The organism is Rhodanobacter sp. FW106-PBR-R2A-1-15 (genome assembly GCF_058789735.1).
Genome location: NZ_JBYTEM010000031.1, coordinates 1 through 57,671, shown reverse-complemented (window position 1 = coordinate 57,671; position 57,671 = coordinate 1). Strand labels below are relative to the sequence as shown.

The window sequence follows — 57,671 nt, the reverse complement described above, 5'->3', positions numbered from 1 at the left end:
CCTCCGGCGGCGGCGGCGCCAGGATCACCTCGCCCACCACCGCGAAATGCACGCGCCGCGGCACCAGCGCCCACAGGGCCAGCAGGGTGATCAACGCGAGGGATGCAACGGCCAGCCAGCCGGGAACACCGTTGCGCTCACCCGTCATGCGCGCAAATCCCCTCGACCCCATGGCGGTTCACTGGCAACAACCCTTCAATCACAAAGCCCCCTGGCTGCGCATGACAGATCGGCGGGGAGTACGGCGAAAGCGGCGTCGCTCAGACTCGCATCGCGCGGCCACTCCGTCTGCCCGGCACATCCAGCGCGAGCACCAGCCGACCAACCCGGCCAAGCCGGTGGAGGCAGTCTGCCATTGTTTCGGCTACGGCGCCGCCCCCTGAAGGCCACGCCGCCGCAAACGCGGAACCCGGTCCCGTTTTTCCTGCCGGCGACGACGCGCGGCGCGCGGCAAGTCCGGCGCAGCGCTAGCGCTGCGCCAGCCGGTACGCCACCGTCTCCAGCGCGCTCACCCCTCCGGCGGCGAAGCCCGGCTGCTGCGCGAGGACGTCGGCGCGCTCCAGCGTCGTCACCGTCCAGTCGCGGCCATACAGCTCTCGCACTTCGGCTTCCGGCACCGGGAACGGCGGGCCCTGCATCTCGTGCGGCGGATACTCCAGGGTGACCAGCAGGCCGCGGCAGCCGGCGGGCAGGCGCGCATACAGCTCATGCACGTAACGGCGGCGCAGCTCCGGCGGCAGGGCGATCAGCGCCGCGCGGTCGTAGACCGCCGCACAGTCGGCCAGGGCTGCCGCATCCAGATCGAACACGTCGCCGCAGATCAGCTCGATCTCGCCGGCCACGTGGTGCCGGCCGAGGCGCGAGTCATGCACCTGCGGGGTCAGGCCATGCTCGTCGAAGAACTGCTGCACCGCCAGCGGTGACAACTCCACGCCCAGCACGCGATGTCCCTGCCCCGCCAGCCACAGCAGATCCAGCGACTTGCCGGCCAGCGGCACGAACACCCGGCTGCCCGCGCCCAGCGCCAGCGCCGGCCAATGCCTGAGCAGCAGCGGCGTCGGCGCGGCCTGGTGGAAACCGGTGCGGCCCTCGCGCCAGCGCTGCAACCAGAACTCGGGTTCCATGGGAATCTCCTGTCGACAAGTGGGCGAGCCGGCCGGCCATCGTGCGGGCCGGCCAGCGGCGAAGCGAAGCATGCACGACCTTTGAGTCGGCCTGCCGCGGAGGTACCGGCGCGAATCCGCCGGATGGCCGTCTAAAGACTACCGGTGCCCCGGCGCAGCCAGAGATCGATCAGGGACTTCTCGTAGCGCAACGAGTCCTGGTCGACCGGCGAGCTGCTGCTCAGGAAGGCCGCGTTGCGCAACTTGCGCTGGCCCTGGCGCAGCACCTTGCCGTCGGCGCCGTACAGGGTGAAGTTGAGGTCGATGCGCGGCGGATAGATGTCCTTGACGATGCGTACGTCGTTGAAGTCGGGACCGCGCCAGGGTTCGTAGGCGCCGGCGCGGACCACGTCGGTCACCTCGATCTCCAGCCGCTGGCCCGGCGCCAGGATGCGCGAGGCGCGCTGGACGATGTACGCCTTGAGCGGCGCCAGGTAGGCGTCGGGGTTGACCAGATGCACGCCGAGGCTGCGCGTCGCCTCGGTGAAGTGCTGCGGGTCCTTGTAGCGCACGCTCACGTTGTCCGGTGTGGTCGCGGCCTGCGCGACGGCGGCCGCGAGGGCAAGGCAGGCAAGGCACAGCAGGCGCAGCAGCGAGGAAGATTTCATGACGGCTCTCCCGGAACGGGTCGGGCGGCCGCAACGGATGGTTGTCGCGGCCGTGGCGCAGCAGGCATCAGTATACGTCCGGGCAAACGCGGGGCGGGAAACGCTGTTGCGGACGATTCTCTGCCCGGTTCTCGCCGCCGGTCGCTGGCCGATGCCGGCCAGCACACGCAACCCGTCTCGCCCACCACATCCCGGGTTTACTTGCCGGTATTCGCGGGCGCCGGCGCCGGCTCGAGGTTGAAGTTGAGCGTGGTGGTCTTGCCGTCCAGGCCGCGCACCACGTCGCTGGTGAGGTCGTTGGTGGCGTTGCCGCCGAGCACGGCGTCGCGGTTCAGCAGCAGGCCGCAGTGGTGGCTGGTGTAGGAGCTGGCGATGACCGACTGGGCCTGCTCGCCGATCTGCTGCATGACCTTGACGCGGGTGAGCTGGATGCGCTCGCCGAGCTGGTTCACCTGCGCCTGGTAGCCCTGCATGCGCTGCTGCAGGGCCTGGCCCTGCTGCTGGCGCTGCGCTTCGGTGAGCAACGAAGCCTTCTGCTGGAAGGCCTGAACGTCGGTATCCAGCGGCTTGCGCTGGTTCTCCAGCAGCGTCTGCTGCTGCGTCGCCAGCTGTTTCAGCCGCTCGCTGGCCGCCTGCCCCACCTTGGACTGCGCGAACACCGCCTCGCGCGAAAGCATGCACACGCCCGGCACCGGATTGCCTTCGAGCGCATGGGCGGCAGGCGCGGCGACGGTCTGCGCCGGCGTCACGGGGGCGAAAGAAAGCCCGGCGGCAGCGGCCAGCGCGACGGTAAACAGAGAACGATGCAGCTTCATGGGGAGATATCCGATGGTCAGTCTGGGAGTTCCGCGAGCCTCGACGGCGCGCAGAGAAGCCACCAGCCTACTCGCAGCGGGTTGCCGGAATGGAGCGGCGCCTAATTCCCCCTGGGCCGATGCAGTTGGCTGATCGCGCCGGGCAGGATCCATCCGAGTGACATTGGTGCGTGCCTCCCTGGCCTGGTCGGCTTGCTTCATGACATGCGAGGAAGTGAACCTGGCCCCGTTATCGCTTCGTCCTCGGCCGAACCTTGCGGCGCTTCCAGTTCCGGCAGCACCTGCGCGATATCCACACCACGCCCGTACCGCTTCTGCAGCACGGCGTGCTCCTTGACGAGGTTGGACGCGACGGTGAACAGGTAGGCTTCGGGATTGGCGATGTTGCCGCTCTCGCCGCTATCGATTCGCAGCAGACGCACATAAACCTCCTGGGCCAGATCCTGCGCATCCCAGGGATGCGCCACCCGGCGCCGGAAAAAGCCGGCGAGCGCGGCCTGGTGCGTGGCGAACATTCGCGCCCAGAATGTGCGGTTGTCAGGCTTCACGTCCCCTCTCAGGTCGGCAGCCGTATAGCGACGCCTACACTATAAAGAGGGCCGTGGCGGATTATCGGGTACCGTCATTTTCACCAAGAGCATGCTGGTAGAAACCAGGAGCATGGCTGGGCATCGGAGAAGCTCATCTGCGTCATCGTGGCCACCGCTCGTTTGGACGTCTAACTGTAGCGGGCTTGTTCAGAGTTTCCCCAAGCAAGTGCCATTCGAACCTGACCCTTTTTTGCTTTTTCCCAGGTGACAGGAGAACTTCCATGAGCAATGAGTGTTCGCATGTCAACATGATCCGCGACGTGGTGCCCAGCGCACGGGGCTGCGAGGAATGCCTGAAGATCGGTTCGCCGTGGGTCCACCTGCGGCTGTGTCGTATCTGTGGCCACGTCGGCTGCTGCGATTCCTCACCGCATCGCCACGCCACCAGGCATTTCCATGCGACCGGCCATCCCATCATCGAGGCCTATGACCCGCCCGAAGGCTGGGGTTGGTGTTACGTCGACGAAGTCACGCTGGATTTGTCCGATCGCATGACGCCGCAACGCGGACCCATCCCGCGGTTCGTCTGATCATCCGCGAGCAGTGAATGACGATGAAGGCGGTCATTCTGGATGACACACGCAAGATCGTCGTCCGGTATGTGCCGGACGCGGAGATGCGCGAAACCATCGACGTGCTGCTGCGCATCACCTCGATCGCGATTTGGGGGAAATTGTCCCTGACACGAATAGCACTGGTCGTCGTAGCCGAAATCCTGACTCATGATGCCGTCGATGCCGTTGCTAAGGCCGACGAGCCGGTTGGCGGCATCGTAGCTGAAGCCCAGGTTCTCCACCGCCGGCGCGTAGATGCCGGTCAACCGGCCGTCCGTGTCGTAGCTGAGCGTATTGCTCAGCCCGTTGCTCGCCGTCCAGCCGACCAGCGCGCTATCCATCGGTCGCCAGGTCACAGCGCTCGCGGCAGTGAGCTGGGTGCTGCCAATCGTGAAGGTGATGCCGGATACCGCACCATTGGTATAGCTGTGAATCGCCTGATGGCCGTCGGGATAGGTCACCGCTGCGAGATGACCCACGGCGTCATAACCGTAGCCCAAGGAGTAGGTAGTGCCGCTGATCGAGAAACCGCGTCCCGCGATCCAGCCCTCGGGCGTGTAGGTGTAGGCCGTCGCGTCGGTGGCATCGCTATCTACCCCTCGACACTGCTCGGGAAGAACAAGCGTGTGCCTATCGACTCCAGCGGCGAAATGGTGACCCGGGTTTCGGCACGCAACATCCTGCGTTGTGATGCAATAACTTTCGTGCTAAAAGCGGGTCCGGAGGTCCCTCCGGATGGATTCCAAGAGTGCATTCGTGTACGGACAGGTCAGGCGCGCCCTGCAGTCGGGACGCTACGCACCTGGGCAGCGGATCGATCCGGCCCGGCTCGCCGCAGAGTTCAATACCAGTCCCACACCGGTTCGATTCGCGCTGTACCGCATGGTCGGCGAAGGCACGGTCGCCGACCATGCCCGCGACGGACTGCACGTGCCGCTGCTCAACGAAATCGCATTGCGCCACCTCTACGACTGGATGGAGCGACTGCTGCTGATGGCATGCGATATCGGCGAGGCGCCGACATTCCAGAAGACCGGGAAACCGGAGCTCGCGACCGCCGACGGCGATCTGGTGAAACTGACATGGCAGCTGTTCGATGCGATCGCCCGCGCGACAGCCCACGAACCCCTGCACTATGCGGTGAAGCGAGCCAACGACCGGCTGGCACTGATACGACGGGCCAAACAGGAATTGCTTGAGCACACAGGCGAAGAACTTTCGCAGTTGAGCCGGCACTGGCACATGCGCGACATGCCCTCCCTGAAGTCCGCACTGCGCGACTATCACGAGCGCCGCAAGCAGCTCGTCCCGTGCATCGTGGCCCTGCTCAGCGACCGCAGCAATCACCTCCACTAGCGCGCATCAGCCGAAGAAGCGTCGAAGCAAAGTCCGGGATTGTGGGACGACCATCATGCTGACGGAATAATTAAAGGATGACAACGCAATAATCATTTGAAAATCAAGATTTCCGCCTCGTACGCTGCCCTCGTCATGGGACTTCCATGACGCAACCGCAGGAGACTGAGATGGATACCAACGAGAACATCCGCAGCAACGTGCAGGACGATGTCATCGAGCTCGGCGTCGCCAGCGTCGAAACGAAAGGCATTGGTGTCGGAACCGAAGGTAGCGGGCTCGGCTTTCCAATGATTCCCGGCATTTCCGAGGAGTGACAACCCCGGGACGCGCACCATGGTGCGCGTCCCTTTCCTTAGGTAAAGATGATGCGCTACCAACTCAGAGAAGATCTTTCATGCTGCGATGTCGACGGCCACATGATTTTTCTCGACACCGCGCAAGATCGGTACTTCAAGCTGACCGGATCTCTTGAGAAGGCCATGCGGAGTTTCCAAGCACATGAAGATGTCGCTTCTACGCTATGGAAGGACCTCGCAGCTGCGCGGATACTCGTCGAGGCACCTGACTCGAACGCACATACCGCTATAGCGGCCCTCCGGCGACCAACTCAAAGCGCAATTGAACAACCCGCAGCGATTGCTGGCCGCCGGCTCAGCGCGGCCACTGTCTTCGAAGTCATCGTGATCACTTGGTCCACTCATCGCCAACTGAAGACTCGTGCACTCAAGACAAATCTCGACCAAGCCAGCACATATCGCGATAGAAAAACAGGCTTATTCGATACCGTTACACCCACCGCTTTTAAGGACAATCTGTTCCAAGCAAACTGGGAGTTCGCTCGTGCGCGTCGCTATGTACCCATTGAGCCGATCTGCCTCTTGGAGTCCTTATCCCTGCTCAGGTTCCTTTCTCGTAGGGGACTGTCGGCAAACATCGTCTTCGGCGTGGCTTCGGAGCCATTCGCGGCACATTGCTGGGTACAAGCCGGCGACATTGTCTTGAATGAAACGCTCTCCGACGCCAATGCGCATACTCCCATCAGGATGGTCTGATGAAATACCGCTATATCATTCTGCTCGACGGAAGACTGAACCGGAGTGCCGCCTACACGCTCCAGCTGGACAGGCTCCTGCGCGCTGAGGGAATGATCTGCAAGCTTGAATCAGCCACGGCCAGGGTCTTTGCTCCCGCTGATGTCCCCACTCTTGCAATACCCGGACACGGCTTGCTCATCGGCCAGCTTTTCACGAAGAACGGTCGGCCCGTCTCACAACGTCTAGATATCGATGGTTCGGCACGTGAACTCACCCGCTGCCTGCTGCAAAAGACTTGGGGCGACTATCTCGCCATTCTTGTCGATCGTGAAGATGGCTCAGCGATCACCTTGCTACGCGACCCCTCCGGCGCTGTGCCATGCGTCTATTCGCTACCCGATGGAGAGGGTTTTATCACTTCGGACATCAGCCTTGCAGTCAATCTGGGGCTCTATCGCAGAGAGGTGAACTGGCAGGCTATCGCACACTGCCTCAACTTCCCTTACCTGAAGACGGTGCGTACAGCACTGAAGCACGTCAGCGAATTGCTTCCAGGCGACATGCTGACCTGCCGAAGAGACAATGTTTCAGTCAGCTCCGCATGGTCGCCGTGGCGCTTCGTGGGAAAAGACTTCCGACACAAGGATCCTCATGTCGCAGCCGAGGATGTTCGCTCTGCCATATCCAAGGTGGTCAACGCTCTATCTGCAGGGGACGACAAGTTGATTGTCGAGCTATCGGGCGGACTGGACTCCTCCATCGTTGCCGCCTGTTTGCGCGCTGCTTCACAGCGTTCCACTTTTTGCACGCTGGTCATGCCCGTGGCCGGCACTGACGAGCGACCATATGCCCGATTGGTGGCGGAAGCATTGGAACAAAAGCTTTTCTCGTTGGAGGTAGGGATTGATAACATTCACCTCGAATTTCCCATACCTCGCTCGTCCGTCGTTCCTGCTATCGGGATTCCACAGAACATCATCAACGAGGCGTGGGAAGCTGCAGGCAACCGATATGGCGTGAACGGCTTCTTTTCGGGTGGCGGTGGCGATACCGTCTTCTGCTACCTGAAGACCGCCGCGCCCGCCGCCGACGCGTTCCGGGAGCATGGCGTCATGGCTGGCATTACAGCCATCGGAGACCTTGCCGCCCTTCACCGATGCACCCTCTTCAAGGCAGGCCGATTGACGCTCAAGAAAATGTTGCGACGGCCACGTACCACCTGGAAAGAGGACCGCACGCTGCTCAATCCATCCTGTGTGACAACAAAGTCGGAGCATCATTCCTGGATGGACGCACCTCCGGGCACACTGTCTGGTGATCGCGAGAAGATTTTTGACCTGATTGGAACCCAGCTGTACAGGGAGGCCACGCCGCGCAGCCTTGAACGTTCAATGCACTTTCCGCTGCTGTCTCAACCCGTCGTGGAAGCATGTCTAAAAGTTCCGACCTGGATGTGGATCGCCGACGGTCGAAATCGCGCCGTCGTCCGCCAGGCTTTTGCCGATCAACTGCCGCGTGGCATTCTCGATCGACGCAGCAAAGGCTCGTACATCGGCCACATGGCTACTGCCTATGCGCGCAACAAGCTGCATATGCGCGGGTTCCTCGAAGAGGGACGTCTGTGCGCACATGATTTGCTCGATCGTTCAGCATTACTGAATTTCTTCGCTAACGACCTTGCACCTCGAGACCTGTCGTTTCTTCGCATCTTTGATCTCTGCGCAGCGGAGAACTGGGTACGTCAACAGGGTCATGACCCGTCGTGAGCACCCGTGCCAAAACGAGATGAAGCAGGCTCTTTGTTTATCCCACGCCAAATGCGGTATTGCTCGGCTTTTTCAGGACTCGGGTCTTCGTAACCTTGTAGCCAGAAGCGGAACCAATCGACGTTACGCTCGTACACAGCCAGCTTGTGCCTCGGCTGGAATTTGATATGAGTCTCATCCGGGAACACGTAGACGTCCGCTCGGTGCCTCCGCACAAGGGGTAACGCATAGTCCAAAGTCATCCGGTATTCCTGCTCTGGCAGCTGGAACAGGATCGGCGCCAGGATACTGTTGAGTTGATACGCAGGTGAGATTTCCTTCCACCGTTTAGGCGTCTCCTCCAGCGCACCAAGCTGCCACATTTTCCGCAGAGTGGAACGAAAGGCATACCGTAGGCTGTTAAACAGGTAGTAGGTCGGCGTCACAGAGTTACCACTGACGGATGCAGCCGTCACCACATCCGAGTGGGCAAGTGTCCATAACGTCACCTCGCTACCGTAGCTGAGCCCACCCATGCCGATGCGGGTCCGATTGATGCGCCCCTCAGCAGACAGTAACTCCACGACGCTATCGACGGCCGCGCGCCCTTGGTCGTAATGCGCCACCACATCAAGATGAAACCCCGGGATTGCGTTGATGCACAGCGCCGATATGCCATCCCCGGCCAGGGTGGCAAGCGGCCACTCGTTACCCAGCCCGCCACGCAAAAATCCATCGCAGCTGTAGAACGTCACGAACAGCGGCGGCGGTTGGCCTGTGCTCGTGCCCCGTGCCTCGAATAGCTGCCCCGTGAACTCCCGTCCCTGCCTATCCTTCCAGCGGATCAGCCTCGCCGGCACCGAGGCCGATATATCGGCCTCCAATCTCTTATTCGGTGCGAACAGTATTCGCCGTTGGCCACCTGCCACATCGATCGCTTCGAGGCGTGGCGGTCGATCGGCCTTCGCTGCGACGCACACCAGCGTGTCGGACGACAATGCGCAGGGAATTTCCCCGGAGTACTGACTTCCACTGACAAGCCCGTCGGAAAGCATGATCGGTCGCACCGTGCCCGTCGCGACGTTCCATCCGTAGATCGCCTGCGTACGCCCCTTGTCATAGTCGGTGGCCGTGAACAGGACCTCATCACTCCCGGGCCGCCACTGAATATCAGTGATGTACTTGTGGTGGCACGGCTCGGCCATACATTGGGTCGGACGCGAACTGTCCCTGTCGGGCAGCATGGCCAGCTCGACATACCGGCTCATCAGCAATCCTTTGTCCTTATGCCCGGGCATCAGCACCGCGATGCGGCCATCGCCTGCGTTCTTGGCTACCTTGGTCGGCGCAACCGGCAGATTTGGCGAAAAATCGGCCGTCGTCAGGGGGCGCGCCGGCAGTTCCGATGCGGACAGGTCCCGGACCGTCATCGTTGCCAGGTCCACAGCCTTCCAGCGATCCGGCGACTTCGCCAGCAATGGCCCAGCCGAGAACCAATTCCCCAAGAACCGCTGCGTGGCTGGTTGCCCTTCGACTTTGCTCGAGCGGAACAACCCCGCAGATATATTCACGGTGTCGTCGATGCGGATGCCGCGGTCGTACTCGGACTCTTCTGCGGCGATGACCTCCTCCCGTGTCGCGCCGATGCTGTACATCAGCGTTCGGCCATCGCCACTCAACGTGAAATTCCGCACGTCCGCAGGGTCCGGCGTTGCCGCACGAGCCCCGGAGCCATCGGCCGCCGCGCGCCAGACAGATACACTCCCATCAAGGTGGGCGCGATAGTAGATCCACCGTCCATCGGGCGACCAGACGGCTGGTGACGGTAGCACGATGCCGTTGACATACTGGCGCAATGGAGCGCCCCCATCGGCGACGCGAAGCGGCGGAGACTTCCCATCTAAAGCCTGCACATACCACGTGGTGTTGTACGTGTTGCGTTCGACTGATGCTTGCTCGGCCCGAAACGCCACGTACCGTCCATCGGGCGAAATCACCGGATTGCCCAGGTCGGTCACCTCGATCAGGCGTTTCGGTGAGACCGTTTCAGTATGCGACGGACCGGCGACAGCCACGCCCAATATGAGTGCAAACGCCGAAACCCGATGCGTGCAGCGCTTCCTGGCGGAAAAATCTATGAGCATGCATGCTATTACGGCCGCCCACGGGGCCGGTCGATGAAAAAAATTCATGTCCCCTCCCCTACCAGTGTTTGGAAACTGAAGCGCTGACGAAACGTCCGATCGCCGAGTAGTTGGTGGCGTCGTACGGTACGGATGCCGCAAACGCGGCTGTGTACAGCGGCGGCGCGCGATTGAGCAGGTTCCGTACCGACAACCCAAACGTCAGCCCCGAGAAGATGCCAGCGCGGCCACCGGTGTCGTAGTTGATCGCGGTGTCCAGTGTGGTTAGCGAGGCGGTTTTCTCCGTCACCGTCGGGAGGCGGTTGGTTACCCCACTGGTGTAGTTGACGAAGCCCGAGGCACTGAAGCCGCCCGATATCCAGACCGCACCGATGCGGCTATTGAGCGCGGCCGGGTTGAAAACGGTGCCGGCAAGTGCATGTTCAGACTGCCCGGCACTGATCCTCTGCGCACTGTCGAGCCAACTGGCCGATCCGCGCACCGTCAGTTGACTGCCGCCAAGATCGAAGCGGTAAGAACCTGACAGATCCAGCCCCTTGATCCGCTGCCGTGCCGCGTTCACGTACTGGTCGTGGATGATCGCCACCACCCTGCCCGGGTCATAAGCGACACCGGATAGGTTGTAGAAGGCGTTGTCGTAGACAGCGAGAAGACTCTGTATCTGTCCGAGCGTCGGCGACCGCTCCACGAAGTCCGCATAGGCCGGGTCACTCAATGCCTGCTGGTGGTTGACTGGTTGGACCACCCGGTCGGTGTAGTCGATGTCGAACCACGTCAGTTCAGCGTCCAGCCCTGGCAAAGCTTCCGGATGCAGGGCCACCGAGGCACTCCAGGTCCGCGCCCACTCAGCGCGCAGGTCGGCGTTGCCGCCATAGGACATCAATACGGTGGCATTGGCGGGACTGCTATTCGCACCCACCGCCGAGGCGCGCCACAAGTAGGCGTCCTTGCTCTGATAGCGCTGCAAAAGCGTCGGTGCCTTGAACGACTTTCCCCAGGAGGCTTTGAGCGAGACATCGGCGATGGGGTCGTAGATCACCCCGAGTTTCGGTGTGGTGACCCGGCCAAAACTGTCATAGTCCTCGCCGCGCAGCGCGGCACTGACTTCCAGGCGATGGACGCCCGAGACAGCCGAGGAAGGCGAGACGAACGGAACACTAAGCTCGGCGTAGGCAGATCGGGCACGTTCGTCGCCACCGTAAGAGCCGCCAGTGCCGGAAACGTTCGGCACATACTGGAATTTGTTTTTCCGCGACCCGACTCCGACAGCCAAGCGCGCCTCCCCCTCCTCCATCCGGAACAGCGGGCCCTCAGCGCCGACCTCCCAAGAACGACTTTCATTGCAATAGCAGTCCTGGCGCACGAGCCTGCTCCCCGCTGACGACACCAGATGGTATGCGACGGTGTTTTCGTCCTTGCCGTACGTCCCGCCCAAGGTGAGGGACCAATCATGGCGAAGGGAAAATGCGATGCTGGGCGACACCAGCGTGATCGATGTTTCCGGGCTGTAGCGGTAATAGAAACCCGGCTGACCGGAATACTGCGTCATGCCACGCTCAGTCTTGAGTATGTCAAGCCGCAATTCGGCCACTTCACCCGTCGACTGGTGCACGCTGACAAGGCTGTTGCGAGAGTCGCTGTCGTTGTAGATCGTATACGGCTCGTTCAGATATCGGGTGTAACTACGCTGGCGTGCGTAGATGGGATCTACGTCCACACCCTTGAAAGTTGCGATCAACCCACCGCTCGCCCAAGTGCTGCCAGCGGTCGCGGTGTACTCTCGCGTCGCTAGCCCGCCTTCGGTCGCACCACCGTAGCGCGTCCCCAAGGTTACTCCGTCGTAGTCAGACTTCAGGATCACGTTGGCCACGCCACCCACCGCATCCGAGCCATAAATAGCAGACGCACCGTCCGGGACAATTTCCAGGCGTTCGACTGCCTCCACCGGAATGGCGCTGATGTCCACGGCTTGGGAAAACCCGTCATAGGCCAAGCGACGCCCGTTGAGCAGCGTGAGCGATGCGTCGGCGCCCAGTCCGCGAAGATTCAAGGCGGAGCCGCCGGTAAGATTCTGGTTGCCGATGCCGCTGGCGGCGCCGATCACACCCGGGTTCTGTCCGCCATTGAAGTTCTGCGGCACGCTGCGGATCACCTCGCCTAGATCGGTGAAACCTTCCTGCCGGATTTGCTCGCTGCCGATGGTGATGACTGGCGACGGCGAGCTGCCGCCGCGGATGCGCGTGCCGGTGACGGTCACGGTCTGCAGGTTGGTTGCTGCTGGCGTCGCGGACTTGTCGGCCGGTTTTTTTGGTTGCGTCTTGGCCGGAGCCTTGGTCACCGGCGCCCTACCCTGCGCGGCCGTGTCTGTCGTGGCGTCTTGGGCAACGGCCCACCCGTTAGCGCCGGTCGCGGCCACGAGCAAGACGATGGAAATGGCGTTGCGTAGCGTGTTTGTCTTCATGCTGCGTCCCTTGCTTTCCCCTGATTGGCGCCTTGCCAGTTGCTGCCTAATCACAGGCTTGGATCGCGCTTCTCAGCGCGTACAAGCCTGCCGCCAGCTAAGCCGCCATGTCTGTCTTCACCCCTCACTGGCTCCGGCTGGATTGCATTTGCACCGGATCGCCAGCAAAAAGCCCATGGCTACGATAAACGTAGCTACGTTAACACTACGTTTTACGTAGTATCAATGTCAAGCGCCCGTCGGGAAGCTGCTGCATATCGAAGCTGATATGCGCTTATGACCGAGAAGTGCCCGGCAACCATCTACGGCCGCCGCCTACGCGAGGCACGGAATAGCTATGGCTTCTCTCAGGAGGAGCTGGGGATAGCAGCGAGACTCGATCAATCAGTAGCGGGCAGCCGCGTCAGCCGCTACGAGACTGGCAAGCACGAGGTGAAGCTTGGACTGCAGAAACTGTTCGCCAGGGCTTTGGCACTGCCTCTGAAATATTTCTACGTCGAGGACGACGAGGAAGCACGACTGATCGCGGAAGCTTCGCGCAGCGACAAGCCGGCCAAGCTGAAAGAAGCGATCGAGAGAAAGGTGAAGGGAAGGTAGATCCCCCGATCGGACGGATCCTCGTCATCCCCCTGGCTCTTGACTCATGCCCTATGCGTAAACGACGTGCTTGAGAAGCAGGGCCACCATGCGATCGGCGGCTATCTCCAGCGGCCATGATGCCTACTTTGACCTAACGCGCCCCGGGACATCTCAGCAGAGCTTCCTGGCTGGTCGAGAGGTTACTACGTTTAACGTAGTATCGCATACGCACATGTATCAGGAAGCTTCCCTACATGGAAGCTCAAGACACATGCACCCGTGGCTGAGAAGGGCCCGCTCCCCGTATATAGTCGTCGGCTACGCGAGGCACGCGAAGCCCTCGACATCTCACAACGCACCCTGGGCATCAAGGCCGGCTTGGACGAATTCGTCGCCAGCACGCGTGTCAACCGTTACGAAACAGGCGTACACCAGCCCGACCTGCAGACCCTGCAACGCCTTGCGACGGTCCTCAAGCTGCCGGTGGCCTACTTCTATGCCGAAGATGACGAACTTGCGCAGCTGATTGCCAATTTCAAGGGGCGAAGCAAGGGCAGGCGCTGATCGGAAGCTGCCAAGCAGATGTGCAATCGCTCCCCATAGATAATCCGTACGCCCGGCCGAACGTAACTTGTGACTTGCCTGCCTGGTTACCGCGGTGGATCCCATGCCCTCGAAGTCACCGCCTCCCGCTACTCAAAGCTGGGGATGTCGCTATGGCCAAGGTACGAGTTGGGGACGTCCAAACCGGGCGCCTCGACAGCAAGCAAGTCGAACCTAGGGACCGCGCCCCTTTCGACTTTATTCCCCCTGCACGTCATACGAACGGCATGTCTACCCACATTCGCGCAGGGCTGCTTCGATCAGTGGCCTGGCCCCGTCGGGCGTCGCCTCGATGGCGGCAACCGTGTCGAGCAACGGCAGTCGAACGGGGTCAGGTTCACTTTAGCCAGGAAGTGAACCTGACCCCGTTAGCCGGTTAGCCGCGCAACGTCCCCCGTTGACCCGCCGCTGATCGCAGCACACGGTTTGGACACGATTGCCACCGTGTGCTGTCGCCACGGCCGATTCCTACCGCCGCGAACTGACCATTGTCCTGACCGGCGGCGAAGCCCTCCACCTTGAGCGAATTGTCAGATTGAACCAGAACGGGCGCGGGTTCGCTTAATCGATAGCTAGGAAATGAACTTGACCCCGTTATCGTACGAGTTTGACGGCCCCCTTTAGCTCGCGTGTCTACCCCCATTCGCTCAAGGCCGCCTCAACCAGCGGCCTGGCCCAATCGGGCGTCGCCTCGACGGCTGCGGCCGTGTCCGGGAAAAAGATCGTCCCCCCGCACATGGCCAGGACCGGCACCGGATCCGCGATCGCTCCTCCCGATGTCGCTTCTGCGCTGTTGTCGTAGACCGCCAATGACGACAGGCGGGGGAGCAACGCGATCAAGTTCACCAAGGATGATTCGTACCGCTCGCGGATCTTGTCTTCGGGAATGTCGTGGCCGCCTGAAGCGACGCGAGCCCTCACGCGTGCGATGTGCAGTTCCGGCGAGGCCAGGCCGCAGTACCAGATCGCGACGTCATGCGTGACAGCCGCCGCCGCGATCTTCGCAGGAACGGTGCGGCCTCCCAAGGTGGTCTCGAAAGCGTAGCTCGTACGGTTCGCGATGGCCTCGTCGAGATATCGCATGCCTTCGCCCCATGCAATGGCGTTGGCCTCTTCCTGGCTGCATCCGGTGGCTTCCCGGTACTCACGCGCGAACGTGTCGGGGTTGAACCAGGGCATCCCGGCCACGTCGAGCAGATGCCGGCCGCCAATGGAACTCTTGCCGGCACCGTTCACGCCGGCCAGCACATAAAGAACAAGGCGCCCGCTCAATACGAGCCCCCGGCCTTGACCTTGCCATGCAGCTTCACGGGCTTCTTCGCGGCGACCAGCAACTTCGCCGCCGCTCCCGGCGCCTTCAGCGCCTTCAGCCGTTCATCGAAGCGCTCCCGCAGGGCCTCCAGTGTTGCCTGGTCCCTACCCCTGGCTTTGTCCAAGGCCTGGACGATCGCTTCGTACTCGCGCGCCGACAGGATGACCGCCTCAGGCGCATCATGATTGGTCACCACGAGGCGCCCGCTCTTCTGGACATCGCGCATCACGCCGCGCCAGCCAAGCTTCTTCACGTCGGACGCCGGGGTCTTCGGCAAGGCATCGATCGCATCGGATTTTGCGGCAAAGGACATGGGGGATCTCCTGCGTCAGTCTTGGCCCATAGTACCCAAAATGGTCCAAATAGGTCATTTATGCCCAGGCACCATGCTCGGGCAAGGGCCTTGACTATTGATGGCTTCACGGCGGCCCCGCAATTCAAGCGGGCCTGGCAGTTGCCCATCAGCACCAACGCCTTGGTGTTGTACTTGTCGCACATCATCGAGCCGGGCGGAAAGGTCAGCGCCTCGGCGCTGGTCGACTCGGCAGTTACGCCGGCATCAACTTTTTTTTGCGCCCAACGCCTCACAGGCCGTGCGCTTCTCGGCGACCAGCTTGCGGGTCGCCTCATCCATCTCCGGATCGTGGATCAGTCCGACGTTCTTCATGTGCATGTGCTGCCCCACCACCGAGCCAATCTCGGCGACGATGCCGGGCATGTAGACGCCGCCGGCCTTGAAATAGCCAACTGAGCAGGGTCAGTTTGAGGTGGCCCCGTTATCGATCTTCCTGATCCTTGCGCACGATCAGCGCGACGATGCGCTGGGTCACAGGCATCAACATCACCATCGCCGGAAATGCGATCGCCCACGACACCATCCAGGATTTCATCCAGCTCTTCAGGAAGAACACACTCAGCGATTCCACGGCGATCCATGTACTGATCCCAGCGACCGCGAAGGTCATCAGGAATGTCAGGATCAGCGGCATAACGTACCTGCCGTAGTGCGAAGGGAGTCTTCTTGGCTTCATGATGCCGCTGGGCATTGATTATGCTGGTGGATGCTCGGCATTGCCGGTTAATGAGCTTCCGAAAATTGCCATTGTACGGCTCGGCTCCAAGAACGGGGTCAGGTTCACTTCCAAGAGCTAGATAAGTGAACCTGACCCTGTCAGCCCGGCCGAAGTCGGGCCAGTTCGATCACGAGAAATCTAGAGCGAGAGCTGCGATGTCAAGGTGTTTCGCAGAAAGCAACGCGAAGATGCTCACATCCGCCGACGTCCGATTTGGGCCGGAAGCGGATCTACCGAGTGCGTATGCAACGACGTTCAGCTTTTATGACTATTTCGCAAGCCAAGCGCGCACGCAAGGCGCTGTCGATCGGCGGGGACTGCCATGGCGCGACAATCATTAGCCACCGCCGGTCGTCCATCTCAGGTCCCTGCAGGCTGTGGGAGCAGATGCTCGAGCTCGAGCAACATCGCGTCGCACTCTGCAGCCGACCGTTCAACCTCCCTGTCCAGCGTCAGCTGTAAGCGCTCACCGCGTGCCTCGGCCTCTACGCCGAAAAGGTCGAGCTTGTCTAGTGAGTATGTGACCAGCACAGTGACGATACCCGTTACGGAACCGACGATTACGGCCGTCGCTGCGCCGGCGACGAAGCCTAGGCCTAACACTTGCAGCTGCTGGATGATCAGCTCCTCCAGCACGATGCCGCCAATGACAATACCGCCAGCGAACGCCACCTTCGTCGCCGCGTGAGCCGCCTCGGCAAAGGTTGTTCCTTCCGGCCGCATCACCAGCGTCTTCACCGCGCGCACCAGGGACATGAATCCCTCGCGGATCATTCGTACGGCGCGGGCCTGGGTGGTCACTAAGACATTCACCAGCACAGTGACGAGATTTGACAGGAAACCAGCCAGAGCGCCCTGCGCTGCAGCGCTCAGCACCTTCTTCCAGCTCTTGGCAACACGCATCCCGATGTTCTTCAGCCGCTGGCCCAGCATCAGGCTGCTACGCCCAGACTTGTGCCAATCTCGGATCTCATCGATAGCAGCAAGGAAGAACTCGGACAGAGCGGTGCCAATCGCCTGCTGAAACGCCATGCGCTTGGCTTCGTTGATGCTGGTCTTGGCGACGTTTTTCGCGAACTTCTTGCTGCGGTAGTACTTCTTGTTGATCGAGCCGTTGATTGCCTCGTCAGAGCGCGCCTGCGCCTCCCGGACCTTCTCGTGATCGACCTCTTCAAGTTGCTGCAGATTTTTGAGGTGGCGCTCCTCTTTCTCCGTACGCTGCCCCTTTGAGCGGAGCTCTTCGATGTCCTCCCTGCGCTTGGCCGCAGTTGCTTTGAGCCAATCGATGAATTCCTCGCCTGTCATTCGGCCTTTCCGATTGTTGACGTACGACGCGGTCGAGTTGAGGTTGTCCGGGTGACCTGCCAGCGCCGCTGGATCGAGCTCTGCAAGGTATGCGGCTGGGTCGTTATGGATATCGACCGCGGAACGCGTGTGATCGAGTTGCTTCTCGCCCCCTGCCGATTGCTTGAGGTCCGCATTGCGGTATGCGTCGGCGACGCCGTCGCCCTTGAACGCCTTGGAGTCCTTAGCGTTTTTTCGGATATACCCGGCATCCTTGTGGTACTTCCCGCTCACGTCTTTGCTCTTGTAGTCGCCGCGACCATTGAACCGGTCACGCTCCAATTCACTGGCGTAGATGCCCTCCCGGACATTGTGAACGGTGTCAACGTTGCCGCCGACCTTGTCATGCTGGGCGACGACAGCGCCTAGGCCAAACGGTCCGACGATCGACTGGACAACGCTCGTCTTGCAGTCCGCCAGCAACTGATCAAACCGTCGTTCGCCGTCAGTGTCCCTGAGGTGATGAAGGAGCGCCTCCACTTCGGCACGACCCACCTCCAGGTCAACCGGATCGTCGATACGGCTGAGCTCCGCCAAGAACGCTGCGTCGACGCCGCGGCGCGCTTCCCCCCTTGTGCCCTGACTTGGGAGCAAGGCGAGGCTGGGTTGTTGTGCCGCCTGCATGCGCGCCTTGCGCGCTTTGAATCTTTCCGCTTTTGAGCTCATACCCTGCTCCTTAGGCTGCCTGATGCAGACTGACCCACTCAGCCCGGAACTGGGCTTCCTGTGGGTTCTGCGCCCCATCTGCGTTGCAGACCAAGCTGATCACCTCTTCGAAGAGATCCCATGCTTCGACGCCGCAGTTCTTGGCCAGCTCGAAGGCGGTCTCGACATTCGGCGGACGCTGGGTGATGGCTTCGATCTTCTCCCGGAACACCACAGGCATGTTCTGGTAGCCAAGACCGGTGACGAACTCGCGGATATCGCGCGCCTCGAGTTCCGAAATCTCCCCGTCGCACGACGCGCAGGCTACGCCAACCGCATGCAGTGCCACGACCAGGCTGAAGAACTGCTCGCTCTCCTTGACTCGTTTGACGGCCGCTGCAAAAGCGGTCTTGAGCTTCTCAAACTGCGCCGCATGCTCAGCGGTGGCATGGGCCTTCCCCTCCGCAAAGCCCCTTTGCCTTGCCTTCTTCTCTTCTTCCTTCTCATTGGAGCGGAAATAGGACACTGCCGCGCCGGTCAAGCCACCAACCGTACCGGCGATGACCGCACCGGCGCCCGTAATGGCCCCTACGGGACCCGCAACCGGCAGCGCGACGACGCCGACCACCGCCGTGGCCGCGCCACCGAGCACCTTCCAGTAGCTAATCGCACCGGCATCGGTCTTGAAGTGCGCGGCAAATTTGTCGAAGTCAAAATCGAAATCCATTTGAATCCCCTGTTTTCGATGGTTAAGCGGCAGTACTGGGCCGGCGCAAGCGCCGGACCGCTTCCTGCGTGGTTGCGATGACGACCCACAAACCGATCAGTGCCAGAGCGTTCTTGACCATTGCCTTTCTCCCATTGCGGGCTGACGCGTGTCTCGCGTGGCGATGATACTGTACAGGCTTCGTCTCACGGACTGACACAGCACGGGGCCGGCGCCGACTCACCTCCCGCAACCGACGATCCACCGACTGCCCTTTCGTATTGCTGGTCTGAGTCGTGCAATCCAAACGGCGCGCGGCCGCGACCCTTCGCGGGAATCCGTGGCCTCCGATAGATAGTCGACGCCGCTTAGGTGGCAATGCTTCCCCAGAGGGCCGCAAGCGGCGTCCAGTGGGGCGGCCGAAACCTACCCTCGATAACTTGGCCTAATCCCCCTACACCTGCTTGCGTCGATCGGTTGAATCCAAGGCCAGAAGCAGCCGTTGCACCACCACCCCGCAAGCCAGAGCCAGGTGCATCTCGAATAACGGAAAAAAAACGGGGCCGTGGGCTAATGCCAGTCAGTTAGGGTATTGACGTAGCAGGAATGACCCAAGAGGCTCATGCTTTTCCATGAGCCTCTTGCTTTGATCCCGGCGCTGCAAGCCGAGTTGTGCTCGGTAACGAGGTTATCCCCGGAGGCGTTCGATCGTTTCGGGCAGCTGATTCCTGCTGATTGGATCGAGCACGCCCTGCAGACCACCGGCACGGCCTCGCTACGCCGTCGCCGCCTACCTGCCGAACGGCTGATCTGGTTGGTCATCGGGCTGGCCTTGTTTCGCAATGAACCGGTATGGCACATCGTGCGCCAGCTGGGCTTGGCGTTGGACAGCGAGACGCGCGTGGCACCCGCACCGAGCGCGACGGTGCAAGGACGCCAGCGGCTGGGCGAAGCGCCGTTGGCGCATCTGTTCGATCAGATCAGCCGTGCATGGTGTGCCGCGCCGCTTCCTGCGACCGGACTGTTCCAGGGACTGCGCCTGCTCGCTGTCGATGGCGTGGTGTGGTCGGCGCAAGATACCGCCGAACATCGTGACGTCTTCGGTGGCGGTCATTCGCAACACGGCGAAGGGAGCTGGCCGCAGGTACGCGCGGTCTGTCTGATGGACGTGCATACCCATCTGATCCGAGCGGCAGCGTTCGGGGCCTACAAAAACGGGGTCCGGTTCACTTCTGAGAGCTAGATGAGTGAACTTGACCTCGTTATCAATTTATCCACCTCTTTCGGGGTGGTCTTGGCGCTGTTCTTGCTTATTTTTCATGCAGCACAGCACGGTAACGACCATTGGCCTATGGTGCAGTTCAGTTGGCTTGTGCCAGACTCGCCACGGCTTCAGGGACATCAGGGGGACGGAGAAGCGCCATGATCAAGTACGTCAGCATGTCGCCGCTTCATGGGTCGTTCGCGCCTGGCTACGAGCCGGGTCCATCAGATCTGGAACAATTGATTGCCGGGAGGCAACGTGAAGTCCCGGATCTCGTGCACCAAGCCGAACTGAAGCGCCTCGGTGGAGGAAAGATAGACGTCTTGGGTCAATCGCTTGGCGAAGACGTCGTCGGGGATATGGGTACGGTCGCGGAGAATAGCCTCAGTTCTCTGCTCATCATGCAACGCGGCCTGTAGAGCAGTCTTTAGAGCGGTTGCCGCCATCATTCCATTCGATCCCATGGTGACCGGATGGATCATGAAGATGGCGTTCGACGTGCAGAAGCGACGTGTCCCGGCCACAAAGACAGTGGCCGCTATGGAACTGACTGATCCCGTGTTGTGGATGGTCAGAGGAATAGGCAGCGCTCGAAGATGGTTGTAGAGATAGATGCCATCGCCCATGTAACCTCCAGGCGAATTCAAGTTCAAATAGATATCGTCGAAGGCATTGTTGACGGCGGTATTGATCATCTGGCAGATCTTGGTCACTGACGCAGAGTCAATGGCACCGCAGAATCCAAGATAGGCCGTTTTGCTTCCGGCAAGATCAGGCATTCCATCCCCCTTTCAGTAGCCCCGCCAAGCGCGGGGCTTTTCGCATCCCAGCCAACCACCTACCACTGGCCACGCCAGTGCGATCGTCGCCATTCAAAGAGCGATGTGATACCTGGTTCGCCAGAACATCAGAATCTGGCGAGCATCCCAACGACAACCCGCCGTGCTACTCAAAACCGGGAGGACGTCGCAACCTCACGAATTTCTAGCCCCAAACCGAGAACATCTTGCAGGCACCGCATCTATACCAGCGAGACCAAAAGCACATAAATCATTGATTCCATGGTGCAGGCAGCAAGAATTGAGCTCAGACCTGCGGGCCACAATTTACCCGCACTTCGAATACCCGCAATTCAAACAAGTCTGGCAGTTGTCCATCAGCACCAGCGCCTTGGTGTTGCACTTGTCGCACATCATCGAACCGGCGGGAAAGGTGAGTGTCTCGGAGGACGCAGCTTCGGCCGGCGCCGCGGAAGCTGCGCTCACTTCAGAGTTTTTTTTTGCGCCGAGCGCCTCGTAGGCGGCGCGCTTCTCGGCGATCAGCTTGCGCGTGGCCTCGTCCATCTCCGGATCGTGGATCAGCCCGATGTTCTTCATGTGCTGCTCGATCACGCCGCCGATCTCGGCGACGATGCTGGACATGTACACGCCGCCAGCCTTGAAGTAGCCGCCGCGCGGGTCGAACACGGCTTTCAGCTCTTCGACCACGAAGGTGACGTCGCCGCCCTTGCGGAACACGGCGGAGAGGATGCGGGTGAGCGCCACGATCCACTGGAAGTGGTCCATGTTCTTCGAGTTGATGAAGATCTCGAACGGGCGGCGCTGCTCGTATTTGGTGCCGGCGTTGAGCACGATGTCGTTGATGGTGACGTACAGCGCGTGCTCGAACAGCGGCGACTTGATCTTGAAGGTGGAGCCGACCAGGGTTTCGGGGCGCTCCACGCTCTCATGCATCTGGATCACTTCGGCCATCGGCGCCTCTTTCGGCGCGGCGGCGGCGACCGGGGTGGCGGCAACCTTGTCTTCGGGTTTGACCACGTTGTAGCCGGTGATCTTCTTGTCGATCTTGATCGCCATGGTGTTCGCTTCTTCTATTTATGGGTGTCGATGCCGGAGTGGACGCGGCGTGCGGCGAAGGTCATCCGGCCCGGCGCAGCGGCCGGGCCGGATGCGGGTGTCGCTTACTTCCGTTTTGCGGCGGCCTTCCTGGCGGCAGGCTTGCGCGCTGCCGACCGGGTGCCCGCCTTCTTGCTGGCAGTGGACCTCTTGGCCGTCTTGGCGACGGCTTTCCTGCTGGCGGACTTCTTCGCTGCCGCCTTCTTCGGTGCGGCCTTCTTGCCGGCCGTCTTCTTGCTGCTGACCTTCTTCGTGGCCTTGGCGGCTTTCTTCTTCACCACCTTGGCGACTTTCTTCGCGGCCTTCTTCACCACGCCGGCCTTCTTCGCGACTTTCTTGACGGCCTTTTTCGCGGCCTTCTTCACCGCTGCTTTCTTCGCAACCTTCTTCGCCGCCTTCTTCACGGCTTTCTTGGCGGCAGCCTTCTTCGGCGCGGTCTTTTTCGCTGCAGCCTTCTTGGGCGCGGCCTTCTTCTTGGCCGCAGCCTTCCTGGGCGCTGCCTTCTTCTTGGCGGCGGCCTTCTTCGGTGCAGCCTTCTTCGGTGCAGCCTTCTTCTTCGCCGCCGGCTTCTTCGCCGGCGCGGGTGCGGCCACCGGCGCGGCGGGCGGCACGTCCGGCAGAATCGGCAGGACGACGGCGGGCGCCTCGGCGGCGACCGGTGTGGCGGTGGTGTTGCTCACTTCAACTTCGTTATCGATGGACATGCTGGTGTTCCCCTCCGGTGGACCGCTTTGAGTTGCCGCCCGCGGCTGCAGGGACGGCGGTTCAGAACTTGCCGTAGTAGCCTTCCTTCAAGGCATCGAAGAGGTTGGCGGCGGAGTGCATTTCGCCGTCGTACTCCACCTGCTCATTGCCTTTCAGTTCGACAACGCTACCGTCTTCCAGCTCGAAGCGGTAGAGGGTGCTTTCAAGGTCCGCTTCCTTGACCAGCACGCCCTGGAACGCGGCGGGGTTGAAGCGGAAGGTGGTGCATCCCTTCAGGCCCTGCTTGTAGGCGTAGAAGTAGATGTCCTTGAAGTCCTCGTAGGGGTAGTCGGTGGGCACATTCGCGGTCTTGGAGATCGACGAGTCGATCCACAGCTGCGCGGCCGCCTGGATGTCCACGTGCTGCTTCGGGCTGATGTCGTCGGCGGCGACGAAGTAGTCCGGCAGCTTGTTGGCCGGCTCGTCGCCGGAGATCTCGGCGTCGGCGTTGATCAGCGCGCGATAGGCCAGCAGCTCGTAGCTGAGCACCTCGATCTTTTCCTTGGTCTTCCTGCCCTCGCGGATCACGTTGCGCGAATAGCTGTGGGCGAAGCTGGGCTCGATGCCGTTGCTGGCGTTGTTGGCCAGGCTGAGCGAGATGGTGCCGGTGGGCGCGATCGACGAGTGGTGGGTGAAGCGCGCGCCGGTCTCGGCCAGCTGCCCGACCAGGTTCGGCGCCACCGTGGCGATGCGCTGCATGTAGCGGCTGTACTTCGCATGCAGCACGCGGCCGGGGATGCTGTCGCCGACCTTCCAGCCGTCCTGCGTCATTTCCGGGCGCTTGCGCAGCATGTCGCCGGTGACGGTGTAGTCGCGCAGCAGGATCGGCGCGGCGCCCTTTTCCTTGGCCAGCTCCAGCGCGACTTCCCAGCCGGCCACCGCCATCTCGCGCGACACCTCTTCGGTGAAGGCGACCGCGTCGGCCGAGCCGTAGCGCAGCTTCAGCATGGTCATGGTGCTGCCCAGGCCGAGGAAGCCCATGCCATGGCGGCGCTTGCCCATGATCTCGTTGCGCTGCTGCTCCAGCGGCAGGCCGTTGATCTCCACCACGTTGTCGAGCATGCGGGTGAACACCTTGACCACTTCGCGGTATTCGTCCCAGTCGAAGCGCGCCTTGGGGCCGAACGGGTCGCGCACGAAGGTGGTCAGGTTGACCGAGCCGAGCAGGCACGAGCCGTACGGCGGCAAGGGCTGCTCGCCGCACTGCCCTGTCACCAGGCCGTTGAAGATCACCGCATTGTGGTCGGGCTGGGTAGTGTCGAACACGGCTTGTTCGCCGATGAATTCGATGGTGGCGATGCGCGAGGTGAAGCGCTGCGTCTTGCGCAGAGCCTTGCCTTCGCGCCAGTCGAGGTAGCGCTGCGTCTTGGTCGCCAGCAGGAAACCGATCTGGTCCATGAAACGCTCGCGCGACTCACCATCGATGATCAGCTCGTGGTCAGCCTCGCACGCATAGCTGCGCATTCCACCATGGCCATCGGGCAAACTGCGCCGACCCGCTGCACGACGTTTCCTGATGCGGCAGAACACTCCGAAATTGGCCAGCAACGTCTGCACGTCCTTGAGCAGGTCGGGTTGGCTGGAGGCAAGCCGAACCGAGCAACTCAGACTGCGACCCGAAATATTGACCGTGCCATCACACTGGAACAAAGCGCGCAGATAGGCCCTGACGCAGTGCTCGCTGCCACGCCAGATCACCTCGGGCACACGCAGCTTGGTCGCCGCCGTGAAGCCATAGTGCTCGAGCAAGCGCGCCAGCAGGACGGAACGGATGAATATCTGGTTTCGATCCGGCACCGCCACGGGAGATACCCGGTATTGGCGATGGTCGCCCGTGGCGGTGTGCGCGATCAGGCCGTTGATCACCGTTGCCACGCGATCGGCCAGAGCGCGCTCCTCGCCCCATAGCGTGACGATGGCCGCCTGCTGATCCTGGCCGCGATTGGTGAAGTGACCGTCACCCGCGATCAGCCCCAGCAACAGCCCCAGGTCTTCACTACCCTGATTGCCGAACTGCCCCTTGCCGGACTGCACCAGGAGCCGGTCGCCGACTTCCAGGTCGCGCAGTTTGATCTTGCCGCGCTCGGTGTAGAAATCATGCCAGCCGGTGGCCTTGATCTCGTAGCCGTCCTCGGTGGTGACGCGGTAAACCGGCGCTTTCGACGAAGTCATGAAAGCGGGTTTGGCCTGGCGTGTCTCGACACCGCGGCCCTCTAGTTCCAGCGCGCGCCGGTCGACCGACACCTCCAGCGGCGCGCCCGCCGCATAAAGTTCACCGATCGGCACCATGCCGTACTGGGTCGCCAGGCGGGTGTCAGCGGTGACGCACGGGTTGGTAGCGCGGATGTGTTCGCACCACCAGTTGTTGTTCATCTCGTTGACCTTGTCGATCAGGATGAAACCGGGCTCGGCGTAGTCGTACGTCGAGACCATGATCATGTCCCACAGGTGCCGCGCACGGATGTGGCTGTAGATCTTGCAGGCGACCAGGCCGTCCGCGCGGTCGACGTAGTTCTCGTGGGTGGGCCATTCGCGCCAGACCACCTGGGCCGGGTCGGTCAGGTCGATCTCGTCCTGCTCCTTCACGTGCACCGGGAACACCAGCGGCCAGTCCTGGTCGTGCTCGACCGCATGCATGAAGCCGTCGGTGATCAGCAGGCTCAAGTTGAACTGGCGCAGCCGGCCATCCTCGCGCTTGGCGCGGATGAATTCCTTGGCGTCCGGGTGGCTGATGTCGAACGTGCCCATCTGCGCGCCGCGGCGGCCACCGGCGCTGGACACGGTGAAGCACATCTTGTCGTAGATGTCCATGAACGACAGCGGGCCGCTGGTGTACGCGCCGGCGCCGGACACGTATGCACCGCGCGGGCGCAGCGTGGAGAACTCGTAGCCGATGCCGCAGCCGGCCTTCAGGGTGAGGCCGGCCTCGTGCACCTTCTCCAGGATGTCGTCCATCGAGTCGCGGATGGTGCCGGAGACGGTGCAGTTGATGGTGGAGGTGGCCGGCTTGTGCGCCAGCGCGCCGGCGTTGGAGGTGATGCGGCCGGCCGGGATCGCACCGCGGCGCAGCGCCCACAGGAAACGCTCGTACCAGTGGCCGCGCAGCTCGTCGCTGGATTCCACCTCGGACAGCGCGCGCGCCACGCGCTGGTAGGTCCCGTCGATGGTGGCGTCCACCGGCTCGCCGGACTTCGCCTTCAGACGATACTTCTTGTCCCAGATGTCGTAGGACGCCGGCTGCAGCGGGATTTCCACGGCGGCGTCACGGCTGGCGGCCGGCGTGCCCGAGCCTGGGTTCGCGCCGGTGGTTGGATTGGTGGCTGGTGCACGCACTGTGCTCATTGGCTTCCTGACCTCTCGCTGCGACCTTGCGGCCGGCGTTGTTTTTTTATTCGATACGGCACTGTTGCTGATGCCACGTGGGCGGCGCCTGAAGGGCCAGCGGGGATGCCCCCCGGCCCATGCGCCAGCTGATTTCCGACGGCAACGACTCTCCCCCAAGATCGCGACGGTCGACACCAGTGCTAGTCTGAGCGCTAGCTAGTTAACACAAGATGTTGTGGTTGATATCGGGTAGGCAAGTTAACCCTCCTCGCTGCCGGTTGTCAAAGGCCGGCGCGTGCAGGCGGCCCCATGGAACCGTGGCGCCGCCCATCGGTCGAACCTGCGCCGCTTTCGTCGCTTTCAGGAGGACCCCATGTTGCAGCTGCCTTCGCGCCTCGTGCCCTGGTTGACCGGCCTGCTGACGCTGGCCGTGGTCGCCTTCGGCAGCGTGCCGGCCAGTGGCCGCGCGGCCACCTTGCCGGCCGCGGTCGGCGGCCAGCCGATGCCTTCGCTGGCGCCGATGCTGACGCGGGTGACGCCGGCGGTGGTGAACATCTCCACCACCACGCGGGTGCAGGTGCGCGATGCGTATTTCGACGACCCGATGGTGCGCCAGTTCTTCGGCCTGCCGGCGACGCCGCGCGAACGGGTCGAGCAGAGCCTGGGCTCGGGCGTGATCGTGGATGCGGCGAAGGGCTACGTGCTGACCAACAACCACGTGGTCGGCGGCGCCGACGACATCAGCGTGACGCTGCAGGACGGGCGCACGTTCAAGGCCAAGCTGCTGGGCACCGACCCGGCCACCGACGTGGCGGTGGTGCAGATCCCGGCGCAGAACCTCAAGGCGCTGCCGCTGGCCGACTCCTCCGCGCTGCAGGTGGGTGACTACGTGGTGGCGGTGGGCGACCCGTTCGGGCTGGGCCAGACGGTTACCGCCGGCATCGTCTCGGCGCTGGGTCGCTCGGGGCTGGGTGGCTCGGGCTACCAGAACTTCATCCAGACCGACGCCTCGATCAACCCCGGCAACTCCGGCGGCGCGCTGGTCAACCTGCACGGCGAACTGGTCGGCATCAACACCATGATCTTCTCGCCATCCGGCGGCAACGTGGGCATCGGCTTCGCCATCCCCAGCAACCTCACCAGCGAGGTGATGGCGCAGCTGCTCGCCCACGGCAAGGTGCAGCGCGGCAGCCTGGGCGTGCAGACCCAGGCGATCACCCCGCGCATTGCCCGCTTGCTGAGCCTGAAGGACAGCAACGGCGTGGTGGTCACCGGCGTGACCGACGGCTCGGCCGCCGCGCACGCCGGCCTGCAGCCGGGCGACGTGCTGACCGCGCTGAACGGCAAGCCGCTGCACAACGTGCAGGAACTGAACAACGCCGAGGGCCTGCTGCCGCTGGGCAGCACGCTGCGCCTGGGCGTGCTGCGCGAGGGCAAGCTGCGCGAGGTCAACGCTACGCTCACCGAGGAGAAGCTGGCCAGCGTCGACGGCGGCCAGCTCGATCCGCGCCTGGCCGGCGTGCGCTTCAGCGAACTGAGCCAGGGCCAGCGCAACCAGGGCTGGTACGGCGCGGCGGTCAGCGCGGTGCAGCCGGGCAGCCGCGCGGCGCGCGCCGGGCTGGGCGCCGGCGACGTGGTGATCGGCGTGGGCAGCCAGCGCATCACCAGCCTGCACATGTTGCGCGGGCTGGCTGGGGTGAAACCGCGCCAGCTGGTGCTGGTGGTCGCCGACGACGACGGCACGCGCTACGTGGTGGTGAACTAGGGACGCGCTGGGTTCTGCGCACCATGCGAGGCGCGTTTCAGCGGCCGAAGGCTGTTGAAACGCGCCTCGCAGGAATGACGGGCAAGAAGACCTTTCCAAGGATGCGCTGACCCGTTCAGTGCATCCTTGGGCCAAAACCGTTCAGGCGAAAGCGTGGCCGGGATCGCCCACGCGCCGTGTCCCGGTGCACAGCTTGGGCCCGTGCCGCCGCGCGAAGCGGTGAAAGCGCTTGATGTTCTGCATTCGGGCCGATGAAATACGCGCACCGCTTCACCCAGTGTGCGCCCGCGAGGCGCCATACTCGCGCCTCTCCCTCCACACCCATTGACCCCGGGGCTCCCCACCATCATGTCCGTCCGTCTTGCCCGCCTGTTGTCCGTTGCCCTGATCGGGGCCTGTCTCGCCACTCCCGCGTTCGCCAAGAGCAAGTCCAAGGCGCAGCACGCCAGCACTCCCGCCAAGAGCAGCCTGGTGTGGCGCGGCGACGTGGCCACCGCCAACGGCGTGGTCAACGAAGTGGCCAAGGCGTGGGAGAAGAGCGGCCACGGGCGGATCGAGCTGCAGCCGTTCAACACCGCCTCGGGCATCGACGCGGTGGCCAGCGGCACCGCCGACCTGGCCGGCAGCGCGCGCGCCAGCGACAACAGCGCGCAGAACGCGAACCTCACCTTCACCCCGGTGGCGTGGGACGCGCTGGTGATCGTCACCCAGTCGTCCAACCCGGTGCGCAGCCTCAGCCTGAAGCAGGTGCACGACATCTACTACGGCCGCATCCACAACTGGAGCGAAGTCGGCGGCAGCAACGCGCCGATCGACGTCTACGCGGTGGCCAGCCCCGGCGACGGCGTGGAATACAGCCTGCGCGAGCTGCTGTTCGGCCGCGGCAACCAGCCGGTGGCGGCGCCCCGGCTGTACGTCAACACGCGCAAGCTGGAGGAAGGCATCGCGCTGAACCCGAACGGCCTGGGCGTGAGCACCCTGGCCAGCATCAGCGGCAACCCGAAGCTCAAGGCGATCCCGATCGACGGCAAGCCGGCCACCGCCGCCAATATCGCCGATGGCAGCTACCCGCTGTTCATCCCGCTGTACCTGGTGACCAACCCGCGCAGCCCGAAGGCCGCCCAGGCGCAAGCCTTCATCGACTTCATGCAGACCGCGCCGGCCGAGGCCACGCTGCGCAAGCACGCGGTGCTGCCCTACCAGGACGGTGCGGCACTGGTGGCGCTGGACACCTCGCGGCGCAGCCGGATCCTGGCCGAAGCGGGCGCGCGCCCGGTCCGCGGCACGCCGCTGTCGGCGCCGGGCGCCACCTACGCGGCACGCGCCGCGATCGCGCCGACCTCGCCCGATACGCTGGCGGCCCGGCAGGCGGTCGAGCGCCGCCGCGCCGAAGCACAGGACAACGCCCGCCTGAGCCGGATCCAGGGCAGCGTGAGCGACGCCACCGTCACCGGCGTGGACCATGCGAGCGGCAGCGCTACCTCGTTCGATCGCAGCGTGGGCAAGGACTTCGGCAAGGTCGACGCGAACGCCAGCCACGCGCTGACCACCTACAAGGTGGCCAAGGGCGACACGCTGTCGACGATCGCCAAGCGGCACTCGGTCGAGGTGGCCCAGCTGCGCCAGTGGAACCACCTGAAGAACGACCAGCTCAAGCTCGGCCAGGTGCTGCGCCTCCGCGACCGCTAAGCCCGCGCGGACGTGCCGATCCTCGCGCTGACGCTCGACCTCGACGACACCTTGTGGCCGGTGCTGCCGGCGCTCGAACGCGCCGACCAGGCGGTGGACGCGTGGCTGCGGCAGCACCACCCCGAGGTCGCCCGCGCCTGGCCGATCGCGGCCATGCGCGCGCTGCGCCTGCAGGTCGCCGCCGAGCGGCTCGACCTGGCGCACGACTTCACCCGCCAGCGCCAGCTCACCCTGCAGCAGGCATTCGCCGCCTGCGGCGTAGATGACGCGCCGGTGGAAGCGCTATGGGAAATCTACTTCGCCGCGCGCAACCGCGTGGAGCTGTACCCGGACAGCCTGCCCGCGCTGGAACGGATCACCACGCGCTGGCCGCTGGCCAGCCTGACCAACGGCAACGCCGACCTGCAGCGTATCGGCATCCACGTGCACTTCGCCCACCACGTCTGCGCGCGCGACAGCGGCGTGGCCAAGCCCGACCCACGCATCTTCCTGGCCGCGGCCGAACGGCTGGGCGTGCCGCCCGGGCAGATCCTGCACGTCGGCGACGATCCGGCGATAGACATGGCCGGCGCCCGCGATGCCGGCCTGCGTACCGCCTGGATCAACCGCGCGGGCCTGCCCTGGCCAGCCGAACTGGGCGTGGCGCCGGAGCTGGACCTGCGCGACATGACCGAGCTGGCCAACTGGCTCGACGCGCACGGCGCCCGCTGACCAAGGGACCATAGGCAAGCTGTGCGCGATGCGCGCATCATTGCCGGCTCATCGCCCATGTCGTGGCGCACCGTGCCGCCGCAAGCCCGAAGGATCCCGCATGTCCGCCCTGATCGAACGCCAGTCCGGCAACCGCCGCAGCATCGCCATCGAGACCACCGACGCCGCACACTACGCCGCGACCCGTCGCCGGCTCACCGCGGCGCAGCGACGCTGGCTGACCGACAGCGGTTTCGAGGCGGCGGCGGGCACGTACGCGCTGCTGTCCGATGCCACGGGCAAGCCGGTGCGCGTGCTGGCGGCCGTCGATCCGCGCGAGCCGCTGGCAGCGCTGGCCGCGCTGCCGTGCAGCCTGCCCGAAGCGACCTACCATCTCGCCGACGAAGGCGTGCTGGCCGATCCGCTGCAAGCCGCGCTGGGCTGGGCGCTGGGCGCCTACCAGTTCACCCGCTATCGCCAGGCGAAGCGCGCGCCGGCCCGGCTCGCCGTGCCGGCGGACCTGCTGCAGCAGCTGACGCCGCTGGTCGAAGCCACCGTGCTGGTGCGCGACCTGGTCAACACGCCGACCGAGCACATGGGCCCGGAGCAGCTCGGCGATGCTGTCAGGCGGCTCGGCAAGGTGCACCAGGCGAAGGTGCGCGACTGGGTCGGCGAGGAACTGCTCAAGGCGAACTTCCCGACTATCCACGCGGTGGGCCGCGCCAGCCATCGCGCGCCGCGGCTGGTCGAGCTGAGCTGGGGCCGCAAGGCGGACCCGAAGCTGGTGATCGTCGGCAAGGGCGTGTGCTTCGACACCGGCGGGCTCGACCTGAAATCGTCCGACGGCATGCGCTGGATGAAGAAGGACATGGGCGGCGCCGCACACGCGATCGCGCTGGCCGGGCTGGTGATGCAGGCGCAACTGCCGGTGCGCCTCACCTTGCTGATCCCCGCGGTGGAAAACGCGGTGGCCGGCAACGCGCTGCGCCCGGGCGAGGTGGTAGTGACCCGCGCCGGCCATTCGGTGGAGATCGACAACACCGACGCCGAGGGTCGCCTGGTGCTGTGCGACGCGCTGGCTTACGGCGCGGAACAGCAGCCGGAGCTGATGCTCGATTTCGCCACCCTCACCGGCGCCGCCCGTGTGGCGCTGGGCCCGGACCTGCCGGCGCTGTTTGCCAACGACGAAGCCGCGGCCGTCGCGCTGCTCGCCGCCGCCCGCGCGGTCGACGACCCGCTGTGGCGGCTGCCGCTGTGGCGGCCGTACCGCAAGATGCTCGATTCCTACCTGGCCGACTTCGCCAACGCCGGCGCGTCACGCCACGCCGGCGCGATCACCGCGGCGCTGTACCTGGAGCGCTTCGTGCCGGAAGGCACGCCGTGGCTGCACCTGGACACCTACGCCTGGAACGACGCCGACCGCCCCGGCCGCCCGCGCGGCGGCGAGGCGATGGGACTGCGCGCGATGTTCGCGTTCCTGCGGCAGCGCTACGGTGGCCGGGCCGCGGCATGATTTCCGGCGTTGTCGCGCCCGGGTGAAAGACTGCATCCTGCGGAATCCCTTCTGTCGGTAGCATCCATGCGTTCCCGCCTGCACCTGCTCGCCATCAGCGTAGCGCTCGGCCTCGCCGCCTGCACCAGCGTTCCGGTCGCCCGAACCGTGGCGCCGGCCCAGCCGTCGCTGACCGCGCAGACGCTGAACTCCGGCGGCACCATGCCGGCCGAACAGGCGCGCGTGCACTTCGACCATGCCGAGCTGCACTTCACGGTGGTGCCAGCTACGCAAAGCATCGACGCGTGCGCCATCCTGAGCTTCACCGCGAAGTCCGCCACCGACACCTTGCTGCTGGACCTGGACCGCAACCTCGCGATCGGCGCGATCGCGCTGGACGGCCAACCGCTCGCCGCCGACGCCTGGAGCAACCCTGACGGCCGCCTGCGCATCCGGCTGCCCGCGCCGCTCGCCGCCGGCGACAAGGTCAGCGTGACGATCCGCTACGGCGGCAAGCCGCATGTGGCGAAGAAGGCGCCGTGGGACGGCGGCTTCGTGTGGAGCCACAGCGCCGACGGCCAGCCGTGGGTGGCCAGCGCGGTCGAGGGCGAAGGCTGCGGCCTGTTCTGGCCGTGCATCGACCAGCCGCAGGGTAAGCCCGACCTGGTCGACACCTACGTCACCGTGCCGAAGACGCTGGCCGCGCCCGGCAACGGCGTGCTGGTCGGCGTCACCGACGCAGGCGACAGCCATACGTACCACTGGCGCGCCAGGCAGCCGGACACCTACGCGATCTCGATCAACGTGGGCCCCTTCGACGAGCTCAAGGCGGACTACAAGAGCCGCTACGGCAACACCATCCCGATGCAGTTCTGGTACCTGCGTGGGCACGAGGCGCAGGCGCAGCAGCTGTTCGGCGAATTCCCGCATATGCTGGATTTCTTCGAGCAGCAGATCGGCCCGTACCCGTTCGGCGACGAGAAGATGGCGTGGTGGAAACCCCGCACCTGGGCATGGAGCACCAGACCATCGACGCCTACGGCAACCGCTACTGCCTGAACTGTTACGGCTACGACAGCCTGCTGCAGCACGAATTCACCCACGAGTGGTTCGGCAACCAGCTGACCAACGCCGGCTGGGACGACATGTGGCTGCACGAGAGCTTCGGCACCTACATGCAGCCGCTGTACAGCCAGTACCTCAACGGCGACATGGACTATTTCAGCTGGCTGCACGAGCTGCGCCTGAAGTTGCGCAACCACCATCCGATCGTCTCCGGCAGCAGCCGCACCGAGGAACAGGTCTACGACGAGAAGGCCGGTCCGGGTCAGGACATCTACAACAAGGGCGCGCTGATGCTGCACACGCTGCGCCAGCTGATCGTCGATGAGGCCTTCTTCGACAGCATCCGCCGGCTGGTCTATGGCCGCCCCGACCCGCAACTCGGCAACTTCAGCCCGCGCTACGCCAGCACCGGCGACTACGTCGCGATCGTCGACCAGGTCAGCGGGCGCCGGCTCGACTGGTTCTTCGACGTCTACCTGCGCGACGCCGCGCTGCCGCGGCTAGAGCAGCAGCGCGACGGCGACACGCCGACGCTGCGCTGGATCACCGGACACGGCAAGCCGTTCCCGATGCCGATCGAGGTGCAGGTGGGCGACGTCGTGCACATCGTGCCGATGACGGACGACGCCGGTAGCCTCGCCGTGCCCACCGGCGCGCTGGTGATGATCGATCCGCACTCGGTACTGCTGCGCGACGAGCCGCGCATCACCGAATTCCAGCAGTGGATGAAACAGCAACCTGCGCAGCGCGAGGCAGCGAAACGGTGAGAGCCGCGGGCGCGCCGCCGCGGCGCACCCGTCAACCGCTGCCGGGCAACGCGCCGCGCAGGCCGCGCATTTTCTGCGCCAGGGTATCAGTCAGCGGTAGCAGACAGTCCGGCAAGCGTACGCAGCCGTACCGGCCAGCATGCCGGCCACAAGATCGTGGCATACAGGCGGATGATGCTGGCTGAGGCCAGGCCACCGGCAGGCGCAACGTTCGGCAACACGTCATGCGGATCCTCTCGCGCGGAGGACGCCCTGCAGTGCAGGGTGTACGTGCGACACCGACGTCTGTCCAGCCGCTCGATGCCCGTTACACAGGAGATGCCGGCACCACACGATCAGCGAGAAGCAGCTCGCCGCACCGTCTCGTGCGTACCATGGCGGACGTCTATACGGCTATCACGGATGCGGACCCGGCCGTCGGCGCCCCGCGCTGAACGAGTGCCGGGTTGGCACGGAAAACAAAACTGATGTCATGACGCTGTTTTTTTCTCCGCTTCCGTGTGATCCTGAATACCGGCCTGTGTCTTCCGTCGCCCGCGCCAGCCGTATCGCAATATATTGCGATACGGCCCGCTCTCGGCGAAACCCACCCGCCTTGTGTCATACACACCGGATCATGGCGACACGCGCCCCATTAAGAGGGCCGCTGGAAGCGCTCATCAGGGATTGAATCACAAGAAGCGCCGCCTTCATGAATCCCGGACCATTCACTACGATCGGGGAGAACTAGATGCATCGCGTACTGCCTCCTGGCCAGCCCCCACTGGCTACGCCCACCGCACTTTTCATCGACATACCGCCGAGCGCACGCCACCTGCAGGGCCGCCATCCGTTCAGCGTCACCTAGTCCGGCGACGGGTGCACCATCCGTCTGCAGGCAAGGTAACCAAGGCTTGCAGCACGGCGAGGCCCGAAGCGGCTTCAGCGGCAGCATCGTTCCGCCCGAGAAATACGGACTGCCGCCATCGAGCAATTAGTGCCTGACCTAGCGCGACCGGTACCCATCCGTACCGCGTCCGACACGCCGGGAAAGCACGGGGAACTCTCTACTTCAAACGGGGATAACACATGAAACACAACTTGAATCACCTGTCATTGGCCGTGCGTCTGGCATTGAGCGTGGGCATTTTTGCGGCGGCGGGCGCCGTCCAGGCACAGGAATCGACCACCAGCGATGCACCGGCCGCCAAGCAGGTCACGCCGGCGCCAGCCGCAAAAAGCAAGGCAAAGAATCTCGAGGCGGTTGTCGTCACCGGCTCGCTGATCCGTCGCGTCGACGCCGAGACGTCCAGTCCGGTGGTGACCGTGGATCGCGCCGCGATCACCAATGCCGGCAGCCCGACCCTGGGCAACGTGCTGCAACAGCTGCCCAGCATTTCCGGCAATGCCACCAACACCCAGAACAACAGCAATGGCGGCGGTGTCGCCAGCCCCCTGCTGGAAGGTGGCGACGGTGCGGCGCGCGTCTCCCTGCGCGGCCTGGGCACCAACCGCACGCTGATGTTGATCGACGGCCAGCGCATGGCCAACTCCGATCTCAACATGATCCCGCAGAACATGATCGAGCGGGTGGACGTGCTGGCCGAGGGCGCCTCGACGGTGTATGGCTCGGATGCGATCGGCGGCGTGGTCAACTTCATCCTGCGCAAGGACTACAAGGGCGCCGAAGCCAGTGTCAACGTGGGTGAGTCCGACCACGGCGATGGCCATCGGCACGGCATCAGCCTGACCGCCGGCGCCAGCGGCGACAACTACAACATCGTCGGCGGCATGGACTACAACAAGTACGACGCCGTGCTCGCCACCCAGCGCAAGTACTCCGCGCACCAGCTGTACCTGTCCAGCGGCGTGATCAGCCCGGCCGGTTCCAGCACCCTTCCGACCGGCAAGATCCAGACGCCCGCGTCGATCGCCGCCAAAGCCGCCGGCACCTGCCCGACCCAATACATCACATTGGCGCAAGGCAATGGATCGAGCGTGAGCGACTATCGCTGCGACCGCGGCAACCCGGATGCGTACAACTACAACGCGTTCAACTACATCCAGACCGCGCAACGGCGCTTCAACACCTTCGTGCTCGGCAACTACAAGCTGGCGGACAACCTGACCTTCTTCGCGGATGCGTTCCTGAACCACACCCAGTCGAGCGGTCAGGACGCGCCCGCGCCGACCTCGGCCAACAGCGACGGCTGGTACGTGCTGGCCAGCAACCCGATCAATCCGTTCGGGGTTACGTTCGGCACGGATCCCGCCCACCCGGGTGCTCCGGGCACCGGCTATGGCTTCAACACCCGGTTGACCGGGCTCGGTACGCGCCTGCACACGTACACCACCTCCAACGTGCAGATCAACACGGGCCTGCGCGGCACATTCGGCCAGAGCACCTGGAGCTGGGATGCCACGCTCAACTACGGCCATGCCAATCGCGTGCAGCGCGACTACAACGAGGTCAACATCGCCGACTTCCAGGCGGCCATCAACAGCGGCGTGAACATCTTCGACCAGGCCCACCAGACGGCCGCCCTGAAGGCCGGCGTGGATACCCCGAAGTACGTATTCACCAATGCCACCAAGCAAGTCCAGATCGATGCCAACGGCGAGTTGTGGGATCTGCCGGCAGGTGCCGTGCAACTGGCCGTCGGCGCCCTGTACCGCCATCAATCGATGAATTACACGGTGTCACCCGACGCTGTCCTCAACCTCGCCACCGGCGGCTGCCAGATACTGCAGGAAGCCTGCGGTTCGCCGGGTCGTGGCGCCGACCACGTCAAGGAAGTCTATGCCGAATCGCTGATCCCGCTGCTCTCACAGCAACCGTGGGCGTATTCGTTGAACCTCGACGTGGGTATCCGTGCCTCCAAGTACGGCTCCTCCGGCAACACCAACAACAAGAAAATCGCCATCGAGTGGCGCCCGATCGAGGATCTGCTGCTGCGCGGCACCATCTCCGAAGTATTCCGCGCCCCCAATCTGGATGAACTCTACGACGGCGTCACCCTGGTCCAGCCGAACTTGAACGACCCCTGCGTCGGTCTCACCGCCGCCCAGCTCGCACAGCACCCCGCCGCCTGCCAGTACGTCCCGGTCAACTGGGCTGGCAACTCACCGGCCCAGGTCAACACCTATTACGCCGGCGCCAAGACGGTCGGTGCCTCGCTCAAGCCGGAGCAGGGCAAATCGATCGATTTCGGCCTGGTCTACAACCCCAGCTGGGCCGATGGCCTGTCCACCAGCGTCGACTTCTGGCACATCTACCTGAGTGACCTGCTGACACCGATTCAGGCGTCGACGGTGGTCAATGCGTGCTTCGCCAACAACAGCAGCCCGTATTGCTCGTTCATCAATCGCTACAACACCACCACCCAGCAGCCGGGCCAGGTGAACGTCATCAATACGCCGGTGGTCAATCTGGGCAACCTGAGCACCACCGGCATCGACTTCACGCTGAACTACAAGATCCCGCATTTCGACCTGGGCAGCGTCGACCCCGGCAATTTCAAGGCCGGCCTTTCCACCACCTATCTCTCCAGCTACAAGAACAACGCCACTCCCGGCCAAGCCGGCGCGCAGACGGTCAATTACGCCGGTACCTACTCCCAGCAGTTCGGCAACATCTCGCGCTGGCGCGGGACGGGCACGCTCAATTGGGCGAAGGGCAACTGGAGTGCGCAGTGGCAGACGCGCTACATCCACCATCTGACCAACCTGAATGCGGACGCCAGCTTCTCCGGAGTCAACATACCGATGGCCTCGGTGCTGTATCACTCGATCCAGGTTGGCTATGCGATCCCGGAATGGCATACCCGGATCGACCTCGGCGTGGACAACCTCAGCAACAAGGCTCCGCCGCTGGTCTACCAGAACGGCCTGAACTACAACGTGGATACCGCCACCTACGACGCGCTCGGACGCTATTACTGGATGCGCGCCACGTTCAAGTTCTGATTTCCTGATCACCCAGGAAAGCGTCAAGCTGCCCAGGAGGGCCGCGGGATACTCTCGCGGCCCTCTTGCATAATGGGGCTCGGCGGACGATCGATCGAGAAGGCATGCCTACCCCAACCAGCGCACTCGCCAACGCCATGGCCACCGCCTACCACGCCGGCGAGATGGAACACGTCATCGCCCTCGCGGCGCAGGCCCCGCAAACCGGCGACGCGGACGAAAGCGCCATGCTGTGGCTCGGCCTGGCGCAACAGGCCACCCATCGCTACGGCCCGGCCACAGCGACGTTTCATCGGCTGTCGCAGCTGCGGCCGGAGGTCTCCGCGTACTGGAACAACCTGGCCCTTGCGTGTCGCCACGCAGGCGATACGGCGGCATCCGAACAGGCTTTTCTGAAGGCGCAGTCGCTGGCACCGGAAGATGCCGAGGTGCTCTACAACCTCGGCCTGCTCTACCTCCAGCAGCGACGTTGGCTGCCGGCCCGACAGACCCTGATGGATGCGGTGGCCCTCGAGCCGCACTTCATCGAAGCCCGCTTGCAGGCGGCGCATGCCTGCTACGTCTGCGGCGACAACGGCAGCCAGGAGGCGATGCTGGCTGGAGCCATCGACTGGCCGCCGCAACCCGCCGAGCAGGCCCTGGTCCTGGCCGCGATGCTGGCCGTGCAGGGCGACCTGGATGCGGCGCTGCGCACGCTGGCACACGCGCAGTTGCCTCCTAGACCCGATTCCGGGGTGATGCTGCTGCGGATCGCCGCACAACGGATCGCGCTGCACGAAAGGAGCAACCAGGTCGAGCTTGCGCGGGACGAGCTGCTGGAGCTGCCGCTGGGCACGCTCGACCGGCTGCCACCGGAAGCGCAGAGCGCACGCGCCGAGGGCTGGAGCGCGCATGCCGCACTGGCCATGCGCGGCGCCGACCATGCCGGCGCCGCGGCGCTGTACCAGCGCGTGCTTGCCGTTGCCCCCGACGACCAGAGCCGGGCCGGCGCCGCGTTTGGGCTGGCCTCTGCCTGCGACAAGCAGGGCCAGCAACATGAGGCCTGGCAAGCGCTGCAGACCGCACATGCGGCACAACTGGATATTGCGCGGAACGTGCTGCCGGAGCTGCTGGCACCCGACAGCCAACCGTTGCAGATGGCCGATCGCGTCGTCAGCCGCGCCGCCCATGAGGCCTGGCATCCGCTGTCCTCGCCTTCCGCCGGGCAAAGTCCGGTCTTCGTGGTCGGCTTTCCGCGTTCCGGCACTACCTTGCTGGAACAGATGCTCGATGCCCACCCGGACTTCCAGTCCATGGACGAGCGTGCCTTCATCCATGAGCTGATCGAAGGCATGGAACTGTTCGGCCAGCACTACCCGGCCGATCTGGCAAACCTGACGCAGACGGAAGCCGACCAGTTGCGCGCCGTCTACTTCCGCCGGGTCGGCCGTGCCCTGCCGGATCGGGGACGGCGCCGGCTGGTGGACAAGAATCCGCTCAACATGCTGTGCCTGCCGATGATCATGCGGCTGTTCCCGCAAGCGCGCATCATCCTGTGCCTGCGCCACCCCTGCGACGTGCTGCTCAGCTGTTACATGCAGCCATTCCGCTCGCCCGCCTTCATGGTGTTGTGCTCGTCGTTGCAGCGCCTCGCGGATGGCTACGTGCAGGCCTTCGGGCAATGGCAAAAGCAGGTCGAGGTATTCGCGCCGCAGTTGCTGGAGTGGCGCTACGAATCGGTGGTCAGCCGCTTCGAGGCCAGCGTTGCCGGCCTCGGCGAATTCCTCGGCATCGAGGATGCGTCGCCGATGGCACGCTTTTCGGAACACGCACGGAGCAAGCCGTTCATCAGTACCCCGAGCTATGCCCAGGTCACCCAGGGCATCAACGGCAAGGCGGTGGGGCGCTGGCACGCCTACCGCGAATGGTTCGAGCCGGTATTGCCCACCCTGCGCCCCGTCATGCAGCAGCTCGGCTATGCGGACTGACGCTTGCCCGCGGCCGGCGAAGGCCGGGTTGCGCAAGGCGCGCCGCGGGTCCCGCGCCCCTGTCACCCGACGCCATGCGGAGCCGGCGATCGGCCGGGCATCCCGCGTATGATGGCGACGTGGAGTTCTCGCGGATTGCGCTGCGGGAGCCGACCGTGTCCATGCGAGACCATCGACCGCCGATGAACCGACCGCACGACGATACCCCGCAAGCCGGCCGCAGCATGGCGCGACAACAGGCGCAGCGGGGCGAGCCGGACGCTGCGGAGAAGTCTTTCCTGAGCCTGCTCGAGCGGCACCCGCAGGACGTCGAGGCGCTGCGGTTCGTAGCCGGCTGTCACTCCGCGCGCGGGGAGCATGCGGCGGCCATCCAGCGCCTGCAGGTCGCCGTGAAGGTGGCCCGGGACGACCCGGCTGCCTGGGTCCAGCTGGCTACCGCACAGATGGCGGTGGATGATTTCAGCGGAGCCGTCACCAGCTTCAGGTGCGGGCTTTCGCTGGCGCCACGGGCGTTCGTGGCGCGCCTGCAGCTGGGCATGGCGCTGGAACAACTGGAGCAATCGCACGAGGCGCTGAAGGCCTATTTCATGGCCATCGAAAGCGCGCGGGCGCGGGGGCGCTGGCAGGACGACGCAACCACCGCGCCGGGTCTGCGCGATGCGGTGAAACATGCTGTGAGTTACGTCAACCAGGGACGGCGCCGCTTGTTCCGCGGCGCGCTGGATCCGCTGCGCGAGCGTTACGGCAGCGACGAACTGGCGCGGGTGGAACGCAGTCTGGCGATCTACTTCCTCGATCAGCCGGCGAACATCCCCGATCCACGACAGAAGCCGAAATTCCTGTATTTCCCCGGCATCGCCAGTCAGCCGTACTATCCGCGCAAGCACTTCCCCTGGCTGGAGCAGCTGGAGGCGGCGACCGATACGGTGCGCGCGGAACTGCACGCCGTGTTGTCGCGGGGACAGCAGCTGGAGGCGTTTCTGGGCCAGGTGCCGGCGCAGGCCAGTCGCAGCATGCTGCGTTCGTCCAGCAACCAGGATCCCGCCTGGGATGCGTACTTTTTCTATCGCCACGGCCAGCGCCATGACGAACACTGTGCGCGCTGCCCGCAAACGACCGCCTTGCTCGATACGCTGCCGCTGGTACGCATCCGCGACCACGCGCCGGAAACGCTGTTCTCGGTGCTGAGTCCGGGTACCCACATCCTGCTGCACACCGGGGTCACCAACACGCGACTGGTGACCCATCTGCCGCTGATCGTTCCGCCCGATTGCGCCATCCGCGTAGGTGGCGAAGAGCACGTCTGGCAGGAAGGTCGATGCGTGACGTTCGACGACACCTACGAGCATGAGGCGTGGAACCGCAGCGGGCAGACGCGCGTGGTGCTGATCCTGGACTGCTGGCATCCCGACCTCAGCGAGGCGGAGCGTGCGGCCGTGACCGACCTGGTCGAGGCGATCGGCGATTTCAACCAGTCCTGCGAGATACCTGTCACGCCGGGCTGACCCTTGCCGTCAAGGCTGCCGAGTCCGTGGGTGGCCGGCGCCGGATGATCGGGCAGAAGAAGGGCAGCGCTCTCGCGCTGCCCTTCTTCAATCGCACGATTTTTCAGTGCGTCGGTTTCGCTGTCGCCGGCGTGGCGGGTGCCGCAGCGAGGCCGCCGCTGTCTTTTCCGCCATAGGGCAGTACTTCGCTGGCCAGCTTCGGATCGGTCTTGATCATGCCGAGCGCGTCGAACAGGATGTGCGCGGTCTCGTTGAGCTGCACGTCCTTCGCCTTCTTCGCGTCCTTCTCCTGCTTCAGCTCGCTCTTCAGGCTGCGCTCGTTCGCGTTGAGGCCGTCATCGAGGCTGCTGCTGGCCTCGTCGGCGAGCGAGGCGTCGCTGCCGTCGATGGCCTTGTGCCGCGCGCGGAAGTCGGCCTGGATCGCCTCCAGCTGCTTGCGCTCGACCTCGCGCGTGGCGAAGTTCAGCGAGACCGAGGTCTTCGCGCGCATGCTGCGGTACTGCGCCAGCTCGTCCAGCATCAGCTTCCACGCCGGCAAATGGGCCACGCGCTCGGCGTGCTTCTGCTGCAGCTGCGGCAGGTAGGCGGCGAGATTGGCCACCACCTGGTAGTCGGCCGGCGCGATCTGCGTCCACTTCAGTGCGTTGTCGTAGGTCGACTCGCCGAAGTCCTTGTCGTCGCCGTTCTTCGGGAACGCGATGTCCGGAGTCACCCCCTTCAGCTGGGTGGAGCCGCCGTTGATGCGGAAAAATTCCTGGATGGTCATCTTCAGCTCGCCGAGTTGCGGCTTCTCGCTGTCGCCCTGCGCGAAGCGGTCCAGGTCCACCAGGTTCTGCACGGTGCCCTTGCCGAAGGTGGGCTCGCCGATGATCAGACCACGGTGGTAGTCCTGGATCGCCGCGGAGAAGATCTCCGAAGCCGACGCCGTGCCGCGGTTGACCAGCACCGCCAGCGGCCCGCTCCAGGCCATGCCCGGGTCGTCGTCGCCCTGCACCTCGACCCCGCCCTTGGAGTCGCGCACCTGCACCACCGGACCCTTGTCGATGAACAGGCCGGTCAGCGTATTGGCCTCGGCCAGCGAGCCGCCGCCGTTGTTGCGCAGGTCCATCACCACGCCCTGCACGCCCTCATGCTTCAGTTCGCCGAGCAGCCTGGCGACGTCGCGGGTGGCGCTCTTGAAATCCTTGTCGCCGGCATTGCGCGCGCCGAAGTCGGAGTAGAACGTGGGCAGCTCGATCACGCCGATCTTGCGGGTGGCTCCGCCGTCCTTGATCTCCACGATCTTCTTCTTCGCCGCCTGCTCCTCGATGCTGACCTTCTTGCGCACCAGGCTGACCATCTCGTGCTTGCCGTCCACGCCGACGTCCGCGGGGATGACCTCCAGCCGCACGGTGGTGTCCTTCTTGCCGCGGATCAGGTTGACCACGTCGTCAAGGCGCCAGCCGATCACGTCGACGATCGGGCCGTTGTCGCCCTGACCGACGCCGACGATGCGGTCGCCCACCTGGATCCGCCCAGACTTGGCGGCCGGCCCGGCCGGCACCAGCTCGCGGATCTGAGTGTAGTCGTCGCGCGGCTGCAGCACCGCGCCGATGCCTTCCAGCGACAGCTTCATCGCGATGTCGAAGTTCTCCGCCGCGCGCGGGCCGAGGTAGTCGGTGTGCGGGTCGGTGGTCTCCGCGTACGCGGTCATGAAGGCCTGGAACGCGTCCTGGCCGTCGAGCTGGCGGACCCGTTCGATGTAGTTGGCGTAGCGCTTGTCCAGCGTCTTGCGGACCTCGGCATCGTCCTTGCCGGCCAGCTTCAGGCGCAGCCAGTCGTTCTTGGTGCGCTTGCGCCACAGGTCGTTCAACTCGGCCTGGTCCTTCGGCCAGTCGGCGTGCTCGCGGTCGAAGGTGTAGCTCTCGTCGGCAGCGAGGTCGAAGCCCTGCTTGAGCAGGCCGCGTGCGTAGTTCATGCGCTCCACCGCGTGCTGCACATAGAGGTTGAACACGGCGAACGGCGCCGACAGGTCCTGGTTCCAGATCGCGTCGTCCAGCTGGGTCTTCAGCGGCGCGAACTTGGCCATGTCGGCCTGGGTGAAGAACACCTTCTCGCTGTCCAGCAGCTTGAAATACGCCTTGTAGATGCGCGCCGACATCGCATCGTCGAGAGGCTGCGCGTCGTAGTGGAAACGGGTCAGGAAACGCGCCGACAGCTGCGCGGCCTGCGCCTCCTCGGGTGTGGAGGTGAGCGGCCAGGTAGCCGCCTTGCGGGCCTTGCCGGCGCCGAGGTCGGCAGCCGACTGTGCGAACGCGCAGGTCGCGGTGAAGGCAAGCAGCAGGAGCAGCGCGGGACGAAATTTCATGGGGGTTCTCAGGCTGACTCGGTGACGCCGGCTGCATGGGCCTGCAGGTCGGCGTGATAGGACGAGCGCACCAGCGGACCGGAGGCGACGTGGTGGAAACCCATTGCCTCGCCTTCCGCGCGCAGCGCATCGAATTCTTCCGGCCTCCAGTAGCGCAGCACCGGGTGATGGTGCGGCGTGGGCTGCAGGTACTGGCCGATGGTGATCATCTCGACGTCATGGGCGCGTAGATCGCGCATCGTCTCGAGCACCTGCTCCATCGTTTCACCCAGGCCAAGCATGACGCCGGACTTGGTCGGCACCTGCGGGTGCTGCGCCTTGAAGCGCTTGAGCAGGTCCAGCGACCACTGGTAGTCGGCGCCGGGGCGCACTTCGCGGTACAGGTGCGGCACGGTTTCCAGGTTGTGGTTGAACACGTCCGGCGGGAAGTCCTTCAGCACCTCCAGCGCGCGTTCCATGCGGCCCTTGCCGCGGAAGTCGGGGGTGAGGATCTCGATGCGGATGTGCGGGCTGGCATGGCGCGTGGCGCGGATGCAGGCGGCGAAGTGCTCGGCGCCGCCGTCGCGCAGGTCGTCACGGTCGACCGAGGTGATCACCACGTACTTCAGGCGCATGTCGGCGATGGTCTCGGCCAGCCGCGCCGGTTCCAGCGGATCGGGCGCCACCGGGCGGCCATGCGCCACGTCGCAGAACGAGCAGCGCCGCGTGCACACCTCGCCGAGGATCATGAAGGTGGCGGTGCCCTTGCTGAAGCACTCGTGGATGTTCGGGCAGGACGCTTCCTCGCACACCGTGACCAGCGAGTTCTCGCGCAGGCGCGCCTTCAGCTGCTGCACGGCGTTGCCCTGCGGCAGCCGCACGCGGATCCAGCTGGGCTTGCGCAGGGTCGGCGCGCCGGTATCGAAGCCGGCACGGTTCAGCGCGATCTTGTCGTTGCCCAGCTGCTTTTCGCCCGCGGGCGCGCCGCTGACCACGGCGAGCGGGATGATCTTGGGGGAAGGGGCGGAGATTTCGCTCATGGGTAGACGGCTCAGACCGCCTTGCGGGCGGGGAGTTCGGGCAGGATGGGAGCGGCGGGCATGGCGGTGAAGCCGAACTGGCGGCAAAACTCCTCTACCAGCACGTCCTCGACCGTAGCCAACTGCGACGGACCGCCCAAGTCTAGCAGCTGCGTGACCGCCAAACCCTTGTAACCGCAGGGGTTGATGCGCTGGAACGGCTCCAGGTCCATGGCCACGTTGAAGGCCAGCCCGTGGAAGCTGCAGCCGCGGCGCACGCGCAGGCCGAGCGCGGCGACCTTGGCGTCGGCCACGTAGACCCCGGGCGCGCCCTCGCGGCGCACCGCCACCACGTTCCAGTGCGTCAGCGTGTCGATCAGCGCCTGCTCGATCCGGTGCACCAGCTCGCGCACGCCCACGCCGGCGCGGCGCAGGTCGATCAGCGGATAGCCGACGATCTGGCCCGGCCCGTGGTAGGTCACCTGACCGCCGCGATCGACCGAAATCACCGGGATGTCACCCGGCGCCAGCACGTGCTCCATCTTGCCGGCCTGGCCCAGGGTGAACACCGGGTCGTGCTCCAGCAGCCAGAATTCGTCGGGCGTGTCGGCGGTGCGGTTGTCGGTGAACGCACTCATCGCCTTCCAGGTGGCCGCGTAGGGCTGGCGACCGAGGCGGCGGATGGCGAGGGGCCGGGATGACCAGCCATGCGGCTGTTGAAAGCCGGGATTCGGGATTCGGGATTCGTGGTTCACGGCGAGCTTGTGGCCTTGCATTTTTCCTAGGCGAAAGAAGCGCAACTCGCTTCCGTCATGGGGTCGGGGGGCGGCTTTTGCGAATCCCGAATCCTAAATCCCGGCTCTCACAACGTATACCGGATATCCGGGTCGGCGCGCAGCGCGTGGTGCGCGGCCTCGTACTGCTCGCGGGTGTCGCAGCGGAAGCTGACCGTGACCGAGACGAAGTTGCCGGCGCCGGAGTGCCGGTGCCGCACGGTTTCGTGCAGCACGTGCAGGCCGGCGCGCTCCAGCAGTTGCGGCACGTGCGCCGGCAGGTTCGCGCTGGCGTTGCCGACCGCGGTGATCTCGAACTCGCCGGGAAACTGGAAGCCCTTGCCTTCCTGCTTCGCCTTGCTGAAGTCGATCGGCTGCATCACTTCGCGTCCGCGCCCTTGGCCGGTGACGGGGCATCGGCCTTCTTGTCGCTGTGGAACCACAGCAGGATGCTGTCCCACAGGCGCGAGAAGAAGCCGCCCTGCGGCGCATCCTGCAACGCGATCAGCGGCACGCTCTGCACCGGCTGGCCGTCCAGGGTGATGCGCAGCGTGCCGATCTGCTGGCCCTTGGTGAACGGCGCGATCAGCGTGGCGGGGATGTCCATGGTCGCCTTGAGCTGGTCGTACTGGCCGCGCTTGACGGTGACCAGCACGTCCTCGGCCACGCCCAGTGGCAGCTGGTTGGCCGCACCCTTCCACAGCCGCGGCGTGGCCAGCGGCTTGTCGGCGCCGTACAGCTTGTGCGTCTCGTAGAAGCGGAAGCCGTAGCTCATCAGCGCCATCGCCGAATCGGCGCGCGCCTTCTCGCTGCTGGCGCCCATCACCACCGCGACCATGCGCGCCTCGCCCTGCTTGGCCGAGGCGGCCAGGCAGTAGCCGGCGGCCGCGGTGTGCCCGGTCTTGATGCCGTCCACGCTGGGGTCGCGCCACAGCAGGGTGTTGCGGTTGTGCTGCTTGATCCCGTTCCACTCGAACTCCTTCACCGCGGAGATCGCGTAGTCCTCGGGGAAGTCGTGGATCAGCGCGCGCGACAGAATCGCGATGTCATGCGCGGTGGTGTAGTGGTTGGCGATCGGATAGCCGGAGGCGTTCTGGAAGTTCGAGTTGACCATGCCCAGCTGCTTGGCGTAGGCGTTCATCAGCCCGGCGAACGCCGGCTCGGAGCCGGCGGTGTGCTCGGCCAGCGCGATCGCCGCGTCGTTGCCGGACTGGATGATCATGCCGTACAGCAGATCCTTCAGCGGCACCTGGCTGTTGAGCTTGAGGAAGCTGGTGGAACCGTCGGTGCCGGCGCCACCGCCGCGCCAGGCGTTCTCGCTGATGGTGACCGGGTCGGTCATGTGGATCTTGCCGTTGGCGATCTCGGCGGAGACCACGTAGTCGGTCATCACCTTGGTGATCGAGGCCGGCTCCACGCGCAGGTCCGGCTCCTTGCTGGCGAGGATCTGGCCGGTGGCGTAGTCCATCAGCACCCAGCTCTTGCCGTCGACGTCCGGCGGCGGCGGCACCGGCGCGTCCGGCACCACCGGGCGCGGCACCGGCGACGGGCGCGGCGGCGTCTGCGCAACGGCAACGCCGACCAGCAGGACGGTGGCGAACGGGATCAGGGTGCGGCGGAGAAAATTCATCGTGGAAATCGGTCCGATGGCTGGTGTCGGCGTCGCGGCGCCGGCGGAAGGAAAAAGAATGCGCAAATCCTGCTCAGTCTACTGCGACCTGGGGCCGCGGCAGACCCATGTTCTCGATCCGGGCACTGATCTGGTCGGCGCGATCCACGCTGACCAGCGGCCCCACGCGCACGCGGCGCACGCGACGGCCGTTGACCGTGGCATCGCTCACCTGCACCGCGCCCAGGTTGGCCTGACGCAGGCGCCGGGCCAGCCTTTCGGCGTTGTCGGCGTCGGCAAACGCACCCACCTGCAGATAGATGTCCGGCTGTCCGGCTGGGACCGCAACCGGCGGCGGCAGTTCCTGCGCCGGAGTAGACGGATCGATCCCGCGCACCTCGACCAGTCCGGTGCCCTTGGGCCAGATGCCGATCTTCACCGCGGCGGCGTAGGACAGGTCGATCAGCCGGTTCTGATGGAACGGGCCGCGGTCGTTGACCCGCACGATCACGCTCTTGCCGTTCTCCAGGTTGGTGACCCGCGCGTAGCTGGGTAGCGGCAGCGTGGTGCTGGCCGCGCTGAACGTGTACATGTCGTAGGTCTCCAGGCTGGAGGTCTTGTAGCCGTGGAACTTGTTGCCGTAGAACGAGGCGATGCCGCGCTCGTCGTAGCCGCGCGCGCTGGGCAGCACGCGGTAGGTCTGCCCGAGCACGCTGTACGGCGACTTGTTGCCGTACAGCGAACGCGGCTCGACCTTCGGCACCGGCTCAACCAGTTTGCTGACGTCCAATGGCGGCGGCACGCTGTCGGCACCGTCGCGATAGCGACTGCCCTGTGGCTTGCCGAGGTCGTCGTAAAAACCGCCGCGGCTGTCTGCCGGCTGGCCCCAGGCGCGATCCTGCCGGCTGCCGCCATGCGAGGGCCTGGTCCGATGACCACCGCAGCCGGCCAGCAGCAGGGCCGCCAGCAGCAGCACCGCAGCACCCGCCGCCCTCATCGCGTGACTTCCGCCGGGTCGGCGCCGGCGGCGATCGCCTGCGCCAGCTGGCCCACCGCCAGCGCATACAGCGGGCTGCGGTTGTAGCGGGTGATCACGTAGAAATTCTGGAAGGTGAACCAGTATTCCGGTCCGTTCGGGCCGTCCAGCGTCTGCAGGCTGGCCGGTTCGCCCGGCGGCAGGTGCTGCAGCGGCGCGTAGCCCCACGCCACCAGCTGTTCCAGCGGCCACTGCGGCGTGGCGTCCTTCACCGCGATCGGCTTCGCCGCGCCGTCCGGCTGCGCCTGCGCCGCCACCGGGCCGCCGGCGATCCAGCCGTGCCGCACGAAGTAGTTCGCCACGCTGGCGAAGATATCCGGCAGCGAATTCGACAGATCGATATGGCCATCGTGGTCGGCGTCCACCGCGAAGTCGCGGATGCTGGTGGGCATGAACTGGCCCCAGCCCTGCGCGCCGGCGTAGGAGCCGGTGAGCGTGTCGACCGGCCCGGCCAGGTGGTTGTCCGGCAGGCTCAGCAGTTCCTTCAGCTGCGCGCGGAAGAACGTGGCCCGCGGCGGGTAGTACAGCCCCAGCGTGACCAGCGCGTCGAGCACCTTGTACTTGCCGGTGTTGCGGCCGTAGCTGGTCTCCACGCCGACGATCGCCACGATGTACTCGGGCGCCACGCCGTACTGCTTGCCGACCTGCTCCAGCAGCGCGCGGTGCGCGCGGTAGAACGCGACGCCGTCATTGATGCGCTTGTCGGTGAGGAAGATCGGCCGGTAGTCCTTCCATGGCTTGGCCTCGGCCGGGCGGCTGATCGCGTCGAGGATGGCCTGCTGCCTTTTCGCGCCGTCGAGCAACGCATTCAGCGCCTGCGGGCTCTTGCCGGTCTCGCGCGCCACCTCGCGCACCAGCTCGGCCTGGCCGGGGTGCGTCGTCGCCGTGGCGGGGGTCGAAGCGCCCATCCACAGCACGAGGAGGATGGCGAGGAAACGGGCCGCTGACGGCACGGGCGCAACTGTCATGTCGTGGCTTGCCTCACAGAATTTCGACGTCGCCGGAAGCCTAGCACGCACGCAGGCGCGAGCCGGGCGGAAAGTCGGCGTTTCTAAAGGTGCATCTTGCGGTTGGCGTGGATCGACATCAGCACGCCGAAGCCGGTCAGCAGCGACACCGCCGAGGTGCCGCCGTAGCTGATCAGCGGCAGCGGCACGCCGACCACCGGCAGCATGCCGGCGACCATGCCGCCGTTGACGAACACGTAAACGAAGAAGCTCATGCCGATCGCGCCGGCGAGCAAGCGCGAATAGGTGTCGCGCGCCTCCATCGCGATCCACAGGCAGCGGCCGATGATGAACGCGTACAGCGCGACCAGCGCGATCACCCCGACCAGGCCGAACTCCTCGGAGAACACCGCGAAGATGAAGTCGGTGGTGTGCTCGGGCAGGAAATCCAGCCGCGACTGCGTACTGTGCAGCCAGCCCTTGCCGAAGACGCCGCCGGAGCCTACCGCGATCTGCGACTGGATGATGTGCCAGCCGTTGCCGAGCGGATCGGATTCCGGATTGAGCAGGGTCAGCACGCGGTCGCGCTGATATTGGTGCAGGAAGTGCCAGCCGACCGGAATCATCCCGGCCACTGCGCCGAGCAGCAGGCCGATGCGCCACCACGCCATGCCGGACAGGAACAGCGCGAACGCGCCGGCCGCGGCTACCAGCACGGCGGTGCCCAGGTCGGGCTGCTCGACGATCAGCCCGGCCGGGATCGCGATCAGCAAGCCGACCACCGCGATGTCCTTCCAGCCCGGCGGCAGCTGGCGCGGGTGCAGGTACCAGGCCACCATCATCGGCATGGTCAGCTTGAGCAGTTCGGACGGCTGAAAGCGCATGAAGCCCAGGTCCAGCCAGCGGGTCGAGCCGCGACCTTCGCCCAGGATCGCCACCACCACCAGCAGCGCGGTGCTGCCGGCATACAGCCAGGGCGTCCAGCCGCGCAGCACCGGCGGCGGAATGCGCGACACCAGCAGCAGCAGTACGCCGCCCAGCACGAAGCGGCCGGCCTGGCCGCCGACCAGCGCCAGGTTGCCGTCGCCCGCGCTGTACAGCGTGACCAGGCCGGTCAGCCCCAGCACCAACAGGCCGAGCGCGAGCGGCAGGTCGATCCGCGGCCGGGTCAGACTGCGGCGCAGGAAGCGGCGCGTGCGCGCGTACAGCGCCTCGATCATGGCGTGCCTCCGCTGCTCGTGGCCGGCGTCGGCAGATCCTCCACCGGCTCGCTGTCTTCCACGCCGGCGTCGGGCGGAGCGTTCCGGGCTATCGGCGGCAACGGCGCGGCCGATACCGACAGGCGTTTCGCGTCCGCGATCTCGCCACCGTGCGACGCCAGCCAGGTATCGAGGATGGTACGCACGATCGGTCCAGCCGCCGAGGCGCCCCAGGCGCCGGATTCCAGGATCGCCGCCACCGCGATCTGCGGGTTGTCGGCCGGCGCGTAGGCAACGAACCAGGCGCGATGGCGGGTCGCCAGGTACTCCGTGCTGCGGTTCGTATCGTAGGCCTCGGACCGGCGCGAGAAGCGCTCGGCGGTGCCGCTCTTGCCGGCCATCAGGTAGGGAAAGCCGACGCCAAGCTGGCGACCGGTGCCCCGCGCGCCGTAGATCACCTGCTGCATGCCCTGGTTCACCACGTCCCAGTCGGCCGGCTTGCGGATCACCGACGGCCCACTCGGCGGATTGGCCAGCGGCTGCGGCGCTGCGTTGACGCCGCCCTGGGTCGCCATCGCCAGACGCGGCGCGTACGGCACGCCATGGCCGGCGAAGGTGGCGATCGCGTGGCCCAGCTGCAGCGGCGTCACCGCCCAGTAGCCCTGGCCGATGCCGGCGATCACCGTCTCGCCCGGGTACCACGGCTGGCGGAAGTTGGCCGCCTTCCATTCGCGCGAGGGCAGCACGCCGGAGGATTCGCCGACCAGATCGATGCCGGTCGGGCGGCCGAAGCCGAACTTGCCCATGTACCCGCTGAACCGGTCGATACCCATGTCCAGCGCGAGCTTGTAGAAGTAGGTGTTCACCGACTGCTCGATCGCCCCCACCAGGTCGACCCGCCCCACGCCGCCACGCTGGTCGTCGCGATAGCCGCGCTGCTGGCCGGGAATGTAGAACACGCCGGTGGAGACCACGGTGTCCTGCGGCGTGCGCATGCCGGTTTCCAGCCCGGCCAGGCCGATCAGCGGCTTCACCGTGGAGCCGGGCGGATACACCCCGCGCAGCGCGCGGTTGTACAGCGGCTTCTCGGGGTCGTTGGTCAGCGCGGCGTAGTCGGCCTGCCCGATACCGTTGACGAACAGGTTGGGGTCGAAGCTGGGCACGCTGACCATCGCCAGCACCTGGCCATTGCGCGGATCGATCGCCACCGCCGCGCCGGGGCGGCCCTCGAACGCCGCTTCGGCAGCTTTCTGCAGACGCACGTCGAGGCTCAGGTAGAGATTCCTGCCCGGCGTGGGCGCATGCGTCTCCAGCACGCGCTGCGTGCGCCCGTCGGCATTCACCTCGAGCAGCTCGTAGCCCGGCGTGCCGTGCAGAATGTTTTCGTAGGAACGCTCGATGCCGCTGCGGCCGACGTGGCTGGTGCCTTGGTAGCGCTTGGGGTCGAGCCGTTCCAGGTCGTCCGCGTCGATGCGCCCGACATAGCCCACCACGTGCGCGAACAACCCGCGCAGCGGATAGCGCCGGGTCAGGTAAGGCACCACGTCGACACCGGGAAAGCGCCAGCGGTTCACCGCGAAGCGGGCGATCTCGTCCTCCGTCAGGTGCAGCTTCAGCGGCACGCTCTCGAAGCGCCGGCTCTGCTTCAGCTGCTTGCGGAACGCGTCCAGGTCGCCCGGGTCCAGCGGCACCACCTCGCCCAGCCGGGCCAGCAGCGCCGGCATGTCCTTGACCTGCTCGGGCACCACTTCGAGGCGGAACGCGGGCACGTTGTCGGCCAGCAGCACGCCGTTGCGGTCGTAGATCAGCCCGCGCGCCGGCGGGATCGCGCGCGGCTTGACCCGGTTGGCCTGCGAACGGGTGACGAACTCGTCGTGGCGCATCACCTGCAGGAACACGAAGCGGCCGACGAGCAGGCACAGGCACAACACGATCAGCACGAAACCGGCCAGCGCGCGACGCCGGAACAGCAGGCTCTCGCCGCGGGGGTCCTTGATCGAGCGCCGGGGTTTCATGTCACGGGTTCATGGCTCATTGGATCCGTAGCCGCGCGCGCAGGTCGTCGAGCAGCAGGAACAGGAACGGCCACAGCGCGGCGCCCACGAACGGCGAGATCCACCAGCTCGCCGGCGGCAGCGACGCGCCGGCCAGCACGCGCACGATCAGCAGCAGGATGCGGTCGTTCAGCAGCAGCGCCAGCACCGCCAGCGCCTGCTGCCACATCGGGAAGAAGCGTAGCCGCGAGCGGAAGCGCAGCGCGATGAATGCCAACGCGCACAGGCGCAGCGCCTGCTCGCCCAGCACCACGCCGTTGAGCAGGTCCGCCGCCAGGCCCACCGTGAACGCCAGTCCGAGGGTAACCCGGTCTTCCGATTCCAGCGACCAGTACAGCAGGATCAGCGCTGGCCAGTACGGCTTGAACGGCTCCAGCACGCCGGGCAGCGGCACCAGCATAGACGCCAGCGCGAACACCAGCGTGCCGACGAACCACCACAGGCTCAGGCGCTGTCGGTTCATCGCGGCGCTCCGCTGGTGCTCGCCGGCGCGGGGGTCGAGCCGGCAACGGCCGGCGCCAGCCCGGCCGGCGGCCCCATCGGGGTCACCGGCGCCGGCGGGCCGTCCGGCTCGGCCTGATCATGCAGCAGCAGCACGTCCTCGCTGCGGTCGAGATCCGCCGACGGCTTCGCCATCGCCACCAGGAACATGCCGGTCGCCGATGGCGCCACCGAGTGCACCTCGCCAACCGGAAAACCCGGCGGAAAGCGCCCGCCGAGACCCGAGGTGAGCAACTTGTCGCCCACGCGCACGTCGGCAGCCTGCGGAATGGTCGGCAGGCTGAGCTGGTCACCGTCGCGCGAGCCGTAGGCCACCGTGCGCAGGCCGGTGCGCTCGACCACCACCGGGATCGCATGGGCCGGGTCGGTGATCAGCATCACCACCGAGGTGGTCGGCAGCACTTCCTTCACCTGGCCCATCACCCCGTGCGCGTCGATCACCGGCTGGCCTGGCCTGACTCCGTCGCGGGCGCCCATGTTCAGGGTGAGCTGGTAGCGATAGGCGCCGAGATCCACGCCGATCACCCGCGCCAGCTGCACGTTCAGTTCCAGGCTGTGCTGGGTGTCGAGCAGTTCCTTCAGGCGCTGGTTCTGTTCGGCGACGGCGGCCATCCGGTTCAACTTGGCGTTGGCCAGCAGCAGGTCCTCGCGCAGGCGCTGGTTCTGCTCGGTCAGCCGCTGGCGATCGGCGAACGCCACGCTCATGGTACGAATCCCGACCGCCGGCAACCCCGCCAGCCGGTACACCGGCTCGACCACCGCCGATGCCGCGTAGCGCAGGCGCCACAGCCAGCCGTTGCGGTGGTCGAGCACCATCAGCACCACGGCCAGCGCGAGGTAGACGATCAGCCGCAGCGTGCCCGCGGCGTTGCCGGCGAACAGCGGCGAGGACTCGTCACGTGCACGCGCCATCGCTAGAGCCTGCTCATGGTCTTCGAGTACCCCGCGCCGGGAGCTGTTTGCGCGCAGGCCAAGGAAGAATGAAGGCACGCGGGGAGAGTCCGGGGATGGACTCGGCTTTGATGAGCGAGGAGTGGACGTCCGTCCACGACCGAGTGATGACGCCGGCATGCGGGCAAACAGACCCGGCCCTTCGGGTTGCCATTGAGTGGCCGCCATGCGGCAGCGCGCGGCTTGGCCTGCCAGCCAGCCAGGCCCGCGCCACGCCCTGCCACCTGACAGCCACTCAATGGCAACGCGGGGCACTCGAAGGCCACGAGCAGGCTCTCGGCTTATTCGGGCGCGAAGAAATCGCTGCCGTGCTGATCGATCAGCTCCAGCGCCTTGCCGCCGCCGCGCGCCACGCAGGTCAGCGGGTCGTCCGCCACCTGCACGTGCAGACCGGTTTCTTCGGAGATCAGCCGGTCCAGATCGCGCAGCAGCGCGCCGCCGCCGGTCAGCACGATGCCGCGCTCGGCGACGTCGGAGCACAGTTCCGGCGGAGTCTGCTCCAGCGCCGACTTCACCGCCGCCACGATGCCGGCCAGCGGCTCGTGCAGCGCTTCCAGAATTTCGTTGGAGTTGATCGTGAACATGCGCGGCACGCCCTCGGCCAGGTTGCGGCCGGAGATCTCGACCTCCTTGACCTCGCCCTGCGGGAACGCGCAGCCGATCTGCAGCTTGATCCGCTCGGCGGTGGATTCGCCGATCAGGGTGCCATGATTGCGTCGCACGTAGTTGATGATGGCCTCGTCGAAGCGGTCGCCACCCACGCGCACCGACTGCGAGTAGACGATACCGTTGAGTGAGATCACCGCCACTTCCGAGGTGCCGCCGCCGATGTCCAGCACCATTGCGCCGCGCGCCTCGTGCACCGGGATGCCGGCGCCGATCGCGGCGGCCATCGGCTCCTCGATCAGGAACACGTCGCGGGCGCCGGCGCCTTCGGCCGATTCCTTGATGGCGCGGCGCTCGACCTGGGTCGAGCCGCACGGCACGCAGACCAGCACGCGCGGGCTCGGGCGCAGGAAGCGCGACTTGTGCACCTGCTTGATGAAGTGCTGCAGCATCGCTTCGGTCATGGTGAAGTCGGCGATCACGCCGTCCTTCATCGGCCGCACCGTGGCGATGTTGCCCGGCGTGCGGCCGAGCATGCGCTTGGCGTCGCTGCCGACCGCAGCGATCGTGCGCGGACCGCCGGGGCCGCGATCCTGACGGATCGCCACCACCGATGGCTCGTTCAGCACGATGCCCTGGCCACGCACGTAAATCAGTGTGTTGGCGGTGCCGAGGTCGATGGAGATGTCGTTGGAGAAGATTCCGCGAAACTTCTTGAACATGGGTCCGCCGCATTCGGCCTGGCTAAAAATCAAGCTCGCCAGTCTAGTCAGCGCGACTGCCAGGCGCAAGGACAATAACGTTAAGAAACCCTTCTACAACACGATCATAAGCACACTTTCTGCGCCGCGAACTGAGCTGGTCACCGGCGCACGAAGTCGCCAAGTCGAGCAGATGGCGCTACCATTCAACCCTTTGACCGAAGCCACCCGGTCCGGCTCCAGGCCGGGCGCGCGTGCTCTTTTCCACATCGCTGCCGGGGGTTCCCGCACGTCATGCCTGCCGTCATCTGCGGATCGCTGGCCTACGACACCATCATGGTGTTCCAGGACCAGTTCAAGAACCACATCCTGCCCGATCAGATGCACATCCTGAATGTGTCGTTCCTGGTGCCGCGCATGCGCCGTGAGTTCGGCGGCTGTGCCGGCAATATCGCCTACAACCTCAAGCTGCTCGGTGGCGACCCGCTGCCGGTGGCGGCCGTGGGCCAGGACTTCGGGCCGTACCGCAAGCACATGGAGCAATGCGGCATCCGGCTCGACGGCGTGCGTGAGTTTGACGACCAGTTCACCCCGCAGTGCTTCATCACCACCGATCTGGACAACAACCAGATCACCGCCTTCCACCCCGGTGCGATGTCCAGCGCGCAGGAAAACCACGTGCGCGACATCCCGCAGATCGACTTCGCGATCGTCGCCCCCGACGGCCGCGAGGCGATGCTGCAACACGTGAACGAGTTCGCCGCACGCGGCGTGCCGTTCATCTTCGATCCGGGCCAGGCGATGCCGCTGTTCAGCGGCGACGAGTTCCGCTCGATGATCGGCAAGTCGACCTACGTGATCGTCAACGACTACGAGTCGCAGCTGCTGCAGGCGCGCACCGGCTGGAGCACCTCCGAAATCGCCGAGCGGGTGACGGCGTATATCGTGACGCAGGGCCCGCGCGGCTCGGTCATCCACGCCGGCAGCGATACCCATCACATCCCGCCGGCGCGCGAACGCCAGATCGTGGACCCCACCGGTTGCGGCGACGCGTATCGCGCCGGCCTGATCTTCGGCATCATGCACGGCAAGGACTGGCCGACCGCCGGCCGCATGGCCTCGCTGATGGGCGCGCTGAAGGTGGAGCATCCCGGCACGCAGAACCAGCGCTTCGACTATGTCGAATTCGCCGCCGAGTTCCTTGACCAGTTCGGCTACGCGCTGGATTGAGCCAGGTCGCCACCGGTCACAATGAAACGGGGCTCCGGCGCCATGCCGGGAGCCTCGTTCGTTTCAGCCCACGCGAAAGCCGATGGTGGCAGCGACGGCATTGCGCCAGCCCTGGTACAGGCGCTCGCGGGCGGGCTCAGCCATCGCCGGCTGGAAGCGGCGCTCGACCTGCCACAGCTTCGCGAGCTGCGCACGGCTTTCCCAGAAACCCACGGCCAGCCCGGCGAGGTAGGCCGCGCCCAGTGCGGTGGTCTCGGCGATCTTCGGCCGCAGCACCGGCACGCCGAGCATGTCGCTCTGGAACTGCGCCATGAAGTCGTTGGCGATGGCGCCGCCGTCCGCGCGCAGTTCCTTCAGCGGGATGCCCGCATCGGCTTCCATCGCGGCCAGCACGTCGCGCGACTGGTAGGCCATCGACTCCAGCGCAGCCCGCACCACGTGTTCCTTGCGGGTGCCGCGCGACAGCCCGAACATCGCGCCGCGCACGTCGCTGCGCCAGTACGGCGCGCCCAGCCCGACGAAAGCCGGTACCAGGTACACGCCTTCGCTCGACTCCACGCTTTCGGCGCACGCCTGCGAATCGCTGGCGTGCACCAGCATGTGCAGGCCATCGCGCAGCCACTGCACCACCGATCCGGCGACGAAGATGCTGCCCTCCAGCGCGTATTCGACGACACCATCCAGCTCCCACGCGATCGTGGTCAACAACCCATGTCGCGAGGGCACGGCCTGGGTTCCGGTATGCATCAGCATGAAGCAGCCGGTGCCATAGGTGTTCTTGGCCATGCCGGGCTCGAAGCAGGCCTGACCGAACAGCGCGGCCTGCTGATCGCCGGCCACGCCGCTGATCGGCACACCGGCCGGCAAACCGGGCAGCGCCGCGGTGTGACCGTAGACCTCGCTGCACGAACGCACCTGCGGCAACATGCTGCGCGGGATGCCCAGCATGCGCAGCAACTCGTCGTCCCACTGGCGCGCGTGGATGTCGAACAGCAGCGTGCGCGCGGCGTTGCTGACATCGGTGACGTGCAGCCTGCCACCCGTGAGATTCCAGATCAGCCAGCTGTCGATCGTGCCAAACAGCAGGTCGCCGCGCTCCGCCCGGGTACGCGCGCCATCGACGTGATCGAGGATCCAGCGGACCTTGCTGCCGGAGAAGTAGGCGTCGATCAGCAAGCCGGTCTTCTCGCGCACCAGCGGCGCGTGACCATCGGCTTCCAGCCGTTCGCAGATTGCCAGGCTTTGCCGCGACTGCCACACGACCGCGTTGTGGACCGGTCTACCGCTCTGCCGATCCCATACCACCGTGGTCTCGCGTTGGTTGGTAATGCCGATGCCAGCCAGTTCGCTGGCCTCGGCCCGTACCGAGGCCAGTACCTCGGCCACGGTGGCCAGCACGCTGGCGAGAATCTCCTGCGGATCGTGCTCCACCCAGCCCGGCTGCGGGAAGATCTGCCTGAATTCGCGCTGCGCCGAGCCGACCACGCCACCGGCCCGGTCGAACAGGATGGCGCGCGAGCTGGTGGTGCCCTGATCTATCGCCAGTATGTAACGTTGCGCCACCGCCATTCCTTCCACACGAGCCATCGACAGAGCGTAGCAACTGGACGTGCGCGATGCGCATCATGGTCCTGGACAGGAGTGGCACTGGGGTATCACCGCCGGCGCATCTCCCGCTGCCGGGACCGAACTGGGGCTCGGCGTCGGCTGCCAGCCTGATGGACGCGGCTGGCCCCGTACCCGAAAACTGGAATCGAGAGGCCTTCCAGGTCTCGCCGCAGCGGACGACGCCCGCCCCAAAAAGCGAAGGCCACCCCGGAGGGGGAGGCCTTCCAGGAAAAAGCCCCAGGCAGCGAGCTGTTGCAGGTCGCA

The 57,671-nt window shown here is 65.2% G+C and carries 49 protein-coding genes (1 of these 49 running past the window's edge); 18 read left to right on the top strand and 31 right to left on the bottom strand.

The features are described from left to right. The 5 genes from AC3WTD_RS14930 to AC3WTD_RS14910 form a co-directional block, all read right to left on the bottom strand. Positions 1-148 carry the beginning of a glycoside hydrolase family 30 protein gene (locus AC3WTD_RS14930; protein WP_492614259.1) on the bottom strand. Its footprint begins 1,424 nt before the window's first position, so only the first 148 of its 1,572 coding nucleotides appear in the window; the start codon lies at positions 146-148; its stop codon lies off the left edge, out of view. Positions 149-467: 319 nt separating this feature from the next. After that, a complete protein-coding gene (locus AC3WTD_RS14925) occupies positions 468-1,124 on the bottom strand; it encodes a thiopurine S-methyltransferase (protein ID WP_027493345.1) in 657 nt (218 codons plus the stop codon). A gap of 131 nt (positions 1,125-1,255) precedes the next feature. Further along, complete coding sequence (locus tag AC3WTD_RS14920; RefSeq protein ID WP_492614258.1) at positions 1,256-1,771, bottom strand: DUF3016 domain-containing protein; 516 nt, start codon at positions 1,769-1,771, stop codon at positions 1,256-1,258. Positions 1,772-1,968: 197 nt separating this feature from the next. Further along, a complete protein-coding gene (locus AC3WTD_RS14915; RefSeq protein WP_492614257.1) occupies positions 1,969-2,586 on the bottom strand; it encodes an OmpH/Skp family outer membrane protein in 618 nt (205 codons plus the stop codon). A 197-nt stretch (positions 2,587-2,783) separates the two neighbouring features. Beyond that, positions 2,784-3,134 carry an RNA polymerase sigma factor gene (locus tag AC3WTD_RS14910; RefSeq protein WP_492614256.1) on the bottom strand — a complete coding sequence of 117 codons (351 nt, stop codon included), beginning with the start codon at positions 3,132-3,134 and terminating at the stop codon, positions 2,784-2,786. A 263-nt stretch (positions 3,135-3,397) separates the two neighbouring features. Between AC3WTD_RS14910 and AC3WTD_RS14905 the strand changes: the two genes are divergently transcribed. Then, complete coding sequence (locus AC3WTD_RS14905) at positions 3,398-3,706, top strand: UBP-type zinc finger domain-containing protein (protein ID WP_039953919.1); 309 nt, start codon at positions 3,398-3,400, stop codon at positions 3,704-3,706. On the opposite strand, the gene AC3WTD_RS14900 is transcribed toward AC3WTD_RS14905, so the two are convergent. After that, on the bottom strand, positions 3,631-4,209 hold the full coding sequence (locus tag AC3WTD_RS14900; RefSeq protein WP_185754676.1) for a hypothetical protein: 579 nt from the start codon (positions 4,207-4,209) through the stop codon (positions 3,631-3,633). The genes AC3WTD_RS14905 and AC3WTD_RS14900 overlap by 76 nt on opposite strands. 256 nt (positions 4,210-4,465) lie before the next feature. Between AC3WTD_RS14900 and AC3WTD_RS14895 the strand changes: the two genes are divergently transcribed. The 4 genes from AC3WTD_RS14895 (at position 4,466) to AC3WTD_RS14880 (ending at position 7,889) form a co-directional block, all read left to right on the top strand. Further along, on the top strand, positions 4,466-5,086 hold the full coding sequence (locus AC3WTD_RS14895; protein ID WP_492614255.1) for a GntR family transcriptional regulator: 621 nt from the start codon (positions 4,466-4,468) through the stop codon (positions 5,084-5,086). Positions 5,087-5,256: 170 nt separating this feature from the next. Further along, entirely contained in the window at positions 5,257-5,403 is a 147-nt protein-coding gene (locus tag AC3WTD_RS14890; RefSeq protein WP_492614254.1) for a benenodin family lasso peptide, read from the top strand. 51 nt (positions 5,404-5,454) lie between these two features. After that, positions 5,455-6,141 carry a lasso peptide biosynthesis B2 protein gene (locus AC3WTD_RS14885; RefSeq protein WP_492614253.1) on the top strand — a complete coding sequence of 229 codons (687 nt, stop codon included), beginning with the start codon at positions 5,455-5,457 and terminating at the stop codon, positions 6,139-6,141. Then, on the top strand, positions 6,141-7,889 hold the full coding sequence (locus AC3WTD_RS14880) for an asparagine synthase-related protein (RefSeq protein ID WP_492614252.1): 1,749 nt from the start codon (positions 6,141-6,143) through the stop codon (positions 7,887-7,889). Before AC3WTD_RS14885 ends, AC3WTD_RS14880 begins: the two co-directional genes overlap by 1 nt. Here AC3WTD_RS14880 and AC3WTD_RS14875 read toward each other — a convergent pair. Together AC3WTD_RS14875 and AC3WTD_RS14870 are read right to left on the bottom strand one after the other, a co-directional pair. After that, positions 7,874-10,060, bottom strand: a complete 2,187-nt coding sequence (locus tag AC3WTD_RS14875) for an Atxe2 family lasso peptide isopeptidase (RefSeq protein ID WP_492614251.1) — start codon at positions 10,058-10,060, stop codon at positions 7,874-7,876. The two genes, AC3WTD_RS14880 and AC3WTD_RS14875, sit on opposite strands and share 16 nt — an antisense overlap. A gap of 10 nt (positions 10,061-10,070) precedes the next feature. Beyond that, on the bottom strand, positions 10,071-12,473 hold the full coding sequence (locus AC3WTD_RS14870; protein WP_492614250.1) for a TonB-dependent receptor plug domain-containing protein: 2,403 nt from the start codon (positions 12,471-12,473) through the stop codon (positions 10,071-10,073). 276 nt (positions 12,474-12,749) lie between these two features. On the opposite strand from AC3WTD_RS14870, the gene AC3WTD_RS14865 reads away from it, so the two are divergent. Both AC3WTD_RS14865 and AC3WTD_RS14860 read left to right on the top strand, forming a co-directional pair. Further along, positions 12,750-13,070, top strand: coding sequence for a helix-turn-helix domain-containing protein (locus AC3WTD_RS14865; protein WP_492614249.1), 321 nt, complete (start codon positions 12,750-12,752; stop codon positions 13,068-13,070). Between the two features lie 261 nt (positions 13,071-13,331). Beyond that, on the top strand, positions 13,332-13,616 hold the full coding sequence (locus AC3WTD_RS14860) for a helix-turn-helix domain-containing protein (protein WP_027493335.1): 285 nt from the start codon (positions 13,332-13,334) through the stop codon (positions 13,614-13,616). A 672-nt stretch (positions 13,617-14,288) separates the two neighbouring features. Here the strand turns inward: AC3WTD_RS14860 and AC3WTD_RS14855 are convergent. The 6 genes from AC3WTD_RS14855 to AC3WTD_RS14830 form a co-directional block, all read right to left on the bottom strand. Then, positions 14,289-14,927, bottom strand: coding sequence for an ATPase (locus tag AC3WTD_RS14855; RefSeq protein WP_492614248.1), 639 nt, complete (start codon positions 14,925-14,927; stop codon positions 14,289-14,291). Beyond that, positions 14,924-15,280: a type II toxin-antitoxin system prevent-host-death family antitoxin gene (locus AC3WTD_RS14850; protein ID WP_037090086.1), complete on the bottom strand. Its 357-nt coding sequence runs from the start codon at positions 15,278-15,280 to the stop codon at positions 14,924-14,926. Before AC3WTD_RS14850 ends, AC3WTD_RS14855 begins: the two co-directional genes overlap by 4 nt. A gap of 246 nt (positions 15,281-15,526) precedes the next feature. Continuing rightward, positions 15,527-15,685, bottom strand: a complete 159-nt coding sequence (locus tag AC3WTD_RS14845) for a hypothetical protein (RefSeq protein WP_492614247.1) — start codon at positions 15,683-15,685, stop codon at positions 15,527-15,529. Between the two features lie 58 nt (positions 15,686-15,743). After that, a complete protein-coding gene (locus AC3WTD_RS14840) occupies positions 15,744-15,998 on the bottom strand; it encodes a DUF2798 domain-containing protein (protein ID WP_081666653.1) in 255 nt (84 codons plus the stop codon). A gap of 402 nt (positions 15,999-16,400) precedes the next feature. After that, positions 16,401-18,050: a hypothetical protein gene (locus AC3WTD_RS14835; protein WP_492614246.1), complete on the bottom strand. Its 1,650-nt coding sequence runs from the start codon at positions 18,048-18,050 to the stop codon at positions 16,401-16,403. A 10-nt stretch (positions 18,051-18,060) separates the two neighbouring features. After that, a complete protein-coding gene (locus AC3WTD_RS14830) occupies positions 18,061-18,756 on the bottom strand; it encodes a hypothetical protein (protein ID WP_492614245.1) in 696 nt (231 codons plus the stop codon). Positions 18,757-19,357: 601 nt separating this feature from the next. Here AC3WTD_RS14830 and AC3WTD_RS14825 point away from each other — a divergent pair. Beyond that, positions 19,358-19,978, top strand: coding sequence for a transposase domain-containing protein (locus AC3WTD_RS14825; protein ID WP_492614244.1), 621 nt, complete (start codon positions 19,358-19,360; stop codon positions 19,976-19,978). Positions 19,979-20,223: 245 nt separating this feature from the next. Here the strand turns inward: AC3WTD_RS14825 and AC3WTD_RS14820 are convergent, their stop codons facing one another. From AC3WTD_RS14820 to AC3WTD_RS14805, 4 genes are all read right to left on the bottom strand, one after another. After that, complete coding sequence (locus AC3WTD_RS14820; RefSeq protein WP_492614243.1) at positions 20,224-20,778, bottom strand: ClpP family protease; 555 nt, start codon at positions 20,776-20,778, stop codon at positions 20,224-20,226. A 327-nt stretch (positions 20,779-21,105) separates the two neighbouring features. Continuing rightward, positions 21,106-21,855, bottom strand: coding sequence for a TSCPD domain-containing protein (locus AC3WTD_RS14815; protein WP_492614242.1), 750 nt, complete (start codon positions 21,853-21,855; stop codon positions 21,106-21,108). Positions 21,856-21,959: 104 nt separating this feature from the next. Next, complete coding sequence (locus tag AC3WTD_RS14810; RefSeq protein ID WP_492614241.1) at positions 21,960-22,598, bottom strand: hypothetical protein; 639 nt, start codon at positions 22,596-22,598, stop codon at positions 21,960-21,962. Between the two features lie 61 nt (positions 22,599-22,659). Further along, positions 22,660-25,980, bottom strand: coding sequence for a ribonucleotide reductase barrel domain-containing protein (locus tag AC3WTD_RS14805; RefSeq protein WP_492614240.1), 3,321 nt, complete (start codon positions 25,978-25,980; stop codon positions 22,660-22,662). A gap of 355 nt (positions 25,981-26,335) precedes the next feature. Here AC3WTD_RS14805 and AC3WTD_RS14800 point away from each other — a divergent pair, with 355 nt between their 5' ends. The 9 genes from AC3WTD_RS14800 to AC3WTD_RS14760 all read left to right on the top strand — a co-directional run bounded on the left by AC3WTD_RS14800 (position 26,336) and on the right by AC3WTD_RS14760 (position 40,847). Continuing rightward, positions 26,336-27,727: a Do family serine endopeptidase gene (locus tag AC3WTD_RS14800; protein ID WP_492614239.1), complete on the top strand. Its 1,392-nt coding sequence runs from the start codon at positions 26,336-26,338 to the stop codon at positions 27,725-27,727. Between the two features lie 348 nt (positions 27,728-28,075). Continuing rightward, positions 28,076-29,416, top strand: coding sequence for a LysM peptidoglycan-binding domain-containing protein (locus AC3WTD_RS14795; RefSeq protein ID WP_492614238.1), 1,341 nt, complete (start codon positions 28,076-28,078; stop codon positions 29,414-29,416). A 12-nt stretch (positions 29,417-29,428) separates the two neighbouring features. Further along, the gene (locus AC3WTD_RS14790; protein WP_492614237.1) at positions 29,429-30,127 is read left to right on the top strand and encodes an HAD family hydrolase; all 699 of its coding nucleotides are present in this window, start codon (positions 29,429-29,431) and stop codon (positions 30,125-30,127) included. Between the two features lie 100 nt (positions 30,128-30,227). Next, positions 30,228-31,619, top strand: a complete 1,392-nt coding sequence (locus AC3WTD_RS14785; RefSeq protein WP_492614236.1) for a leucyl aminopeptidase family protein — start codon at positions 30,228-30,230, stop codon at positions 31,617-31,619. A gap of 66 nt (positions 31,620-31,685) precedes the next feature. Then, positions 31,686-32,657 carry a gluzincin family metallopeptidase gene (locus AC3WTD_RS14780; protein WP_492614235.1) on the top strand — a complete coding sequence of 324 codons (972 nt, stop codon included), beginning with the start codon at positions 31,686-31,688 and terminating at the stop codon, positions 32,655-32,657. Beyond that, positions 32,591-33,430 carry a M1 family aminopeptidase gene (locus tag AC3WTD_RS14775; RefSeq protein ID WP_492614234.1) on the top strand — a complete coding sequence of 280 codons (840 nt, stop codon included), beginning with the start codon at positions 32,591-32,593 and terminating at the stop codon, positions 33,428-33,430. The genes AC3WTD_RS14780 and AC3WTD_RS14775 overlap by 67 nt, the downstream gene beginning before the upstream one ends. Before the next feature lie 1,068 nt (positions 33,431-34,498). After that, positions 34,499-37,375: a TonB-dependent receptor plug domain-containing protein gene (locus tag AC3WTD_RS14770; protein WP_492614233.1), complete on the top strand. Its 2,877-nt coding sequence runs from the start codon at positions 34,499-34,501 to the stop codon at positions 37,373-37,375. Positions 37,376-37,479: 104 nt separating this feature from the next. After that, positions 37,480-39,342, top strand: a complete 1,863-nt coding sequence (locus AC3WTD_RS14765; protein WP_492614232.1) for a tetratricopeptide repeat-containing sulfotransferase family protein — start codon at positions 37,480-37,482, stop codon at positions 39,340-39,342. A gap of 182 nt (positions 39,343-39,524) precedes the next feature. Further along, on the top strand, positions 39,525-40,847 hold the full coding sequence (locus tag AC3WTD_RS14760; protein ID WP_492614231.1) for an aspartyl/asparaginyl beta-hydroxylase domain-containing protein: 1,323 nt from the start codon (positions 39,525-39,527) through the stop codon (positions 40,845-40,847). Positions 40,848-40,950: 103 nt separating this feature from the next. Here AC3WTD_RS14760 and AC3WTD_RS14755 read toward each other — a convergent pair whose 3' ends face one another. From AC3WTD_RS14755 to AC3WTD_RS14700, 12 genes are all read right to left on the bottom strand, one after another. Continuing rightward, complete coding sequence (locus tag AC3WTD_RS14755) at positions 40,951-43,194, bottom strand: carboxy terminal-processing peptidase (RefSeq protein ID WP_492614230.1); 2,244 nt, start codon at positions 43,192-43,194, stop codon at positions 40,951-40,953. Between the two features lie 8 nt (positions 43,195-43,202). Further along, entirely contained in the window at positions 43,203-44,213 is a 1,011-nt protein-coding gene (gene lipA / locus AC3WTD_RS14750) for a lipoyl synthase (protein ID WP_425504525.1), read from the bottom strand. 11 nt (positions 44,214-44,224) lie between these two features. Further along, a complete protein-coding gene (gene lipB, locus AC3WTD_RS14745) occupies positions 44,225-44,929 on the bottom strand; it encodes a lipoyl(octanoyl) transferase LipB (protein ID WP_492614261.1) in 705 nt (234 codons plus the stop codon). 125 nt (positions 44,930-45,054) lie between these two features. Next, positions 45,055-45,345 (bottom strand): DUF493 family protein, encoded by a 291-nt coding sequence (locus AC3WTD_RS14740; protein ID WP_027493852.1) that lies wholly within the window; start codon positions 45,343-45,345, stop codon positions 45,055-45,057. Further along, complete coding sequence (locus AC3WTD_RS14735) at positions 45,345-46,595, bottom strand: D-alanyl-D-alanine carboxypeptidase family protein (RefSeq protein WP_492614229.1); 1,251 nt, start codon at positions 46,593-46,595, stop codon at positions 45,345-45,347. Before AC3WTD_RS14735 ends, AC3WTD_RS14740 begins: the two co-directional genes overlap by 1 nt. Before the next feature lie 73 nt (positions 46,596-46,668). Then, positions 46,669-47,571, bottom strand: a complete 903-nt coding sequence (locus AC3WTD_RS14730; protein ID WP_027493854.1) for a septal ring lytic transglycosylase RlpA family protein — start codon at positions 47,569-47,571, stop codon at positions 46,669-46,671. Then, positions 47,568-48,578, bottom strand: coding sequence for a lytic murein transglycosylase B (gene mltB, locus AC3WTD_RS14725; RefSeq protein ID WP_492614228.1), 1,011 nt, complete (start codon positions 48,576-48,578; stop codon positions 47,568-47,570). The genes AC3WTD_RS14730 and mltB overlap by 4 nt, the downstream gene beginning before the upstream one ends. An 83-nt stretch (positions 48,579-48,661) precedes the next feature. Continuing rightward, positions 48,662-49,777 (bottom strand): rod shape-determining protein RodA, encoded by a 1,116-nt coding sequence (gene rodA / locus AC3WTD_RS14720; RefSeq protein ID WP_027493856.1) that lies wholly within the window; start codon positions 49,775-49,777, stop codon positions 48,662-48,664. Continuing rightward, positions 49,774-51,771, bottom strand: a complete 1,998-nt coding sequence (gene mrdA / locus AC3WTD_RS14715) for a penicillin-binding protein 2 (RefSeq protein ID WP_027493857.1) — start codon at positions 51,769-51,771, stop codon at positions 49,774-49,776. The genes rodA and mrdA overlap by 4 nt, the downstream gene beginning before the upstream one ends. Before the next feature lie 16 nt (positions 51,772-51,787). Beyond that, a complete protein-coding gene (gene mreD / locus AC3WTD_RS14710; RefSeq protein ID WP_027493858.1) occupies positions 51,788-52,273 on the bottom strand; it encodes a rod shape-determining protein MreD in 486 nt (161 codons plus the stop codon). Next, the gene (gene mreC, locus AC3WTD_RS14705; protein WP_492614227.1) at positions 52,270-53,223 is read right to left on the bottom strand and encodes a rod shape-determining protein MreC; all 954 of its coding nucleotides are present in this window, start codon (positions 53,221-53,223) and stop codon (positions 52,270-52,272) included. The genes mreD and mreC overlap by 4 nt, the downstream gene beginning before the upstream one ends. Before the next feature lie 320 nt (positions 53,224-53,543). Next, on the bottom strand, positions 53,544-54,590 hold the full coding sequence (locus tag AC3WTD_RS14700; protein ID WP_027493860.1) for a rod shape-determining protein: 1,047 nt from the start codon (positions 54,588-54,590) through the stop codon (positions 53,544-53,546). Positions 54,591-54,863: 273 nt separating this feature from the next. Here AC3WTD_RS14700 and AC3WTD_RS14695 point away from each other — a divergent pair, with 273 nt between their 5' ends. Continuing rightward, positions 54,864-55,799: a carbohydrate kinase family protein gene (locus tag AC3WTD_RS14695; RefSeq protein WP_027493861.1), complete on the top strand. Its 936-nt coding sequence runs from the start codon at positions 54,864-54,866 to the stop codon at positions 55,797-55,799. Between the two features lie 63 nt (positions 55,800-55,862). Here the strand turns inward: AC3WTD_RS14695 and glpK are convergent, their stop codons facing one another. Next, complete coding sequence (glpK, locus tag AC3WTD_RS14690; RefSeq protein WP_492614226.1) at positions 55,863-57,362, bottom strand: glycerol kinase GlpK; 1,500 nt, start codon at positions 57,360-57,362, stop codon at positions 55,863-55,865. Positions 57,363-57,671 lie beyond the last annotated feature (309 nt).

Excerpts from the sequence above, each read along its gene's own strand:
- AC3WTD_RS14925 (WP_027493345.1), bottom strand. The coding sequence starts at position 1,124 with ATGGAACCCGAGTTCTGGTTGCAGCGCTGGCGCGAGGGCCGCACCGGT.
- AC3WTD_RS14920 (WP_492614258.1), bottom strand. The coding sequence starts at position 1,771 with ATGAAATCTTCCTCGCTGCTGCGCCTGCTGTGCCTTGCCTGCCTTGCC.
- AC3WTD_RS14915 (WP_492614257.1), bottom strand. The coding sequence starts at position 2,586 with ATGAAGCTGCATCGTTCTCTGTTTACCGTCGCGCTGGCCGCTGCCGCC.
- AC3WTD_RS14905 (WP_039953919.1), top strand. The coding sequence starts at position 3,398 with ATGAGCAATGAGTGTTCGCATGTCAACATGATCCGCGACGTGGTGCCC.
- AC3WTD_RS14895 (WP_492614255.1), top strand. The coding sequence starts at position 4,466 with ATGGATTCCAAGAGTGCATTCGTGTACGGACAGGTCAGGCGCGCCCTG.
- AC3WTD_RS14890 (WP_492614254.1), top strand. The coding sequence starts at position 5,257 with ATGGATACCAACGAGAACATCCGCAGCAACGTGCAGGACGATGTCATC.
- AC3WTD_RS14885 (WP_492614253.1), top strand. The coding sequence starts at position 5,455 with ATGCGCTACCAACTCAGAGAAGATCTTTCATGCTGCGATGTCGACGGC.
- AC3WTD_RS14880 (WP_492614252.1), top strand. The coding sequence starts at position 6,141 with ATGAAATACCGCTATATCATTCTGCTCGACGGAAGACTGAACCGGAGT.
- AC3WTD_RS14875 (WP_492614251.1), bottom strand. The coding sequence starts at position 10,060 with ATGAATTTTTTTCATCGACCGGCCCCGTGGGCGGCCGTAATAGCATGC.
- AC3WTD_RS14870 (WP_492614250.1), bottom strand. The coding sequence starts at position 12,473 with ATGAAGACAAACACGCTACGCAACGCCATTTCCATCGTCTTGCTCGTG.
- AC3WTD_RS14865 (WP_492614249.1), top strand. The coding sequence starts at position 12,750 with ATGACCGAGAAGTGCCCGGCAACCATCTACGGCCGCCGCCTACGCGAG.
- AC3WTD_RS14850 (WP_037090086.1), bottom strand. The coding sequence starts at position 15,280 with ATGTCCTTTGCCGCAAAATCCGATGCGATCGATGCCTTGCCGAAGACC.
- AC3WTD_RS14845 (WP_492614247.1), bottom strand. The coding sequence starts at position 15,685 with ATGCCCGGCATCGTCGCCGAGATTGGCTCGGTGGTGGGGCAGCACATG.
- AC3WTD_RS14840 (WP_081666653.1), bottom strand. The coding sequence starts at position 15,998 with ATGAAGCCAAGAAGACTCCCTTCGCACTACGGCAGGTACGTTATGCCG.
- AC3WTD_RS14835 (WP_492614246.1), bottom strand. The coding sequence starts at position 18,050 with ATGAGCTCAAAAGCGGAAAGATTCAAAGCGCGCAAGGCGCGCATGCAG.
- AC3WTD_RS14830 (WP_492614245.1), bottom strand. The coding sequence starts at position 18,756 with ATGGATTTCGATTTTGACTTCGACAAATTTGCCGCGCACTTCAAGACC.
- AC3WTD_RS14825 (WP_492614244.1), top strand. The coding sequence starts at position 19,358 with ATGCTTTTCCATGAGCCTCTTGCTTTGATCCCGGCGCTGCAAGCCGAG.
- AC3WTD_RS14820 (WP_492614243.1), bottom strand. The coding sequence starts at position 20,778 with ATGCCTGATCTTGCCGGAAGCAAAACGGCCTATCTTGGATTCTGCGGT.
- AC3WTD_RS14815 (WP_492614242.1), bottom strand. The coding sequence starts at position 21,855 with ATGGCGATCAAGATCGACAAGAAGATCACCGGCTACAACGTGGTCAAA.
- AC3WTD_RS14810 (WP_492614241.1), bottom strand. The coding sequence starts at position 22,598 with ATGTCCATCGATAACGAAGTTGAAGTGAGCAACACCACCGCCACACCG.
- AC3WTD_RS14805 (WP_492614240.1), bottom strand. The coding sequence starts at position 25,980 with ATGAGCACAGTGCGTGCACCAGCCACCAATCCAACCACCGGCGCGAAC.
- AC3WTD_RS14800 (WP_492614239.1), top strand. The coding sequence starts at position 26,336 with ATGTTGCAGCTGCCTTCGCGCCTCGTGCCCTGGTTGACCGGCCTGCTG.
- AC3WTD_RS14795 (WP_492614238.1), top strand. The coding sequence starts at position 28,076 with ATGTCCGTCCGTCTTGCCCGCCTGTTGTCCGTTGCCCTGATCGGGGCC.
- AC3WTD_RS14785 (WP_492614236.1), top strand. The coding sequence starts at position 30,228 with ATGTCCGCCCTGATCGAACGCCAGTCCGGCAACCGCCGCAGCATCGCC.
- AC3WTD_RS14780 (WP_492614235.1), top strand. The coding sequence starts at position 31,686 with ATGCGTTCCCGCCTGCACCTGCTCGCCATCAGCGTAGCGCTCGGCCTC.
- AC3WTD_RS14770 (WP_492614233.1), top strand. The coding sequence starts at position 34,499 with ATGAAACACAACTTGAATCACCTGTCATTGGCCGTGCGTCTGGCATTG.
- AC3WTD_RS14765 (WP_492614232.1), top strand. The coding sequence starts at position 37,480 with ATGCCTACCCCAACCAGCGCACTCGCCAACGCCATGGCCACCGCCTAC.
- AC3WTD_RS14760 (WP_492614231.1), top strand. The coding sequence starts at position 39,525 with ATGAACCGACCGCACGACGATACCCCGCAAGCCGGCCGCAGCATGGCG.
- AC3WTD_RS14755 (WP_492614230.1), bottom strand. The coding sequence starts at position 43,194 with ATGAAATTTCGTCCCGCGCTGCTCCTGCTGCTTGCCTTCACCGCGACC.
- lipA (WP_425504525.1), bottom strand. The coding sequence starts at position 44,213 with ATGAGCGAAATCTCCGCCCCTTCCCCCAAGATCATCCCGCTCGCCGTG.
- AC3WTD_RS14740 (WP_027493852.1), bottom strand. The coding sequence starts at position 45,345 with ATGCAGCCGATCGACTTCAGCAAGGCGAAGCAGGAAGGCAAGGGCTTC.
- AC3WTD_RS14735 (WP_492614229.1), bottom strand. The coding sequence starts at position 46,595 with ATGAATTTTCTCCGCCGCACCCTGATCCCGTTCGCCACCGTCCTGCTG.
- AC3WTD_RS14730 (WP_027493854.1), bottom strand. The coding sequence starts at position 47,571 with ATGAGGGCGGCGGGTGCTGCGGTGCTGCTGCTGGCGGCCCTGCTGCTG.
- mltB (WP_492614228.1), bottom strand. The coding sequence starts at position 48,578 with ATGACAGTTGCGCCCGTGCCGTCAGCGGCCCGTTTCCTCGCCATCCTC.
- rodA (WP_027493856.1), bottom strand. The coding sequence starts at position 49,777 with ATGATCGAGGCGCTGTACGCGCGCACGCGCCGCTTCCTGCGCCGCAGT.
- mrdA (WP_027493857.1), bottom strand. The coding sequence starts at position 51,771 with ATGAAACCCCGGCGCTCGATCAAGGACCCCCGCGGCGAGAGCCTGCTG.
- mreD (WP_027493858.1), bottom strand. The coding sequence starts at position 52,273 with ATGAACCGACAGCGCCTGAGCCTGTGGTGGTTCGTCGGCACGCTGGTG.
- mreC (WP_492614227.1), bottom strand. The coding sequence starts at position 53,223 with ATGGCGCGTGCACGTGACGAGTCCTCGCCGCTGTTCGCCGGCAACGCC.
- AC3WTD_RS14700 (WP_027493860.1), bottom strand. The coding sequence starts at position 54,590 with ATGTTCAAGAAGTTTCGCGGAATCTTCTCCAACGACATCTCCATCGAC.
- AC3WTD_RS14695 (WP_027493861.1), top strand. The coding sequence starts at position 54,864 with ATGCCTGCCGTCATCTGCGGATCGCTGGCCTACGACACCATCATGGTG.